Genomic DNA, 54377 nt, shown 5'->3' with positions numbered 1-54377 from the left:
GAGTGGCCGGGTTGGACAACAGCTTGAGGGCGCCGAACAGGCCGGGCGCGAACCGCCAGGCCGCCATGCCGACGCCGAACCCGATGGCGCGCAGATCGGACGGTGATGCGGCGGGCCAGAAGCGGGCAGCGCTGGGTCCCCAGAAGCCCGCGACCAGCGCGCCGACCAGGATGGCGAACGCCCCCTCGATCAGGGCGCGGGTGATCTCGCGCCGTCCCGCCGGTTCGGCCGCCAGGGACACGACGCCGATGTGGACCAGGGCGGAGACCAGACCGCCGGCTGCACCCGAAAGCGCGACCCACTGGGGATCGACCGCGCGGGCGTCTATGACGCCGGCATAGTCCACGGCGCTAACCGTCAAGTTCAGCGCAGCCCCGATCCCGGCGGCGGAGCAAGGCTCCAGCCACTTCACGACGCGTTCCATGGGCGATACTCCGCGCCGAAGGGGATGGGGTTCGGCCGTCCGACCTGACGGCGAATGATTACTTAAGGCCGAGCTGGATCATCCGCCGACCTGTCGCCGTTCGTCGGGGTCATGGATGATCCCGTCGCCACCGCCGCGCTAATGAGAGCCGAAACCGCCAGAGCCCGACGCATGGGCGCGGCTGTGTTCGATCCGCTGACGCAGGGCCTGCTGGCCGAGTCCGCAGAAGAGTGCGACGCGGCGGCGGATCGGCTCGTCGCCTGCGACGATCCGACCGGCGACCAGGCCGCGTCTCAGGCGTTCAGTGTCTGGGGTGGCAGACCTGATGAGGACGAATGAAATGCTTGGCGAAACCTTGGCCTTCCTGCACCGGCATAACCGCGTGGTTCTGACCAGCCTCGCTGGCCTTTCGCTGACCCTTCTGTTCTAGGGCCAGTCCGGTCGGGTCGGCAGCGGCCCCTCGCCAAGGCGCACGACGTCGCGCAGCGCCTGGCGATAATCGGCCCATGCCTCGGGCACGGCGATGCCCCGCTCGACACAGCGCAGAATGGTGACGTCGGAAGCAGTGAGAGCGATGCAGGCTAGCGTCACGACATCAACAGTCGGCAGATGCACGGCAGGCAGCGGTTGGACCTCCCACGCCTCGGCTTCGTTATCCCAGGTCACGGTGTGTGTTGCCGGATCATGGGGTGGCAGGCTCGGCGCAGCTGCAATCCCGAGCAGGGTCAGGATCGCCGGATCTGCATTTTCCAGACCGGTGTAGCCTTCGCCGTTGTCGGCAAAGGCGCTGAACGGCAGAGCGGCGGGCGAGGAGCCGTTGTGTCGATAGAGGGTCATGCGTCAGGGTCTCCATCCCAGTATTCGACGAAAATCTGACCTCCGCCGCCGAGCTGATCAACCGTATAGCCATGATAGGTGATGTCGCTAAAGGGCATAGCGGCACCCGGTCGCCCAAATTGGCTGAACTTTGCTCCTCCGTCGTCGTCGCTTGTCCCGCCCATGATCAAAGTGTCCGCATCAGATCGGTCACCAGCGGACGACCCGCCGTAGTTATTGGCCGTAACTGGGCCGCCAGACCCTTGAGTCGCCGACCGAGTGAAAAACTGACCGGTGCTAACCGCGCCAGATTGCCCACCGCTTCGGGTCACGTCTCCAATGCAGTTGGCCGCTTGGCCGCTATTGTTGGTCGCGTTGCTGTCGATCCCAACGGTTCCTTTAGCCGCCTTCAAGACGACCGCCGAGCCTGTAACGCGTGTCACCGTGGTGTCTGCGGAAGGCGTTCCGGAGCTTCTGGCAGGCATTGCGACAGTGAAGGTTTCTCCGGCCGTCACGGTAACCTTTGCACGAGCATAGGCACCGTTTCCGCCGCCTGAGTAAGTCGTGCCGCCTCCTCCAGGTCCGACGCCACGCCACACAGCGAATGCCGCGCCGGTCGGGACCGTTTCAGTCACCGACACGGCCGCGCTCGCGCTCCAAGTCCTGCGGAGGACGATCTTCGCGCCACCGGCGGCAGGGCGGCCGACGCTTTGGATTGGCGATGCACCCCCTCCGATCTGATCCATTACAGGGTGCTCCGCGACGTGCCGGACACCATCAGGTCGATACTCGATGCGGCAGATGCACGGGCGCGAACCTTCCAGCCGGTCGGTAGCTTGAAGGTCTCAGGGCCGATGATGTTAACCGCTTTGCCCGACGCGACGGCGACGTTCTTCGCCAGATGCAGGACCGTGGTCCCATCAGTCGCCACCACATCTACGTTCGCGGAGGCCGAGGCGTGGACGTTCGCCGCGCGGATGAACTGGATCGACCAGTCCGTGTTCGATGGCACGGCTGATCCGACGTCGGCCAGCGTGGTCGAAAGCGCGGCGGTGCCATAAACGATTGCAACAGAGGGCATGGGTCAGGCTCCAAAAAACCAGAGGTCGGCGGTGTTCGTAAGGAGGGCCGAAGCGTCAGCCAGCGTCAGCAGCGACCGGCCATATGTCGTGGTGGTCAGGGCTGCGATGGCTGCGAGATCGGCGTCATAGGCCTGGACATCCGTCCCGACGACGAGGCCCAGCAGTCCCCGCATCGCGGCATAGTTGGCGGCCGAGATCAGCGATCGCCCATTGGCCGTGGCGTCCGTGATGTCCGCGACTGCGATCGCCAGGGCGTCGGCGGACTTGCGATAGCGCCCGTCGCCGGCCGCGCGGTCGAGGAGATCGGTCGATGACGCCGCGCCGATCGGCAGGCCTTCGGTCAGGGTCTTGGTGTTCGCACCACCCCAGAGCGGCACGCGGCTCGCGGCATGGGTGGCCGGCCCCAGCACGTCGCCGGAGCCCGCGCCGGCCGGACCTTGCGGACCGGTTGCACCCTGTGGGCCGGTTGCCCCCATCGCACCCGTTGTGCCGGTTGCGCCTGTCGGACCCGTCGGACCTTGCGGACCGGTGTCGCCCGTGTCGCCCTTGATCCCCTGAGGCCCGGTCGGTCCCGTCGGGCCGCTTAGACCTGTCGCGCCGGTCGGACCTTGGGCGCCAGTCAGACCAGTCGGGCCAGCGTCACCGGTATCGCCTTTGACGCCCTGCGGCCCTTGGGAGCCGGTCAGTCCGGTCGGACCTTGGGTGCCGGTCGCCCCGGTCGCGCCCGTGTCGCCGGTATCACCTTTGGCTCCGGTCGGACCCGTCGGTCCTGTCGCGCCGATCGGGCCTGTGGCGCCTGTAGGACCGGAGCCCCCCTGCGGCCCGACCAGGCTGGCGCGTAGGGGCCATATCGTCCCCGTCGCCGCCTTCGGCCCGTAGATCGCGCCGTTGACGTAGTCCAGCGCCAGTTCGTCGACTTCACCAAAGACGGAATCCGGCGCCCCCGCGCTCAACACCCCCATCAAGGGAGAAGACCATGAGTGAGAACCTCGCTGCCGAACTGACGCGCATCCGTGATCGTTTCCTGATGGCAACGCCGGACAAGGATCATACAGATTACGCGATCATCACGCGCTGTATCGCTGCCCTCTCCCCCAGCGAGCAGCCGGAGCCTGTGGCTTGTCCTTCACTGGAACAGGTCGCTCGCGTCGTTGACCCCGACGCATGGGAGCATGTGGACGCCTGCCACGAGCGCATGAAGGTCTGCGGGCCGTCCGAGCTAGAGGCCCTTCGCACGGTCGTGGACAGGCGGCTTCGCGAAAGCGGGAGCATCACCACGGCTGAACAGATCGTCGCCCTCTACCCCCAACCCAGCAAGCAGACCGGCGTCGCGGCCATCGCGCAAATCATCAAGGCCGAACTGGTCTTCTGCCTGACGAGCGAGCCGGACGCATCGGTCGAAATCGAAAACGCTGAAGAGGTGGCCCGCGCCATCCTCGCTGCCCTCTCTACGACTGAGGTGGCGGGGTGAGCGTCCTTTGCCAGATCGGCCTGCACCGCAAACGGTGGCGCTCATTTGAGGGTGCTGACCACACAGGGGTCGATGCCTACCTGTGCTGCACGCGATGCACGCTGCGGACTGAACAGCACGTCGAGTGCCACGAAGTGACCCCGGAAATCCGTAGGATGCTGGACGGCGAATGGGATGCCGGTCGGCTGACACGAAAGGCCATTGTCCTATGACCACCCCCACACCTACAGGGTCGGCTCCCGATCAGCCCTCCGCACAGACGGGGGAGGGCGGGGGTCTCATCGCGCGACTAGAAGCGGCTGGGGTGGGGTCGCGGGAGTTGGACGCGGCGGTCTGGGCGGCGGTCAACGGCTACGAGTTGTTCGAGCACGACGGAGCGGGCTGGCGTTACCGGATGCACGCGACCGACATCATGCGCCACGAACGGACGGGCTACATATCGCCCTACACCACCTCCCTAGACGCCGCCCTGTCTCTGGCAGAGCGGGTGGGTTTCGGAGACTGTTTCGATATTCAGATCAGGCCCGGCACGGCGCGCGTCCAGCGTTTCGACGGGCTGATGGGCGTTGGGCGCACGACTGAAGACTGCGCTACCGCCCCGCTGGCCCTATGCGCCGCCATCCTCAAAGCCACAGGTGACCGATGACCGATCAAACACGCGGTGGGCACGAAGCCCCCTTGGGCGCAGTCTCCTCAAATGTCGCAAAACCGAACACGTTCGCTGAACGTGTAAAGGAAACGGCGAAAACCGAACACGTCTCCGATGAACTGGCGATGGCCGTAGAGCTTGCGGAGATTGCCGCCGAAGAGTTGGAATGCGCCAGCGAAGAAATAGGCGAACCGGCGCTCCGGCAAGCCGCTGCGATCCGTCTCATCCTCTCCCGCCTAGCCTCTCAGGAAGAGACGATCAGGGCGGATGGGGAGTGCTTGGCGTGGTATGGCGAGCGAGCCCGTCTTGCGCGCCTCATCCACGGCGAAGGTGACTTCGGCCGACACGCCCTTGCGGCAGACGGCGGCCAGAAAGCCCGCGCCCGCCTCGCCGCCAGACAAGAAGGAGCCACCCAATGACCGACGCCATCAAACCCGAGAGCGGGGAGGCTGTGGCTTGGGCTTCGGAGTGGCAGGGGGTCGGCGGCTTGGCCCGAGCTTTCCATCCGACCGAGGAAGAAGCTGACGACAGTGCTAGGTGGATGTTCGGCCGCGCCTTCCCCCTCTACGCCCAGCCCGTAAGGATGCCGACGCGGGAGCAGGTGGAGGCTGTCATTGCGCCGATGGTTCGGTCCGTGACGTCATCTTCGATGTTCACGAACGACGAGCGCGATAGTTACTCACGCCGCCAATCGGATCGCATCCTCGCCCTGTTCCATCCCGGCGACACCCCGGAAGGAGAGGCGAAGTGACCACCCCTGATCCCGTGGCGCTGGTGGAGCGGTTGCGCGAGACGACACCTGTTGACTCGTGGGACGAAAGTGCGGGCGAGATACCTCGAAACCGCGACGGTCCCGAAGCCGCCGCCGTCATCCAGGCTCAGGCTGCAAGGATCGCAGAGTTGGAGGGGGGCTGAAACCGTTCGCGCTGGCTATGGCGACACTGTCGTCACGGTGGCTTGACCACGAGACCCTTTGGAACACGGCATTACCGTATCCGATCGCCGTTCGTGACCTTCGCCAAGCCCGCTCCCTTCTATCAGAGGTGACGAAATGACTGCGCTGGAGAAGGCGATTGAGGCCGCTGGCGATGTCGCTGCGACGATGGACGATGGGCTCGCGGCCGAGGCCTGTCCAAAGCGCGCCCGACCGACGACGTCGAGCGCCTCCACGACGCCGACCGATCAGACATCATCTGGACCGACGACGACCTGACCGGGATTCTGGCGCAGGCAGGCGAGGAAGTGGGCTGGGCTATCAGGTTCGCCGCCGAGACCGGCCTTCGCCTCGGGGATCTGATCCGCGTCCCGTGGGGCGCCGTGGGCCTTCAGGGAATCGTCTGGAAGACCGGCAAGAAGAAGCGACAGGTCGTTGTCCCCCTCACGCCAGCCGCGAAGGCCCTCATCAAGGAAATGCCAAAGCGCGCCCTCACGGTGCTGGCGAACAGCCGGGGCGAGCCGTGGACCGAGGGCGGGCTCAAGCACATGATCCGAGAGGCCAGGATTGCCGCCGGGATCACCGGCCTGCGCCTTCACGACCTCAGAGGGACCGCCGCAACCCGCCTGTTCCTCGCGGGCTCGCCGAAGCGCGACATCGCCACGATCATGGCGTGGAAAGAGGAGACCGTGGACAGCCTTTTGACAAAGTATGTGAGCGGCGACGCGGTGGCCCTTGACCTCCTGTCGCGAATGAACCAGAAACCCGCTCCGCAAACCGATCACAAACCGGTTCCGGCGGCGAACACCTAAGTGTTTGAATATAAAGTGCGCGCCCTTAGCTCAGTTGGTTAGAGCATCTGACTTTTAATCAGAGGGTCCTCGGTTCGAGCCCGAGAGGGCGTACCATCTTATCTTTTGCGGGTGGCTGACGCTTGCGACGCGGTCGCTCGCTGCTTGAACCACAAGTGTTCTCCTTGCTTTCATGATCGATCCGTCGGCCGCGTGGACTTCGTGCGGGTCGCCGGTATGGTGCGGCACCATTCGGGGAGGACGGGCATGCGGAACATCGGGATCATGGCGGCTTCGGTCGCGCTCATCGGGCTGACGGCCTGCAACCAGACCGAAGGCAAGGCCGACGCCGGTCCGGCTCCAACCCAGGCCGCTGCGCCGCAGCCCAGTCAGATGATGCAGGAGACCTTCGTCGACTGCACCTGGGGCGAGACGCAAGGGTCTGGCCTGTCGGTCTGGAGCTATGCCTGTCCCCAGGCCGGCAATACCCACATGGTCCATGACGCGAGCCTGCCGGGCTTCGCGCTGGAAGGGACCTACGACGGCCAGACCACGCGCAGCCCGACGATTATCGTGTTCAAGAAGGCCGCCGACGCGCCGATCGACGCCGTACTGGCCGAGATCCGGACCAAGTCGCCGGGGCCGCATACGGCCCAGTGCGTGCTGGCCCGCCCGACCTATGACGGCGTGGCCGAGGGCCTCTATCATCTGGTTCCGCCCGAGCCGATCATGGCCCGGTGGGAGGCCTTCTCCTCCGGCGACGGCAACAGCGAGCCGATGGATCCGCCCTGCGGGGATCTGGGCGAGCAGATGTCGGGCGATCACGTCTTCTATGTGCAGGACGGCGATCCGACGACCGTGCTGTGGGTCAATTTCGGCAGCGAGATCCAGCCGTTCACAGCTGAGTCGATCCGGCCGTTGAACGCGGGCTAGGTTTTGGTGCCGTTGCGTCGCGTCCTCCTCTCTATCTCGGTTCTGGCCCTGCTGGGCGGCTGTTCGACCGCGCGGCAGGTGGGGGCCGGCTTCGGCGATGCGGTGACGTCGCCGCTGGTCGACCTGAACGTGCGTCGGGACCAGATCCCGACCGTGTTGCTGCAGGCCCAGGCCAATCCGTATGACCGGCGCAATCTGAACCAGTGCACGACCATCGGGGCCGAGGTGGCGCGGCTGGATGAGGCTTTGGGCCCTGACCGGGACGAGCCGCCGGCGCCCGACAGTCCGACCCTGAATGAACGGACCCAGGACGCGCTGGCGGAGGCGATGCTGGCTGCGATCCGAGACGCGACGACGGACTTCATTCCGTACCGCAGCTGGGTGCGGCAGCTGACCGGGGCCCAGGCGCGGTCGAAGGCGGTTCAGGACGCGGTCGAGGCCGGGCGGCTGAGGCGGGCCTTCCTGAAGGGGCTGGGCATGCGGGCCGACTGTTCGCCGCCGGCCTCGCCCGCCTGGTTCCGGCCGACGGGGCGGTCGCAACGGTAGCTAGCGGCCGGGGCGGCGCTTGTCGGTCCGATCTCCTCTGATCTGCACCGCGCCATCCTTCGAGAAGGCTTCGAACGACGGCTTGTCGATGTTGCGGAACTCGCCGGTGCGGTCCCAGTCCCAGTCGAAGGAGATGCGCTCGCCCTTGTGAGCGAACTTGGCGGACCAGTGGGCGAAGCAGGAATATTTGTCGCCGCCGATGATGATGACATGGCGATGCAGCGCGGTCTCGTTGCCGTCCGGGCGGGGCGGTTCCTCGAGATAGGTGTTGTAGGCGTGGAAGCCTGACTTCTCGATCCGCATGTCAGTTCGACGTGTGGCGGGCGTGGAAGTCGCGGCGGAACTGGTCGAAGCGGCCGTGCTGGATGGCGTCGCGCATGGCGGCGGTCAGGGCCTGGAAGAAGGCGATGTTGTGCCAGCTGAGCAGGATCTTGCCGAGGATTTCGTCGGCGCGGATCAGGTGATGCAGATAGGCTTTTGAATACCGGGAGGAGGGGCCGTCGATCGTCGGATCCAGCGGGTCCTGATCCTCGGCGAAGCGGGCGTTCTTCAGGTTCATCGGGCCGTCCCAGGTCCAGGCCTGGCCGTGGCGGCCGGCCCGTGTGGGCAGGACGCAGTCGAACATGTCGACGCCGCGCCAGACTGCCTCGACCAGGTCGATCGGCTTGCCGACGCCCATCAGATAGCGGGGGCGGTCGGCGGGCAGCATGTCGGGAGCGTAGTCGAGAACCTCGCACATGGCCGTGTGGCCTTCGCCGACCGCGAGGCCGCCGATGGCGTAGCCGTCGAAGCCGATCTCCCGGAGCTGGTCCGACGACTGGCGGCGCAGGTCCTCGAAGGTGGAACCCTGCTGGATACCGAACAGGGCCTGGGTCTCGCGCGGACCGAAGGCGGCTTTCGAGCGGGCGCCCCAGCGGATGCTGAGTTCCATGGCGGCTTTCGCGGCGGGTTTCTCGGCCGGCCAGGCGACGCACTGGTCGAGCTGCATCGAGATGTCGGCGCCGATGCGGTCGGCCTGGATCTCGATCGAACGCTCGGGCGACAGGACGTGTTTGGAGCCGTCGATGTGGCTGGCGAAGGTGACGGCGTCTTCCTTCACCTTCGAGATGCCGGCCAGGGACATGACCTGGAAGCCGCCAGAATCGGTCAGGATCGGCTTGTCCCAGCCCATGAATTTGTGGAGGCCTCCCAGACGCTCCATCCGTTCGGGGCCGGGGCGCAGCATCAGGTGGTAGGTGTTGCCCAGGATGATGTCGGCGCCGGTCGCCTTGACCTGTTCGACGGTCATCGCCTTGACCGTGGCGGCGGTGCCGACCGGCATGAAGGCGGGGGTGCCGATGTCGCCACGCGCGGTCTTGAGCACGCCGGTGCGGGCGCGGCCTTCGGTGGCGGAAATCTCGAACGGGAAGGGCAAGGGCGGGTCTCGGTAACGGGAGGCGCGTCTTAGAGCGGAGGCGTGGCCTTGGGAAGGCGGCGCGGCGGACTGCAAAACACCGTCCGAAGCGTCCGAAGCGGTCGAAGCGTCCGGGTCGGCGCGACTCTAAAACGGAGTCGATAAAGTCGACAGAGTCTACATCGGGGGCGGTGTGCGAACGGCGATGTCAAAGATCGGTGGCAGTGTCGCACGGTTTTGGGGGGCGCCTGCGATAAAGGCTTTGAACAGAGCCGGGCCCTGATTTGAAAGGCGGATTCCGGGGATCCGTTGATGGGTATGGGGCCATTCCTTCTCCCCTTGCGGGAAACGGTGGCAGCCGAAGGCTGACGGATGAGGGGTCAGGCGGACCCTCGGAGTAATTGAGACAGGGATGATGTCTGGCGTCGGTGTCACCCCTCACCCGAGCGCGCCAGAACGACGGCTGTGCCGCCGTGCGCGATCTCCCTCTCCCGCAGGGGGAGAGGGACGCTAGGGGCGAGCAGGCCTTACCGGCGCCAGTTTCCTGCGTTGTCGCGCCAGCGCCAGGGGCGTGCCGTCGGCGGCCCAGACGGTGGCTTCGTCGACGGTCCAGCCGGAGCCGAAGTCGAGCATGCGCAACTCGAAGAAGGCCCAGCCGTCGGGGCAGTGCCCGAGCGTCGGGTCGGTGAGGATGTCGTAGCGGAGATCGACCGTGGCCATGCCCAGCGGCTTGTCGATGGCGGTCCAGACCGGCGGATACAGCGCGTCCAGCAGGTAGCAGAGGCCGATGACGTCGCGCGGGCCGCCGTGGCGGATCTTCATCCAGCAGCGCTCGATGACGGGGAGGCCGGGGACCGGCTGAAGGATGTGGGGGCCGGTCTCGAAGCGATAGTCGACGTGCTGGGAGAAGCGCGGGGCCATCGGGCCTTCGAGGTCGCGGCCGGTCTGGAGCGCGCCGAGCGGAGGCAGGGCGGCCAGCGGGGTCAGGGCCGGGCCGGGGACGTCGTCGCCGAAGGTGGCGGCGGCGTGGTTGGTCAGGCGGTCCTGGCCCTCACTGTCCTTCTGGGTGACGTCGACCTGGGCGAAGGCAGCGCTGCGGCCGCCGCGCAGCAGCCGGGGCGTGAAGTGGATCGGCTGACCGAAGCGGGCCGGGGTCATGTACTGGACCGACAGGCTGCGCAGGGGGGGCGGTGATGCCGAGGCCCTGCTGCATCGCGGAGGCGCACAGGGCCGCGATCAGGCCGCCGAACGGGAAGCCGGTCTCCGGCGGGGCGTTAAGCCGACCGTTGGAGAAGTCGCCGTGCAGGTCGGCGCTGAGCGCGCCGTCGTCGCCGGGCGCGAGGGTCAGGGCTTCGGCGAGGGTCTGTTCAGGCATCGTCGGTCTTTCCATCTACCTCCGTGCACCCGGGCGAAGGCCGGGGTCCACGGTGAAAAGGAGGCGGGCGGCAAACAGGTCGCCGCCCGCACAGTTCAGGAATGCAGGAACGCCGCGAGGGCTGCTCGCCCCGCCCGTAGCCAAACAAGACTGACTTACTGCGTTCCTTTTGGCAACCCTCTTGCCAAACCGCTGACGCGACGTCACCTTCGTGTCATGGGACGCACAGCCGACTATTCTCGCCAGAGCTGCTCGATAGCCGCGACGCTCGAGGTCATCGGCGATCCGTGGACGCTGCTGGTCATCCGCGACGCCTTCCAGGGCGTGAAACGGTTCGAACAGTGGCAGGAGCGGCTGGGCGTGGCCCGCAACGTCCTGGCAGCGCGGCTGAAAACCCTGGTGCAGCACGGGGTGCTGGAGCCGCGGCTGTATTCGGAGCGGCCGCCGAGGAACGAGTATGTCCTGACCGCCAAGGGCAAGGATCTGTCCGACGTGCTGGTCACCCTGCACGGCTGGGGGGCAAAGCATGTCTATGGCGAGGAGACAGCGGGATTCGACATGATCCACGCGACCTGTGGCCACTCCCTGCAGCCCCGCCTGGCCTGCAGCTGCTGCGGCGAGCTGGTGAACCGGCGCGACATCAAGCTGACCCGCGTCGAGAACTGTCCGACGGTCGGGGAGATCATGCCCAGGGAAACGGCGGCGGAAGAGGCGGCGTGAGCCAGCCACCGGTCACCCTGATCGGCAATCCGGTCTCGCCCTATGTGCGCAAGATCATGGCGATCTGCGCGGTGAAGGGGATCGAGGTCGCCATCGATCCAATCACTCCGTTCCGGGGCGACGAGCGTTTTTCGAAGATCAGCCCCTTGCGGCGCATCCCGGTGTGAATCGAGGGCGATCTGACGCTGTGCGACAGCAGTATCATCGCCCAGTATATCGAGGACACCCGGCCCACGCCGTCGGTGCTGCCGACCGATCCGAAGGACCGGGCGAGGGCGCGCTGGATCGAGGAATACGCCGACACCCGGCTGTTCGACGTGCTGGGCTGGAAGCTGTTCTTCCAGCTGGCGATCAAGCCGCGCATCCTGAAGGAAGAGATCGACCGAGATGCGGTCGAGAAGGCGAAGACGGTCGAGATCCCGGAGACGTTCGATTATCTGGAGAGCGTGACGCCCGGGACCGGCTTTCTGTTCGGCGCGACGGCCGGACTGGCGGACTTCAGCCTGGCGCCCGCCTTCCTGAACGCGCGCGTGGTCGGGGTCGAGGTCGACGCCGGGCGCTGGCCGAAGCTGGCGGGCTGGCTGGGACGGGTCGAGCGGGAGACGCCGCTGGCCAGGCTGAACGATGTGGCCATGGCCTTCATGACGACGAAGGTGGCGGACCAGCCGGCCATGATGGCCGAGCATGGCTATGTACTGGCGGACCGGTCGCATGACGGCGGGCGGGCCATGCGCGGGCCGATGTCGCCGACCTAGGCTTCAGCCTTTGAAGTGATTCGCGTGGCGGGTGATCAGGGGGATGACGATGTCCTCCTCGTCCTCGAGGTGGCGGGACAGCGACGGACCGGCCTTGTCCAGGGCGTCGGCGAGGCGGGCGGCGGCGTCGCTTGCCGTGGGCGCATGGCCGCTGACGCCTTGATGAAAGGCGAGGCCGGTCTGGAACAGGGTCTCCAGATGGCCGTGGATGACGTCGTGGTCGCGGTCCAGCAGGTCGATGCCGGCGCCGATGCGGGGCTCCACCTGTCTCATGGTCGGGAAATAGTGGTGGGTCTCGATACTGTGGTGGCCGTCGAGGTGCTGGAGGAACGACTGCAGCGTGGGGATCAGACGACGGTGCAGGTCGGGCAGGGCGAGGCTGCCCGAGCGCCACTGTGTGGTCAGGGCGTCCATCTGGGCGACCTCGCGGCGGAAGCCGGAGTGCATCTGGAGCCAGAAGCGGGCCATGGCCGCGACCTCATTGCCGTGCCAGCGGTCGCGGGGCAGGCCTTCGAGCAGGTAGCGGTACTGTTCGGGCAGGACTTGCCGGGTGGCGAGGTCGTCAGACAACGCAGGCGGTCGTCGACGCGATGAAGCCTCCGCCCAGCAGACGGTCGGGATCGGCGGGGTCGTAGAGGGCGCAGGCCTGGCCGGGGGCGACGCCTTCTTCCCCGGTCTCGAAGACGATCGAGATCGCCCCGTCCCGAAGCGTCAGACGGGCGGGCGAGGGCGGGCGGGTCGAGCGGACACGGGCGAGGACCGTGGCATGGGCTTCGGCTGCCGCTTCGATCGAGGCTTGGTCGCCCAGCCAGTTGGTCTCGTCGAGCGTCAGGGCGGCGGTCAGCAGGGCCTCGCGCGGGCCGACGATGACGCGGCGATTCTCGGGGTCCAGCTTCGTCACGAACAGGGGCTCGCCCACGGCGACGTTCAGGCCGCGGCGCTGGCCGATGGTGTAGTCGGTGATGCCTGCGTGAATTCCGAGAACGCGACCATCCATGTGCACGATCTCCCCGGCCTCGCGCCCCTGCGGACGCAGGCGGTCGATCAGGGTCCGGTAGTCGCCGGACGGGACAAAGCAGATGTCTTGGCTGTCGGGCTTGGCGGCGATCTTGAGACCCAGCGACTGGGCGACGCCGCGCACGGCGGGCTTTTCCAGACCGGCCAGCGGGAAGCGCAGGTAGTCGAGCTGGTCGCGCGTGGTGGCGAACAGGAAATAGGACTGGTCGCGCGAGGGGTCGATGGCCTTGCGCATCTGGGTCTGGCCATCGGCGGCGACGGCTCGCCCGACATAGTGGCCGGTCGCCATGGCGGCGGCGCCGAGGTCGCGGGCGACGTCGAGCAGGTCGCGGAACTTGACCGTCTGATTGCAGCGGATGCAGGGGACCGGCGTGCGGCCCTGCAGATAGTCGTCGGCGAACTGGTCGATGACGGCGTCACGGAAGCGGCTCTCGTAGTCGAGGACATAGTGGGGAATGCCCAGCATCTCGGCGGCCAGACGGGCGTCGAGGATGTCCTGACCCGCGCAGCAGGCGCCCTTCTTCTTCAGCGCCGCGCCGTGGTCGTAGAGTTGGAGGGTGACGCCGACGACGTCATAGCCGGCCTTGTGCAGCAATGCCGCGACGACGGTGGAGTCCACGCCTCCGGACATGGCCGCCACAATGCGTGAGCCGACCGGCAGGCCGACGGCCAGCCGTGCGCTCTCGACCGCCGCGTCGATGTCGACAGGGACGATGGTCGGGATCGGGCAGACGTCTTCGACCAGGCTCATGGCGCGCATATAGAGGCGATGGGAGACGATTTCGAGGCGTCAGCGGAGATGGGCGGACAGATCCATGGCGTCATGGAGCACCCGGAACACGATGATTGCGTCCCCATGGGCTCGAAACAGAAGAATGTGTCGGGGATTGCCAACCTGTTCGCCGGGCGGAACAAGCGCCTTGGCAGACCGCAGATGATACCAGCAGACGCCATGGGTTTCAGTCGAGCGGCGGATGCCGACATCGTTGTCATCTGCAGCAATCGCCGCGAGCGCTGCGTCGATCAGCCCTTCGTACCGAAGCGCCGCTGAAATTCCGAAGTCGCGAACGGACGATTCGATGATGTCGTCAATATCGGCAAGCGCCGGGTCGGTGAGGCCTACGGGCCTCAAGAGGCGGATCGCGCCAGTCGTCGTTGAGCGAGGAAGGCCTTCACGTCATCGACCATAATGAAATCGCCCCGCTCGAAGGCGTCGATGCCGAGCCGGGCTTCTCGATTGAAGGCCTGGACACGGTCGTCCATCGCAAACAGAGCGGCGGCGATGACTTCATCGGGATCGTTGAACTCACCGCTGCGCACGCGCGCGTCCACGAAGGCCTGAGCCTGATCGGACAGTTCGATGGTCAGGGTCGCCATGTGCTGAGGATAACTCTGACCACCGCAAACGGCAACGGCCGCCCCCGTCGCCGGGCGCGGCCGTTGCTGTCGTCTCGGGAGGAAACTGTCAGGAGCGGTAGTTCTGGATCCGCGTCGTGCGCAGGCCCTGCATGCCCCATTTGTCGATCGCCTTCTGCCAGGCGAGGAACTCCTCGGCCGTCAGACGGTAGCGGAGAAGCGCGTCATCGAGGCTCAGGAGCCCGCCGCGCACGGCCGCCACGACTTCCGCCTTGCGACGAATGACCCAGCGGTCGGTATTCTCGGGCGGCAGGTCACGCATCGTCAGGGGGGTGCCCGTCGGACCGACGACATACTGCTCGCCTTGCTTGTTCACGCGTCGCTCTTGCAACATGGGCTTTTGCCTCATTCACCACCACCAATTGATCGTGAAGATAGCGAGGCGCCGCTAAGGCCGGGTTTAGCGTCGTGGTGAAGGAATGGATAAAATCCATCCTCTCCCGGAACGCCGTTTCGGCCGGTTGTTGAGTAAATCTTCATCTAGCTGAACGCCGCGTTACCTGAAGATCAGCGTTTGATGCTGATAAGTTCGGCCAACATCTCATCCGCAGTGGTGATGATCTTGGACGAGGCGGAGTAGGCGCGCTGGGTGGTGATCAGGCCGGTAAACTCCAGCGACAGATCGACCGTGGACGCTTCCAGCTGGGAAGCTCCGATCAGACCTGCGCCGCCGGTGCCGGGGGCCTTGAGGTTGTAGGTGCCGGAGCCCTGGCTGACCCGGTAGGCATTGGCGTTGGCGACGGCCAGGCTGTCGGCGCTGGTGAAGGTGGCCAGGGCGACCTGGGCGACACGACGGGTGACGCCGTTGTCGAAGATGGCGGTGATATAGCCTTCGTCGTCGATCTCGATGTTCGACAGGTTGCCGAAGGCCGTGCCGTTGGTGGTCACGGCCTGGACGATCGAATCCGAGTCGTACTGGGTCAGGCCGCCCGCCGAGGCGGAGAGATCGAAGGTGATGGTCTGGTTGTCGATGCCGAGGGAGTCGCGCCACTGGGGCGCCACGGCCGTGCCGACTGTCGCGGGGTCGGAGGCGCCGAGGGTGATGGAGGCGACGGACGGATCGGCGAACAGCATGGTGCCCGGAGTCGCGATTTCGGCCGCCTTCATGCCGTCGACGTCGAGGCGGCCGTCCTGGGTGAACAGGACCAGGCCGGACTTCAGGATGCCGTTGGAGGGCGTCGAGCCGTTCTCGATGTCGCTGGCCGGGATGACATGGACTTCCGCGCGCCATTCGTTCGGGTTGGCGGTCTTGATGAAGGAGTAGGCGATCGAGCGCTGGCCGCCCTTGGAATCCGAAGCGGGAATCGTGATCTGGAAGTCGGGCTTGAAGCCTGTGCCGGCCTCGGCATCGTACATGGACATCGAGTTGGTCGCCAGGCTGTAGGTGGCGATGTCGGGTGACACGGCCTGGCTGGACTGCAGGTTGGCGTTCAACTGGGCGCGGGTCGTGGCCTCGGCCGTGCCGCCGACCGAGCCGACGTTGATCGACTTCAGCTTGTTCAGGTCCGACGGGTCGCGGACGATCCCGCCCTCGGAGTCCACCGGCCAGCCCTGGAGGTAGAGGCCGGCGGTGTTCTTCAGATAACCGAACTCGTCGACCCGGAAGGCGCCCGCGCGGGTGAACAGGCGGGCGTCGCCGGCGTCCAGGCCTTCGGCCTTCTCCGTCGCTACGAAGAAGCCCTGGCCGGCGATGCCGAGATCGGTCGAGGATGTCGTGCGCTGAAGCTGACCGGCCTGGGAGATATAGTTGCGAGTCGTGCCCAGGATGCCGCCCGCAGAGTAGCCGGCGCCCTGGTTCTGGGCGTTGACGACGGTCGAGAAGTCGACGGTGGTCCGCTTGTAGCCGACGGTGTTCACGTTCGCGATGTTCTGCGAGATGGCGGCCAGGGCGGCGGAGTTGGCGGTCAGACCGGACACGCCGGCCAGCAGGGCTGAGTTGATGCTCACGACGTGGGCTCCTTAGGAAAGCAACTTGAGGGGGTTCAGGGCATCGGCGATGCGGGCGGCGAGGCTTTTCTCGTCGTCGTCGGCGCTGGCGGCGGAGGCTTCGGCGGCGGCGACGTGGTCCTGCAGTCCGAAGACGCTCGAGACAGGCACGATCGAGTTGCCGATGGTGAGGTAGGGGACGCCGTCGTACATCTCGACGCCGGTGACGCGGCCGCGGGTCAGGACCTGGGACTCGATGGTGTTCGTCCCGTTCCTGGCGGTGACCTTCAGCGAATAAACGCCGCCGTCGGGCAACTGGTCGCCGGCGGTGGTCTTGCCGTTCCAGACGAAATCATGGGTTCCGCTCGTGCGGTCCGGGGCGGGGCCGGTCCAGACGACCTTGCCGCTCGAGTCCAGCGCCTGGAGCGTGGCTTCGGAGGCCGCGGCGCCGAGTTCGTAGGACCAGTTGGCCGAGCCTTCGTCCAGCTTGGTGACGCCCCAGGCCGCCGTGGCGTCCTTGCCGATGTAGTTGGAGGCTGTGCCCAGGCCGCCGCCCTGCTGGGCGTCCAGCAGGCTGGTCAGCAGGTCGTTGGTTAGCAGTTGCTGCTCGACACCGGTCATCTGGGTCAGCTGGGCGGTGAACTCGTTGGAATCGAGCGGCGAAAGCGGGTCCTGGTTCTTCAGCTGGGCGGTCAGCAGCTGCAGGAAGGTTTCGAAGTTCGAGACCAGGCTGGCGCGGCTGGTTCCGGTGCGGCTGCCGGCCTCGTTGGCGGTGATTGCGTCGACCATGGGGTCAGACCTTCATATCGACGCGGTCGGGCGTCAGGGTGAGAGGGATCCAGCGGCCCGGCGTCAGCAGACGGTCGGCGTCCGCCTCCAGCCGCGAGGCGGCGCCGAAGGCGCGGGCATTGCGGGGATCGGGCCGGCGGTCGAAGGCCGAGCCGCCCTGCTGACCGGCGGAGGCGTCGCGCTCGGCGAAGGACAGGGCGTCGTCAGCGACGGTGAAGCCGGCGTCCTGGAGCTGGCGACGCAGCTCATCGGCCCGGCCGCGCAGCTCGGTGGCGGCCAGGGGATTGTCGAAGGCCATCCGGGCGATGAGTTTGCCGTCCGCATCGATGTCGAGGCTGACGTCGACCTGGCCAAGACCCTCCGGCGTCAGGGCCATTTCGAAGCGGGTCGAGCGGCCTTCCAGCTTGCGCACGATCTGGGCGGCGATCTGGGCCGTGGTTTCGATGGTGGCGCGGGAAAGGGTGGAGAGGGCCAGGGACACGCCGGTCTCGGCGGGGCGGGCTTCCGCCGGCTGGGCGGCCGCGGCGAGCGGGGTCGAGACCCCCTCATCGGCGCCGGCCCGGACGAGAGGGACGGGGGGCACGGCAGGCGGCCGGGCCGAGGCCGTTGAGGTCGAGGCCGTAGCTGCGGGGGCGGCGGCCTCCGGGCCGTCGGACGGGGGCGAGGCATCGGGATCGGGGGAGGCGCCGTTCCGGGCTTCGGCGCGGGTCGTCTGGGCGCGATCAATCACGTCGCGGGTGCGGGGCGCATCGACCGGCGCGGCGGTGGCGGCGGCCGGTCCGTCTTCCGCAGGGGCGGTTTCAGCGGAGGTCGAAAGGTCAGCGGAGGGTTTCGCCGGACGCGGCGGCGCCACCAGGACTACGGCGGGCGCGGCGGTCGGAACTGCGGCAGGCATCGGGGCGGCGGCCCTGGCCTGTTCCGCCTGAAGGGCTGCGAGATCAGGCTGGTCTGCCGGCGCGGGAGCGGAGGCCGTGGCGTCGGCCTCGACAGCAGGCATCGCTCCGATCGGTGTGCGGAGCTGCTCTCCCGGCGTGGGCGCCGGCGCCGTGGGCGTCGGAGGGACGAGATCGTCGGATGGCGGGGGCGTCTCCGCTGCAGGGGCAACAGCGGTCGGGGCGGCTTCCGTCGTGTCGGCCTCGACGATGACCGGGGCTGCAGCGACGATCAGGGGGTCGGCGGCGGCGACGATGAGATCGTTTTTGACGGGAGCGGCATCGGCCACGGTTTCCGGAGCGACCTCGACAACAGCATCTTCGGCCGGGGCAGCTTCCGCGTCGCGCTTCGACGCGGAAGCGGCGGGTGTTCTGGCGGGCGCTTCCGGCGGGGCGGACTCGTCCAGGATGGCGGCAAAATCGGCGTCAGGCGTCGCTGCGCCGCGCTTCGGCGCGGCGTGGCCCATGGCGGGTGCGGCAGGAATGGCGAGGCTGGGCGCGGACATGCGTCGGCAGGCAATTCACGACTGGAGGACAAGGGCGCCTGCTGCGCCGGAACATTCGGATGGGCCGTCGCAAGGGTCGGGCCAAGCGTTGCGTTCGATCTCATCCAGCTGTTTTTAATCGATAATTACTCCGTTCGTGCCAGGTGATGTGGTGGGCGTCAGCGACCTTTCTTGCCGCGCAGACGTCGCTTTTTGCCCGGCGCCCTTCCAAGACCTTTCCGGGTGAGAGTCACCCTGTTCCGTGTGTGGCCCGCCGTTTGCGATCTGAATGACCATGGTCCAGTCGCGTTCAGTGATGTTCAAGAAAAACAAGGTGTTGCTCTCGCCGCATAGGCGCACGGCTGGGCAAGACGCGCAGCCTGCCGGGCAGGCCTTGCCGGGCGAAGGGTTAATCGGATGAGCCTGAGCACCATCCTGAACATCGCCAACTCGGGGCTGCAGACGGCCCAGACGCAGTTGCGCGTGGTCTCGGACAACGTCTCCAACGTCAACACGCCCGGATACGTCCGCAAGATCGCTGACCAGGTGTCGCTGACGACCCAGGGCGTCGGGTCCGGCGTCGAGGTGGCGCGCGTACGCATCGCCACCGACCGGTTCCTGCAGGCCGCGTCGCTCAGCGCTGGGGCCGAGGCCAGCCGCCAGGGCGTGCGTTACGAACTGTACGACCGTATCCAGTCGCTGTTCGGCGACCCGGGCGGGGATACGGGCTTCTTTTCCCAGATCGACGACATCTTCGCGGCCTTCGCCGTGGCCGGCGAGGATGCCGTGTCGGGACCCCGCCGTCAGGACGCCCTGTTCAGGACCCAGGCGATCCTTGACGAGGCTGGCCGCATCTCCGGCCAGATACAGGCCGTGCGCGAGGACGCGGACGGCCGGATCCAGAGCGCCATCGAGAAGGCCAACAGCCTGCTGCAGCAGATCGAGACGCTGAACGTCGATATCGCCAAGGCCACGGTGCTGAACGGCGACGCCTCGGGGGCGCAGACGCAGCAGGCCCGGCTGGTCGATGAGCTGTCCAGCCTGATGGACGTGCAGGTGTCGCAGCGATCGGTCGGCGGGGTGTCGATCCGGACAGGCGCCGGCATCCTGCTGGCCGGAGCGGGCGCGGCGACGCTTCAATACAATCGCGCGGGCACGGTCAACGCCGAGACCGGCTTCAACGAGATCTGGGTCACCGAGCCGGGCGGGACCAAGCGCGCCTTCGCCGACGGGCTAAAGAGCGGCGAGATCAAGGGGTTGTTGGAACTGCGTGACGTCGACGCGCCGCAGGCGGCGGAGCGGCTGGCCGAACTGGTCACCCACGTCGTCGACGAACTGAACCGGGCGCACAACGCCAACTCCGCGGTGCCGCCGCCCACCACCCTGACCGGGAAGAACGTGGGACAGGACCTGACGACCGCCCTGACCGGCTTCACCGGCGGGACGACGATCGCGGTGGTGAACCCGACGACGGGTGCGATCACCACCCGCGTCGATCTCGTCTTTTCGGGAACCGGGGTCAGCATCAACGGCGGGGCGGTCACGCCGATGGCGAACTTCCTGACCGACGTGAACACCGCCCTGGGCGGCGCGGCGACGGCCAGCTTCGTCGGGGGCAGCTTGAGCATCGCCGCAACGGGATCGAACGGTGTCGCCATCGCCGACAGCACGGCGACGCCCGGCGCCAAGGCCGGGCGCGGCTTCTCCCACTATTTCGGGATGAACGACCTGATCTCCAGCGAGCGGCCCGCGCTGTACGACCTGGGCATGACCGCCACGTCGGCGCACGGGTTCACCGCCGGCGAGACTTTGAGCTTCCGCTTCACCGGCCAGAGCGGGGCCAGGATCCGCGACATCCAGGTGGCGATCCCGGCCGGCGGGACCGTGGGCGACATACTGACCGCCCTGAACAGCACCGTGACCGGCGTCGGCCGCTACGGCAGCTTTGCGCTGGATGCGAACGGCGAGATGAAGTTCACGCCGCTGGGCGATCCGGCGCCGCGGATGAGCGTGCTCGAAGACACCACGATCCAGGTTCCCTCGGGCGTTTCGGCCACCGAGCTGTTCGGCCTGGGCGGCGGAGTGCGGGCGTCGCGCGCGGACGGATTCACGGTGCGCACCGACATCCAGCAGAGCCCGTCGAAACTGGCGCTGGCCCAGCTGAACCTGGCCGCGCCGGTCGGGACGGCGGCGCTGAGCTCCGGTGATGGACGCGGCGCGCTGACGCTGGCCGATGCGGGCCAGAGGACGGCGCGGTTCTCGGCGGCCGGGGACAGTCCCGGCGGCAACCTGTCCGTGTCGCGCTATGCTTCAGAATTGTCCGGCGAGATCGGCGGGCGGGCCCAGGCGGCCAAGACACGACAAGCCAGCGCCCAGGCATTGGCCACCGAGGCCGATGCGCGCCAGGCCAACTATGAAGGCGTGAACCTGGATGAAGAGCTGGTGCTGATGACCACCTATCAGCAGGCCTTCAACGCCTCCGCCCGGTTGATCCAGGCGGCCAGTGAAATGTACGACACTCTGCTGGGGATGATCTGATGAGCCGCGTTTCGACAACCGGAAACTATCAGTCAGCGTTGCTGAACCTGATGCAGGCGCAGCAGGCCCAGACCGACGCTGGCGAGCGGGTCTCGACCCGCAAGAATGCGACTGACCTGACCGGCTACGGCCGCAGTTCGGAGACGCTGACGGCGTTAAAGGGCGCGGAGTCCCGCGTGCAGGGCTTCCTCAACACGGGTGAGGCTGTGACGGCGCGGCTGGACGCCCAGGACCTGGCGCTCAACCAGATCGCCGATGCTCTGGGCTCCGCGCGCGAGGCGATCGCCAGCGTCCTGGCTTCGGACTCGTCGGCGACATTGATGCTGGACCTGGAGGGCCAGTTCCAGTCGGTGTCCAACGGCCTGAACTATCGCCATCAGGGCGGCTATCTGTTCGCCGGGGCCAACACCACCAACCAGCCCGTGACGGTGGCGACTCTGAGCGAACTGGCAGCCGCGCCGAGCGTGGCCGCGACTCTCGCCAACGACCAGATCAAGGCGGTGTCGCGGATCGCCGAGAACACCTCGGTCGAGACAGGCTACCTCGCCGATGGCTTCAAATTCATCGAGGCCGACGGCGTCACCCAGAGCCACATCTTCGAGATCTTCCGTGACATCAAGGCCTACAATGACAACCCGGCCACCGGGCCGCTGACCGGCAAGCCGACCGATGCGCAGAAGACTTTCCTGACCGCACAAATGAAGCGGCTGGACGCGGCCTCGACCGCGACTATCGACACCGGGGCGCGCAACGGTTCCCTGCAGAAACGCCTGGAACAGATCACCACCAGCCATGAGGCGCAGCAGCTGTCGCTGGAGAAACTGGTGTCGAGCCGCACCGACGTCGACCCGCTGAAGGCCGTGACGGAGTTGCAGCTGTCGCAGGTCGCCGTGCAGGCGTCGGCTCAGGTCGTGGCGCAACTCAGCGAAGTCTCTCTGTTAAATTACTTGAGATAGGTCCACTCCCGGACAGAAGAACGGTCACGCTGGACGTCGTTCCTGAAAAGGAACATACCACGAACGATGACGCAGCTGGATCTCAGAAAGAAGTTGTCGGTGCTGGCTGACGCGGCCAAATACGACGCCTCATGTTCGTCGTCGGGCACGTCGAAACGCGACAGCCGGGGCGGCAAGGGCATCGGTTCGACCGAGGGCATGGGGATCTGCCACGCCTACACGCCGGACGGGCGGTGCGTTTCCCTGCTCAAGATCCTGCTGACGAACTTCTGCATCTATGATTGCGTCTACTGCATCAACCGCGTGTCCTCGAACGTCCAGCGGGCCCGGTTCAGCGTGGACGAGGTCGTCGAGCTGACGCTCAACTTCTATCGCCGGAACTATATCGAGGGTCTGTTCCTGTCGTCGGGGATCATCCGATCGGGCGACTATACCATGGAACAGCTGGTGCTGGTCGCGAAGACGCTGCGCGAGGCGCACGACTTTCGCGGCTACATCCACCTGAAGCTGATCCCGGAGGCGGACCCGAAATTGGTCGAGGAGGCCGGGCTCTATGCCGATCGGCTGTCGGCCAATATCGAACTGCCGCGCGACGAGGCGATGGGGCGGTTCGCGCCGCAGAAGGATGTCGGGGTCATCAAGCAGGCGATGGCGAATGTCCGGTTGAAGATCGAGGCCGCGAAGCCGGCGAAGAAGGATCGCGCCAAGCCTCCGAAGTTCGCACCAGCGGGACAGTCGACCCAGCTGATCGTGGGCGCGGACGGGGCGCCGGACACCGAGATTCTGGACCGCTCGGCGTCCCTGTATGGCGGCTACGGTCTGCGCCGGGTCTATTATTCCGCCTTCAGTCCCATCCCCGATTCAAGTTCGGCCCTGCCGCTGTCGAAGCCGCCGTTGATGCGGGAGCACCGGTTGTATCAGGCGGACTGGCTGATGCGGTTCTACGGGTTTTCCGCGCCGGAGATCGGGGAGGCGGCTACGGAGGGGATGCTGGATCTGGCGATCGACCCGAAGCTGGCCTGGGCGCTGAACCAGCGGGCGCAGTTTCCGGTCGATGTGAATACGGCGCCGCGCGAGATGCTGCTGCGGGTGCCGGGGCTGGGGGTGAAGTCGGTTGACCGGATGATCTCGGTGCGCCGCTATCGCACGCTGAGGCTGGAGGACATCGCGCGACTGTGCCGGGGTATCGACAAGGTGCGGCCGTTCATCACGGCGCTGGACTGGACCCCGGGCGGGCTAACGGATGCCGTCGATCTGCGGCAACGGCTGGTCGGGGAGCCGAAGGCCGAGCAGTTGAGCCTGTTCTGATGCCGATCGCTGAACTGGCGCACGAGACGGATTTCGACGGGTGGCGGAAGGCTGCACGGGCGTTCCGGCTGGCCGGGGCGGAGCCGGCGGCTGTGCGGTTCGTGGTGGCGGGGGCGGAAGGGACAGGCTCGCTGTTTGATACTGTCATCGCCGCGCATCCCGGCGAAGGCCGGGATCCCGTTACCCCTCCGGGAATTTCCCCTGACGCACGCATCCTGAGCCGAGCGGAAACGAGCGACGTCTGTGATCTGGACCCAGGCCTTCGCCGGGGTGCATTGAAAGGGGAGGGGGATGCACGGATTGAAGGGCCGTTCACCGTGCCCAAAGCCTTCGTGGACGTGGCGCAGGAGGTGATCCTGCACCGTTCCGCCGACCGGTTCGATCTGATGTACCGCCTGCTTTGGCGGCTCAGGGACGAGCCGGATCTGATGAAGGTGGTGTCGGATCGCGATGTCGCAGACGCGATGGAGCGGGCGAAGAACGTTTCCAGGGCATCGCACAAGATGAAGGCCTTTGTCCGGTTTCGATCGGTTGAGGACGACGCAGGAGAAGTGTTCGTCGCCTGGTTCGAGCCGGCGCATCGCGTGCTGGAGAAGACTTCGGGCTTCTTCGTGCGGCGGTTCACGACGATGCGATGGTCGATCCTGACGCCGGACGGATCCTGTTTCTGGGTCCCCGCCTCCGCGGGGATGAGCGGGGGTGAATTGTCCTTCGGGCCGCCTGCGAATGCGGCCGACGCGCCGCAGGACGACGAGATCGAGGAGTTCTGGAAGACCTACTACGCCTCGACCTTCAATCCGGCCCGGCTGAAGGTCCGGACAATGCAGGGCGAGATGCCCAAACGGTACTGGAAGAACCTGCCGGAGGCATCGCTGATCGCGGAACTGGTCGCCGCGTCACACGCTCGAACCGAAGTCATGGTCGCCAGTCCGCACACCGAGCCCAACGCACGCCTCGCCAAAGCCATCGCCCGCTCCGTGCGAGATGGATCATATGAGGAGGGTTTCGTCGCGTCCGGTCTGGAAGAGCTGCGGCACGGCGTGCAGGCCTGCCGCCGATGCCCCCTCTATAATGATGCGACGCAAGGCGTGTGCGGCGAGGGACCGAAGAAGGCGCGGTTGATGATCGTGGGCGAGCAACCGGGCGATCAGGAGGATCTGGTCGGGCGGCCCTTCGCAGGGCCGGCGGGTGACGTGCTGAATGCGGCGCTGGAGGAGGCGGGCATCGACCGGGCGGAGGTCTATGTCACCAACGCGGTGAAACACTTCAAGCACGAGCCGCGCGGAAAGCGGCGGCTGCACAGGACGCCGACAACCAGCGAGGTCTCGGCCTGTCGTTGGTGGCTGAATCAGGAGCGGCGGCTGGTGCGGCCGAAGGTGACCCTGGCGCTGGGCGGTACGGCGGCGCTTGGCGTGCTGGGTCGGCCCGTCGCGGTGACCCGGGAGCGGGGCCAGCGGCTATCCCTGTCCGATGGATCGACGGCGATGATCACGGTCCATCCCTCTTACCTGCTGCGCATTCCCGATGCGGAGGCCAAAGGGCGCGAGCGGGCTCTGTTCGTGCGCGATCTCAAGGCGGTGCGCGATCTTCTGTAGCCTTCGCATAACGGTTGTTGCCCAAGGAAGACGGCCCGTCTTTCATACGGTTCCGACACGGCGTTCGGGCATGGGCGATTCGCTCAGGCTCGTCTAAGGGTGGGCGTATGAGGACGGCCGATTTCCATATCGAGGACGCCAGGGGCGACGCGACCGTGCTGAAGCTCACGGGCGACTGGACGACCATGGGGCTCAACCAGGCCGCGATCCGTCTCGGCGAAAGTTTGCGCGGCTACAGCATCGAGCAGGTCGATCTGAGCGAACTGGGCCGGTTCGACACGGCCGGCGCCCTGGCCCTGGTGCAGGCGTCGAATTTCGCCATGCCCGCCAATGCCTTCGACACGCGTCCAGAGGCGGGCCGTATCTATGCGATGGTCGAGACGCTGGAGCGGCAGAGCGCCGAGCCGCCGAAACGCCAGGCCCCCCTGGTGCGCATCTTCTCCAAGATCGGCCATGGCGTGCACGACGCTGCGGCCGAAATTCTGCTGTCGATGGCCTTCCTGGGTCGGCTGATGGGGGCGACGGGCTTCGCCTTCCGGCATCCAGGCGCCATCCGCTGGCCCGCCTGGGTAAGCCAGGCGGAGCGCTCGGGCCTGGACGCCCTGCCGATCATCGCCGTGACCAACTTCTTCATCGGGGCGGTCATCGCCTTCCTCGGAGCCGATCTGCTGACCCAGTTCGGGGCGGGCGTGTTTACCGTGCAGCTGGTCGCCGTAGCCGTGCTGCGGGAACTCGGCGTCCTCATCACCGCGATCCTGCTGGCGGGCCGCTCTTCCTCGTCTTTCGCGGCCGAGATCGGCTCGATGCGGATGAGCCAGGAGGTGGACGCGATGCAGGTGATGGGGGTCAACCCGTTCCAGGCCCTGGTCATCCCTCGCCTGGCCGCCATGGTCGTGATGGTGCCCTTGCTGACCTTCGTCGGAATGGTCTCGGGCTTCCTGGGGGGCATGCTGGTGGTCTGGAGCCAGCTCGACTACGGCCCCGCCTTCTTCATCCAGCGCGTCAGCGAAGACCCGGACATGGGGACGCACCTGATGGTCGGGCTGGTCAAGGCCCCCGTCTTCGCCGTTGTCATCGCGGCCATCGGTTGCCGTCAGGGCATGGCCGTCGCTGGGGACGTGGAAAGCCTGGGACGGCGAGTGACTGCGGCGGTCGTGCAGGCGATCTTCGCCATCATCGCTCTCGACGCCGTGTTCGCCCTGATCTTCCTGGAGCTGAACCTGTGAAGGCGGCCCGGACGACAACAGGCGCGGCCAACGACGCGTCGGGCGTCAAAACGCCGGAGACCCTGATCGAAGTGCGCGGTTTGCTGAGCCAGTTCGGCGATCAGGTGATTCACCACGACCTCGATCTGGATGTCGTGCGCGGCGAGGTCCTGGGCGTCGTCGGCGGGTCGGGCACAGGCAAGACCGTGCTGCTGAACTCCATCATCGGACTGAAAGAGCCGGAGGGCGGCTCCATCAAGATTTTCGGCCATGATGTCGGCGGCGCGACCGATGCGGAACGCGCCGACGTCGAGCGACGCACCGGGGTCCTGTTCCAGCAAGGCGCGTTGTTCTCTTCGCTGACCGTGCTTGAGAACGTCGCCTCGCCGATGGTCGAGCATACCAAACTGCCCAAGGACACCATTCGCGAACTGGCCGAGATGAAGATCGCCATGGTCGGTCTCAAACCCGAGAGCCACCACCAGAAGCCCGCCGAACTGTCGGGCGGAATGCGCAAGCGCGTGGGTCTGGCCCGCGCCCTGTCGCTGGATCCCGAACTGATCTTCCTCGACGAGCCGACAGCGGGACTGGATCCGATCGGGGCGGCGGCGTTTGACGAACTGATCCGCAAGTTGTCGGACGATCTGGGTCTGACTGTTTTCATGATCACGCACGATTTGGATAGTCTGTACGCCATCTGCGACAAGGTCGCGGTGCTGGCTGATAAACAGGTGATCGAGAAGGCCACGGTGCAGGAGCTGGAGAAATCCGACCACCCGTGGATCAAGGAATATTTCCTGGGGCCGCGCGGACGCGCGGCGACCAAGGCGGCGTAGGGACAGACGATGGAACGAGACGCACACTACGCCGCCGTGGGCATAGCCACCGTCGCCCTGCTTGCGGCGCTGGCGGTGTTCGCCATCTGGCTGGCCCGGCTGCAGTTCAACGACGACTACGACATTTACGACATCGTCTTCTACGGGCCGGTGCGCGGGCTGTCGGAGGGCGGCGAGGTGCACTTCAACGGCATCCGGGTCGGGGAGGTCACCGACCTGAACCTGGATCCCGACAAGGGCGACCAGGTCATTGCGCGGGTCAGGCTTAACGGCACGACGCCGGTGCGGGTGACCTCGCGGGCCCAGCTGGAGCCGCAGGGCATCACCGGCCTGAACTATATCCAGATCACCGCCGGTACGGACGGCAGCGCCCTGTTGAAGACCCAGTATCCGGACAACGTCGTGCCGGTGATCCAGTCGCAGCCGTCGCCGATCGCCGAACTGCTGTCGGGCTCCGGCACGGTTCTGGCCCAGACCGTGGACGCGCTGAACCGGATCAACCGGGTGCTGTCGGACGACAATATCCGCAGCTTCTCGACCAGTCTGAAGAACGTCGAGGCGCTGTCGACCGAGCTGGAAGCGCGCAAGGGCATGTTTGAGGACCTTGAGAAGGCGCTGGAGAACGCTAACGGCGCCATTGCCGAATACCGCGCCCTGGGCGTCGACGCGCGGCGCCTGGTCAACGAGGACGGCGCGGAGGCGGTCCGGAACATCAACCAGGCGACGGCTGATGCGCGCGAGGCCATCGCCTCGATCAACCGCACGGCCAACGCCATCGAGGGTCCGGCCGGCGAGTTCGCCACGACCGGCGTACCGCAGCTGCTGGAGGCGATCCAGGGGCTGCAGGAGGCGACGGAATCCCTGCAGGGACTGGTGGACGACGTGCGCTCCAGCCCGCGTGACTTCATCTCCCGCCCGCCGTCCCAGGAACTGGAGGTCCAGCCGTGATCCGCACCCTCGCCCTCGCGGCCATCGCCGCCGTCTTCCTGTCCGGATGCGCGCTTCTGTCGTCGCCGGACCCGGTGCAGCTGTATCGCTTCGGTGACGCGGCGGGCCCGGTCGCGGCGCCGGTCGCCTCGCCGGTGCAGATCAAGCTGCGCGCGCTCGAGATGCCGCAGGCGTCGCAGGGCGACCGGCTGCTGGGCGTCACCGGATCCGAAGCGGCCTACATCGCCGGCGCACGCTGGGTCTCGCCGGCCCTGATGCTGTATAGCGATGCGCTGGAGACCAGCTTCGGTTCCCAGGCGCGGACGGTCCGTCTGATCGGCCGGCGTGAGCTGACGCCCACGACGCGCCTGCTGGACGTCGACGTGCGCGCGTTCGAGACCCGCTATGACTACGCCGGGGCGGCGCCGACGGTGGTGATCACGGTGCGGGCGCGGCTGCTGCGCTTCCCGGAGCGGACCGTGGTGTCGGAACAGACCTTCACGGTCAGCCAGCCGGCCGGCGAGAACCGGGTCTCGGCCATCGTCGAGGCCTATGACCTGGCGACGCGGGATGTGAACACGCAGATCGTGGCGTGGACCGACGCGAACGCGACCACGAACTAGGCTGCCAGTGCGGCGCCCGGGGCGGGCGCTGCGCGGGCGGCGAGCTCGGCGCGGCGCCCCTGCGCGGCCGAGAGTTCATGGGCCGCGGCGGTGATGCTCCCGGTCAGGGCGGACGATGCGTTCGACAGTCGCACGCGGTCGGGGCGGACCTTCTTCGGCCGTTTGCCCGCGAGGCCCAGGGCATCCTGCCAGTCGGCGCGCCAGGCTTCGACGCCGTCGCAGACCTGTTTGAGCACCGCCGGGGCGCGGCAGTCGGCATTCTGGGCCGCGCGCAGCAGAGGCAGGCGACCGATCGCCGTGGCGCGAACGGCCTCCAGCGCGACGAGCCTGGTTTCCAGCGGATGAGGCAGTGAGGCGATGGGCGCGGGCGGCGGTGCGGGTTCGGTCTGTAGCTCGGCTTCCGGGGCCGCAGCCGCCTCCGGTGCAATCTCCACCTCAGGTTCGGCGGACGCTTCCGCGACGACCCCGGCCTTGGATGGTGCGTCTTCCAAGGGTTCGACGGCGGCGATGAGGCCTTCGGCGACGGGTGCGTCTTCGGCGTCCGGCGGAAGGATCGGGTCCGTCGCTCGCGCTTCCCCGGTCGGCGCGATTTCGACGCGTTCGTCGACAGTCTCGACCTGCCCCGGTTCGCTCCTGTCCTCGACGGGCGATGCGGGAGCTCCGTCGTCGGCCTGGGCCTCGACCTGTTCGTGGACCTCTCCCGTCGGTTGGGACGTCTCGATCTCGGCCGAGGGCGCCGCGGATTCAACGGTGGCGGGAGCCGGAGTCTCGTTGTCCAGCCAGATCCGCGCGGCGGCGATATGGGCGTCCAGTTCGGCGATGGCGTCTCGGGTTTCGGACCACAGGGTCTCCAGCGCCGTGCTCTTGCGAGCCAGGGCGTCGGCGCGGTCGCCGAGGTCGGAGGCGGACCGGGCCACGGCGGTGGCGGCGGAGTCCCAGGCGGCGCGGAAGACCTTCAACCGCTTGCCTCGACTGTCGAACAGTCCTGCGAGGCCGCTGCGCGGCTCCAGACGGGCGGGATCGAGGCCGGCGACGTGGTCGCGGACCTGATCCAGCAGAAGCCGGCATTCGCCGAGGTCGCCGCTGCGTGTTTCGGCCAGGGCGCGGTCGTTCAGCGAAGCGAGGGCGGCGTGGGCGTTCTCGCCGAAGGCGGCGCAGGTCTCGGGCTCGTCGACGATGGTGTAGCGCAGCGTGGCCACGCGTTCGGGATCCGGCTTTGGCGCGCCGCCCGGCGGACTGATCGACCCCGCAATATCCATATCACCCTCCGTCGCGGCCTCTTCGTGCCGATCGCGGAGTAACTATGCCGCAGCTTTCAGGGATTGGGAAACCGTGTAGGTCGCCTCGGTCCTGGCGGCGACCTCTTCGAGGGTCACGCCGTTGGCCAGTTCGATCAGTTCGAGGCCCGCGCCGTCCGGCTTCACGTCGAAGACAGCGAGGTCAGTGATGATGCGGCTGACCACCCCTGTGCCGGTCAGCGGCAGGGAGCAGGCCTTCAGAACCTTGGACTGGCCGTGCTTGTTGGCGTGTTCCATGACGACCACGACGCGCTTCACGCCCGCGACCAGGTCCATGGCGCCGCCCATGCCCTTCACCAGCTTGCCCGGGATCATCCAGTTGGCGATGTCGCCGTTCTCGGCCACCTCCATGGCGCCCAGGATGGACAGGTTGATGTGACCGCCGCGGATCATGGCGAAGCTGTCGGCCGAGGAGAAATAGGCGCTCTCGGGGATCTCGGTGATCGTCTGCTTGCCCGCGTTGATCAGGTCGGCGTCGACGTCCTCGTCATAGGGGAAGGGCCCCATGCCGAGCATGCCGTTCTCGGACTGGAGGGTGACCTCCATACCGGCCGGAATGTAGTTGGCGACCAGGGTCGGGATGCCGATGCCCAGGTTCACATAGAAACCGTCCTGCAGCTCCTGGGCGGCGCGGGCGGCGAGCTGTTCGCGGGTGCGGGGCATGGTCAGGTTCTCACGGACAATATGGGCCAGGCTCTGATCGTCCCGAGCAGGAACGACAGGCCCAGCGCCAAAACGATTAAAGACGAGACGATCTTGAAAGCAGCACCAGTCTCGGGTGCCCAGAGTTCAGGTACGAAGAGGGCCGCCGCTCTAAGCAGCAAGACGAGGATGATGGCCACGAGCCCCGTCCGCAGCAGAGGCGGTCTCGGCATCAGTCTGGCTGCTGCGAATGCGAACCAGGCCCAGCCGAAAAGAATTGCCGCGATGCCGATCGTCAGGAGGTAGGGTCGGATCTGCCCCCGCTCGACGGCCCGCGCGATGTCGTCGCCTGCGCCGATCCAGCGGTACCAACCTGGACCGCCGAACATGCATGCGAGATGCAGCAAGGCGGCAGCAATACTGCCTCCGCCGGCCAACCAGAGCCAGCTTGCCGGTTCGAGCCAGCCGCCGCTGCCCCGGTCGTTCACCGGTCCCTCGTAGGGGGCAGGGGGCTGACGCCCCGGTCGGCGAAGACGCGTTTGGCGACGCGCAGGGCATTGGTGGCCGCGGGGAAGCCGGCGTAGATCGCGACCTGCATCAGGGCTTCGACGATCTCCTGTGGCGTCACGCCGACCGAGAGTGCGCCGTTGATGTGGCCCTTCAGCTGATCGACGGGATGGCCGAGCGCGGCCAGGGCGCCAAGCGTAACCATCTGGCGGCTCTTCGGATCGAGGCCGGGGCGGCTCATCATCTCGCCGTAGCCGAACTCCACCATCATACCGGCGAAGTCGGGAGCGATCGGGGCCATGCCCTTGCGCAGGGCGCCTTCGAGGCCCGGATCGAGGGTCGCCATATAGGCCGCGCCGCGGTCGGCGCGTTGGGTGGTCATGTCAGGCGTCCGCATGCTGGCGGATGGTGCGCTGTTCGATACGCTTCTCGAACGTGCCGACGAACAGGCGATCGACATAGACGCCGGGCGTATGGATGTTGTCGGGATCCAGCGAGCCGACGGGGACGATTTCCTCGACCTCGACGACGGTGACCTTGCCGGCCGTGGCCATCATCGGGTTGAAGTTGCGGGCGGTCTTGCGGAAGACGAGATTGCCGCGCTCGTCGGCCTTCCACGCCTTGACGATGGCAAGGTCGGCGACGAGGGCGGTCTCCATGACATAGTCGCGGCCGTCGAAGTTGCGGACTTCCTTGCCCTCGGCGACCAGGGTGCCGACGCCGGTGGCGGTGAAGAAGGCCGGGATGCCGGCGCCGCCTGCGCGGATGCGCTCGGCCAGGGTGCCCTGGGGGTTGAACTCCAGCTGCAACTCTCCGGCCAGATACTGGCGCTCGAACTCCTTGTTCTCGCCGACGTAGGACGAGATCATCCTGGCGATCTGGCGCGTCTCCAGAAGCTGGCCGAGGCCGAAGCCGTCGACGCCCGCATTGTTGGAGATGACGGTAAGCCCCTTCACCCCGGAGGCCTTGAGACCCGCGATCAGGTTCTCGGGGATGCCGCACAGACCAAAGCCGCCGGACATGACGGTCATGCCGTCAAAGGTCAGGCCCTCGAGCGCCGCTTTGGCGTCGGCGTAGATCTTGCGCATCGCTTCCTCGTTTATTTCACCGACAGATGAATATCGGTGCTTGAACGCTCCATACGGCGGTCGGGGCGCGGGGGCAAGGTAGCGAGGCCCGGCAGCGAGCGCCAATGGTAAGCGGACCGACGCGTAACCTGACGATTTCCGACGACAGGTTGTTTTCAGGCAATCGATGATCTCTGATGAGAGCGGAGCGAGGGGCTCCGTGGGGACTTCGAGATGCGGATCATTCTGGCGCTGGGCGCAATGGCGATCATCAGTCTGTCGGGCTGCGTCGAGGATCCCTACGGCTACGGTGGCGGCTATGGGCCCGGGCCGGCCTATGGCGGCGGGAGCTACGGCGGCGGCAATGGCGCGCCGGATCCCAGCGCGCGGGCCAACTACGGCGAAGAGTATCTGAGCGCCGGGTTCGACGACGATCCCTATACGGTGTCGGTGACCTCGGGCGGCGAGCTCGATGCGTCCAGTCTGGGCGGGGAATGCACCGGCATGATCTCGCGGGCGCCGGACTTCCAGCTGACCTACGACGCCGGCAGCCTGCCGCTGACGTTCGGGGTGTCGAGCTACAGCGATGCGACCCTGGTCATCAACGCTCCAGACGGCGACTGGTATTGCGACGACGACTCCGGCGGCGGGACCGATCCAGAGATCTCGTTCTATCGTCCGCAATCGGGCGTCTATGACGTCTGGATCGGGGCCTTCGGCGGCAATTCGGGTGACGCGGAGCTGTTCATCACCGAGCTTCGCTGAGGCGGACGGTTGTCTTTCCCCAGCCGATGATATCTGATCCGTGTCAGGGGAATGGGATCGTGCGCGGCTTCCTGTAGCCAGCGGGCGCTCCCATTCGTTTTGATGAAGACGCCGACGGGGGTTCGGCTGCAACATTGCAACGAGTGCGCACGACGGGGATCGTTCGACGGAGGTGAGACGATGAAGACCGCTTTTGGGCTCGCGCTGATGATCGGCGCCCTCGCACTGACCACTGGAGCGTCGGCGGCGGCTCCGCTGAGCGGCCAGAAGGGGCAGAAGGTCACCGCACCCGCCGTGGATATCAGCCAGCGGGCGACCTATGGCGACGCGTCTCTGAGGTCCGGCTTCACGCCCGACCCCTACCGGGTCGACATGTTCTCGGGCGGCGACGTGGACGCCTCGGCCATCGCCAGCGGCTGCGTCGGCATGGTGGCGCGGGCCCCGGACTTTCAGCTGACCTACAGTGCGGGCAGCCTGCCGCTGATCTTCGGGGTCACCAGCTTGAACGATACGACCCTGGTCATCAACGGGCCGGACGGCCGGTGGTATTGCGACGATGACAGCGGCGACGGCACCAACCCGTTGATGTCGATCCCTGATCCCCAGTCCGGGACCTATGACGTCTTCGTCGGCGCCTATGGCGGCAACGGCGCGGCGGCGCAGCTCTACATCACCGAGCTGAACAGCCAGGTCTATGGCGACAGCGGCGGCAACAACGACGGCCGGTATTCGGACGCCACCCGGCCCAACTCCGCCCTGACCGCCAATTTTGGCGAGTATTACCTGTCGGCCGGGTTCACGCCGGACCCCTACTGGCTGCCGATCTATTCGGGTGGCAGTATTGATGCCTCGACGGTGGCCAGCGGCTGCGTCGGCATGATCTCGGAGGCGCCCGATTTCCAGCTGACCTACGAGTCGGGCAGCCTGCCCCTGACGTTCGGCGTCGAGGCCGACGGGGACACGACCCTGGTCATCAACGGACCGGACGGACAATGGTATTGCGACGACGATTCCGGTGGCCAGGCAGACCCGGAGATCACGTTCCGGAACCCGCGAGCGGGCGTCTATGACGTCTGGGTCGGCGCCTATACCGGCCGGGGCGTGTCGGGTCGGCTGTTCCTGACCGAACTGGGCCGTTAACCTTTATCCTCGTGCGTGACGCGTGCGCCATGGCGGCGGTGAGCGTGGCCGGGTTATAAGCGGGACTTGAGTTTCCCGGTCGGGGTGGGACGTTTGCGCGCGGGTATCAATGCAGTGACGGCGGCCCTGGTCGTCGGGGTTCTGATCGGGCTGGCGCTGACGCCGGACGGCCGCGTCTGGCTGCGTCGTCCGACCCTGATGTTGGGCGGGGACGCCAATGCCTCGGCAGGCCCCGAGCCGATCGCGCCCGCCGCCCTGCCGGTCGTGACGGCCGCCGCGGCGCCTGTGTTGACGCCGCTGGCCGAACGGGCCGCGCGCGGGCAACTGAGGATCGGGGTGTTCGGGGACTCCATGGCCGACGGCCTGTGGACCGGCCTCTACCGCGAGATGCGCGACCAGCCGGGCGTCACGGTGACCAAGTTCAGCGAGGTCTCCACGGGTCTGAGCCGCTACGACTACGTCGACATCCAGGCCAAGACGGCGCGTCAGATCGCCGAACAGCCGATTGACGCGGCGGTGATCCTGTTCGGCACCAACGACGCCCAGGGCATCAGCATCGACGGCGAGGTCCACGACTTCGGCACCGACGGCTGGAAGGCCGCCTACGCCAGACGGGTCGACGACCTGGTGGCGATGCTGCGGGGTCAGAACGTGGCGGTCTACTGGGTCGGGCTGCCGGCGATGAAACGAGCCAGCTTCGACGCCAAGATGATGCTGATCAACGAGGTGGTGTCGGCGCGCATGGCGACGCTGCAGGTGCCTTATATCGAGACTGAAAGCATCACGCAGAACGCCGAGGGCGAATACGACGCCTATCTGCCGGAGACGGGCACCGGGCGGCGGCGATTGATGCGGGCCAACGACGGGATCCACATGTCGATGGCCGGGTATCTCCGGATCACCGAGCCGGTGGCCGCGCGACTGAAGCGGGACGCGGGGCTGCCAGGTCCGGCCGCAGAACCGGCGGCGTGAACCGGGCTCTGGCCCTGCTCATTGGACTGGCGCTCGCGGGCCCGGCCGTTGCGCAGGAGCGACCCTACAGGCCGCTGCCGTCGCCGGTCAGTGCGACCTGTCCGGGCGGGATCTGCCAGCCGGAGGGGCTGACCGCGTTCTTCGCCGCCTTCGGACAGGGCAGGCCGGTGAGCATCGTCCAGTTCGGCGACAGCCATACGGCCGGCGGGGACATCACCCGCTCCCTGCTATGGCGGCTGCAGGGACGGTTCGAGGGCGGGCCAATCCATCTGCATGCGCACGGCCTGGTCGGGGCGACGCTCAACGCCATGGCGCAGCGCGAGCCGCTGTTGGACGACGGCGAGGCGGGGCCGGACCTGGTCATCCTCGCCTATGGCACCAACGAGGGGTTCGACGAATTGCTCGACCCGCGCGCCTACGAGGCCCTGCTGCGGGCGCAGATCGAACGGGTACGGGAGGCCTCGCCCGGGACGGCGATCCTGATCCTTGGGGCGCCCGAAGCGATGCGGGGCGACGGGGGCGGCCGATGCGCGGGAGATGCGGACCATCGCTGGAAGGCGCCCGACACTCTGTCGGTGGTGCGGGACGTGCAGCATCGGATTGCAGCGTCGATGGGCGTCGCGTTCTGGGACTGGAGGGGCCGTATGGGGGGAGACTGTTCAGCCCACGCCCTGACGCTGGGTGAGGCTCCGCTGATGCGTGGCGACCATGTGCATTTCACCGGCCCTGGCGGCGACTGGATCGGGGCGCTGCTCGCCGCCGACCTGATCGCGGCCTACGACCAGCGGGGCCGGTAGGGTGCTGTTCCCGACGCTGGCGTTCGGCGTGTTCTTCCTGTTCGTCTATTTCACCGCCTGGTCGCTGGATCGCGACAACGGGCGGCGGAAGCTGTTCCTGCTGCTGGCCAGCTGGTTCTTCTACGCCCAGTGGGACTGGCGGTTCGTCGCCCTGCTGATCGCCTCGGCGGTGCTGAACTGGGGCGTGGCTGCGCTGATCGCGCGCTCCGACGAGCAGAGCCGAAGGAAGTGGCTGGTCGGCCTGGGCGTCGCGGCCAATCTGCTGATCCTGGGCTTCTTCAAATACTACGGCTTCTTCGTCGAACAGGCGGGCGACCTGCTGACCCGGTTCGGGTGGGAGCGGGACCTGCCCTTGCTGCAGATCGTGCTGCCGGTCGGGATTTCGTTCTTCACCTTCCAGGGCATCAGCTACGTCGTCGACGTGCATCGCCGGAAGACGCCGGTCGCGCGATCGCTGCTCGACGTCATGCTTCTGATGAGCTTTTTCCCGCATCTGGTCGCCGGGCCGATCGTGCGGGCGTCGGATCTGTTGCCCCAGTTCGACCGCGCGCCGCGGCTGACAAGGGAGATGGCGACGCATGGGCTGCTGCTGATCTGCTGGGGGCTGTTCAAGAAGACGGTGATCGCGTCGGAACTGTCGGTGCGACTGGTCGACCCGGTCTTCTTCGATCCGGCGGCCTACGGGACGCTGGACCTGATGGTGGCGGTCTATGGCTATGCGGTCCAGATCTACTGCGACTTCTCGGCCTATTCGGACATGGCGATCGGGATCGCGGCCCTGTTGGGGTATTCCTTCCCGCGCAACTTCGACCAGCCGTATCGCGCCAGTTCGATGCAGGACTTCTGGCGGCGCTGGCATATCAGCCTGTCCAGCTGGCTGCGCGACTACCTCTATGTGCCGCTGGGAGGGGGCAAGAAGGGGCTGATCCGTTCCTGCCTCAACGTCTTCATCACCATGCTGCTGGGCGGATTGTGGCACGGGGCGGCCTGGACCTTCGTGGCCTGGGGCGCGCTGCACGGCGGGGTGCAGGTGGTTGAGCGACTGGGCCGCGCGGCATTCTCATCGCGCTATCGCCCTGAGGGCGACTTGAGCGCGGACGGCGACCGCAAGGGACCGCCGGCCTGGCTCGGCGTGCTGGTCACCTTCCATATCGTGTGCCTGGGCTGGATTCTGTTCCGGTCCGAGACCTTCCCGATGGCGGTGGAGGTGTTGACGGGGCTCGGGCGGTTCGAGGCGGCGACCCTGGTGACGCCCTTCCTGTTGACGCTGATCGTGGGCGGTCTGGCCATGCACTGGCTGCCGCCGCGTGCGGCCGAGTGGATCGCGACCTGGCTGAAGCCGGCGCCGTCCCTGACCATGGCTCTGCTGCTCGGGGCGGCCATCCTGCTGGTCGAGGCCGTGCGCCCGGACGGCGTGGCCCCCTTCATCTATTTCCAGTTCTGAGGGCGGCGAGATGAACGACCATCCCGACGATCCCGAAATCCCGCTGGCGCCCTTCCCGACGGCCCTGCCTGCCAGCCCCTTCCCGCCGCTTGAGGGAGAGGCTGCCGACCCTTATCTGGACGATCCCGTCGAGGAGGTCCGGCAGGACCCACCCAGCGACTGGATCGAGACGGCCGACGCCCACGACCTGCCGACGGCTCAGGAGCCGGTCAATCCGCTGCTGGCGCTGGGACGGTTCGCCTTCCCGCCGGTAGAGCCGCCGGACGAGGAGGGGGTGGCTGCGCGCGACCGTCGCTGGACCAGTCGCATCATCGTGTTGGCGACTGTCTTCCTGCTGATCTTCAACGCGGTGTCGATCCAGAACTGGTCGCGTCAACAGGCTCCCGGCTGGGTGACCACCACCGTCCGCCGCATGGCCGACGTCTGGGCCGAACAGATCGCCCAATTGGGCGCCGACCAGCCGAGACAGACGGTGCGGGACGGCTACGAGGCGGCGCGAGATGCGGAGTGGGCGGGCCGTCGCCGGCTCTAGAGGAAGCCCAGGCCACGGGTGACCATGTTGCCGAGGTTTGGGAAGATGGAGTCCAGGTTCGCTTCCGACACGCCGAGCCAGCGACCCATGGTGGCGGCATACTGATCCACCGAGGTGGTCGGTACGAGGTAGCTCCGGGTCATGTCGGGGTTGCGGAAGGTTCCGAGGTCTACGCCGAGCGTCGGATACTGGCCGTAGATGTCGCCACCCCGCACCGCGCCGCCCATGACGAGATGGTGGCCGCCCCAGGCGTGGTCGGTCCCGTCGCCGTTGGTGGTGAAGGTCCGCGAGAAGTCCGAAGCCGTGAAGGTCGTGACGGCGTTGCGCATGTTGACGCCGCCCAGATTGCCCAGGGCGCCGTCGAAATAGCTGAGGGCGTGGGCGACCTTGGCCAGGTTGTTGGCCTGGGCCGTGTTCTGGAAATCGTGGGTGTCCCAGCCGCCGAGGCTGACGAAGAAGACCTGACGGCGCAGGCCCAGGGTCGGAGCGGCCGCGATCATTCGGGCTACGGTCTGAAGCTGGACGGCCAGGCTGTTGGTCTCGGTCGCACCGGTGATCGGGTTGCGGTAGGCTGGCGCGGTCGCCACCCCGGTGACCGCCGAGGTCGCGAAGGCGCTGTTCAGCGATGTTGCCGCCCCGATCGACCGGCCGGTGGTGGTCGCATAATCGGCGGCGAACAGACTGGCCGAGGACGTGTCCGTGATCAGTTCGCGGACACGGGCGGGCGCGATCGTCGAACCGAACAGGTTGGCGCCGGCCTGGCCGTTGATGACAACGGCAGGCTGGGCGCCCGTGCTCATCTGGTACTGAACGACGGACTGACCCGACAGGAAAACCGCGTTTCCTGCCGTGGAGACGGCGGTGAACAGGGAGCTCGTCCCGTTCATGCCGTTCAGCAGGTCGCCGAAACGACCGCCCCAGCCAACCCTTGCGCCTTCGGTCTGGCCTGCCTGCCAGGTCGACTGCTGGTCGTTGTGCGAGAACAGGTTGGCGGGAAAGGCGACAGTGCGCGCCTCGTATTGGGCCCTGGTGATCGGACGCACCAGGGTCCCGATATTGGCGACAACCGCGAGACGCCCCGCATCGAACAGGTCCTTCGCCGGTCCCATGAAGGGATGCAGTCCGAAGGTGCGAACCGAGGCGCTGGTGCCGGCCGGGATGGGCTGGATCGTGCGCGGCGTGATCGGCAAAACCCCGCCCCAGGCCTCTGGCGATGCGGCCGTCGCGACGCGTCCTGTGACCGCACTGGTCCCGCCGATGGGTGTCGCAGGCGTCCCCACCGGCATCAGCGCGATGGGGTCGTTGCCGGTGTTCCGCGCGGCGAAGTAGCGGCCCCAACTGTCGTTGTCCGTCGCCAGAACCATGTTGTGAGCATCGTTGCCGCCGAACAGGAAGACGCAGACCAGGGCCTTATAGTCCGGCGCGCTCTGGCTGACGGCGTTCCCTGCGGCGGCGAGTTGGGCCGCGAAGGGCGCGGCGGCGCCCAGCATCGACAGGCCCCCGCCGACACGGAGAAGTTGGCGGCGGCTGTATTTTCCGTGGGTCATCGCGCCGTCCTCACCGTTGGACCAGATATTCGGGAGACACCATCGTCATGTAGACCGCCAGTCGGGAGCGATTCAGCAGGGCGGTGTCGATCGTCGCCTGGTTGGAGCCTGTGGCGGCGGGGATGGCGATGCTGTTGACGCTTTCGACGATGCGCGCACGCAGGGTCGAGGACATCTGGCCGTACAGCAGCATCCGGCTCATCCGGTCCGCCAAGGCATTGGCGTCGGAGGCGATGGCGATCTCTCGCGTATAGACCGAGCGGACGTCGCTGCCGGTCCCGATGCCGGTCCCGATCGCGGTCTGCATGGTGTTGGCGTAGCCGGCGACGGTGACTTCGTCGACGATCTGGAACTCCGGAGCCAGCAGGTTCTGGGCGCCGAGCCGGGTGTTCGGCGGGACATAGCCGGGGCGGAAGAAGTTGAACACCGACGGAGAGGCGAGGACCGACTGACCGAGGGAGGTGTTGGCGCTGGTGGAGTTCAGCAGATAGTTGCCGCTGACCGAGGTCGCCCCGAAGGCGCGCATCCAGTTGGTCATGCGGATGACCGGCTCGCGCACCTTGCCGAAGGTGGCGCTGGAGGTCGAGTTAATGTCCCGCGCCTCTGCGTCCAGCAGAATGGTCCGCACCACGACCGCCAGATCGCCCCGTATGCCCGAGCCGTTGTTGATGAAGGCGGTCGAGCAGCGGCTGACGTAGGCCGGCGACGGATTGGAGGTCACCAGCCGCTGGATCAGCTGTTTGCAGATGAAGGGCGGGACGTTGACGTTGTTGAAGATGGTGTCGAGCGCGGTCTTCAGTTCCGCCACGCCATCGGTCGAGCCGGCGGGAAGGGTCACGCCGAGGAAGGTCTTGGCCGAGGTCGAGTGATACTGTGGGTACAGGATCATCGAGCGTACGTAGGAGTCGCCCGTGCGGCCGCCGCCGGCGAAGGTCGAGTTCGTCGGTGTGGCGGCATACCAGCTGAAGCCGGTGAAGACGCGGGCCAGGTTCGAGATGTCCGCGGGGGTATAGGTCGTGATGGCGGCGCCGTTGGCGTCGCGGCGGACCGTGCCGTCGACGTTCAGCTCCTGAACCCCGATCGACATCAGCTGCATGACCTCACGGGCGTAGTTCTCGTCCGGGGTCCGACCGGTCGCGGCGTCCTCCTTCTGGTTCGCCAGATGGGTCAGATAGACGCCCATCATCGGGTGTAGCGACACCTGCTCCAGCAGGGTGCGGTAGTTGCCGAAGGCGTTGGCGCCCAGCATATCGTAGTAGGAGGCCGCGCCCCGGACATCGACGTTGGCGTCGGTCAGCGAAATGACGAAGATTTCGGACAGGGCGAGTTTTACCCGCTCGCGCAACTGGGCCTGGCCGGTCGCGGAATAGAGCCAGAAGCTCTCGTAGAACTGGTTGGCGCCGAGCGTCGCCGTCGGATTGGTCAAACGCAACTGCGCCAGCCGGTTGTCCGCATAGGCCAGGTGAGACGAGGATTGCAGGGCCAGCTGGGCGTTGATCCAGCCGGCATAGCCAAGCAATTTCACCGAATCGATCTCGGCATCGGTCGGGCCAAAAGTCGCCTGGGTCAGAAGCTTGGCCGCGTCCGCGTCGCTGAGGACGGGCGCAGGCGTCGGGGGCGGGGTGGTTCCGCCGTCGCCTCCCCCACTGCCTCCGCCGCAGGAGGCCAAGCCGATCGCTATGGCAAAGGCCGCCGCCCAAGCGCGAAGTTGGCTGAAATGACTGTTTTTCCGCACGTTTGTCCCCCGACTAACGCTGGTTCCTACCGGCGACGTTAGACCTGTTGCGCCGTTGAAGTGAAGAGATTCCGCAGGGCATAGGGTATTTTCGTCTTCACCGTCTTTCCACGTCGCCCTAGAGGGTGGCGGTGCCTTTGGGCGGGGGAATCGTCTTATGCTGATGCGTGTGGTGTTGAGCGTCGTGGTGGCGCTGTGCGTGGCCAGTACGGGGTGGGCCCAAACTGCGACGCCGCCGCCGGAACCCGCGATCACGCCGGCCGCTCTGCCGGGAGCTGAAGACGAGGCCGAGACGCCCGGGTGGGACGTACAGAACCCGCCGGGCCCTGCGCACGACGCGGCCATCGACGTCACCGAAGGCACCTGGATGGCGCTGGACGTCAGCCCGGACGGCCGCGAGATCGTCTTTGACCTGCTGGGCGACATCTACGTCATGCCGATCGGCGGCGGCGAGGCGCGGGCCATCGCATCCGGCGTCGCCTGGGATATGCAGCCGAAATATTCGCCGGACGGGACGAAGATCGCCTTCACCTCCGACCGTGACGGCGGCGACAATATCTGGGTCATGAACCGCGACGGGTCGAACCCGACGCAGGTGTCGGACGAGAGCTTCCGTCTGCTGAATTCGCCCGACTGGTCGCCGGACGGCGAGTTCATCGTGGCGCGCAAACACTTCACCTCGTCCCGGTCGCTGGGGGCCGGCGAGATGTGGATGTATCACCGCTCGGGCGGCGGCGGTGTCCAGCTCACCACGCGGCGCACGCAGCAGAAGGACTCCGGGGAACCCGCCTTCTCGCCGGACGGTCGCTATCTTTACTTCAGTGACGACAACACCACGGGCGAGGTGTTCGAATATTCCAAGGACGTGAACACCGAGATCTATGTCATCCAGAGGCTGGATCGCGAGACGGGCGAGGTCGAGGAGTTTCTGGGCGGGCCGGGCGGATCGATCCGCCCGACGCCGTCGCCCGACGGCAAGAGTTTGGCCTTCGTCAGGCGCGTTCGCTACCAGTCGACCCTGTTCGTGATGGACATCGAGAGCGGACGCGAGACGGCGATCTATTCCGGTCTCGACCGCGACCTGCAGGAGACCTGGGCCGTCCACGGCGTCTATCCGGCGATGAGCTGGACGCCCGACAACTCGGCCATCGTCTTCTGGGCCGGCGGCAAGATCCGCCGCATCGACGTCGCCTCGCGCGAGGTGGCGGACATCCCGTTCCACGTCGCAGACATCCGTCGCGTCGAGGAGGCCGTGCGCTTCCCGGTCGATGTGGCCCCCGACACCTTCGATGTGAAAATGGTGCGCTGGGCGCGGACGTCGCCGGACGGATCGCGCGTGGTCTATGAGGCCCTGGGCAATCTGTGGATCAAGGACCTTCCGAACGGGACGCCGCGGCGCCTGACGCGCCAGTCGGACCATTTCGAGCTCTATCCCGCCTGGTCGCGTGACGGCCGGTCGATCGTCTACACGACCTGGGACGACGAGGATCTAGGCGCCATCCGCGTGATCCCGGCCGGCGGCGGCGAGAGCCGCGTCGTGACCTCGAATCCGGGCCACTACATCGAGCCGACCTTCTCACCGGACGGCCGGACCCTCGTCTATCGCAAGGTGGCGGACGGCTTCCTGACCTCGGGCCTGTGGAGCCGCGAACCGGGCATCTATCGCATTCCGGCAGCCGGCGGCGAGGCCACCTTCGTCACTGATGACGGCGTCGCGCCCCAGTTCGGCGCCTCGAACGACCGCATCTATTTCACCGGCCGGGTGGAGCGGAACTCGGCGTTGAAGTCGGTCGATCTGGGCGGCCACGACGAGCGGGTTCACCTGACCTCGGGATGGGCGGCGGAGTATGTGCTGTCGCCGGACGAGCACTGGATCGCCTGGACCGAGCGCTTCAACGCTTTCGTCGCGCCCTTCGCCCGGACCGGGCGGCCGGTGACGTTGTCGTCGGACGGCAAGGCCTTGCCGCAGACGCGGTTCACGCGCGATGCAGGGGACTGGCTCCACTGGTCGGGCGATAGCCGCCGTCTGAGCTGGTCGCTGGGGCCGCAGCTGTTCAGTCGCGACCTGAATCAGGGCTTCGCCTTCGTCGAAGGCGCGCCGGCCGAACTGCCGAGGCCGCCGGAAAGCGGCATCAACCTGGGCTTCCAGCAGATCGCCGATCGGCCCGAAGGACGCCTGGCCCTGACCGGCGCGCGGATCGTCACCATGAACGGCGACACGGTGATCGAGGACGGAGTCATCGTCACCAACGGCAATCGCATCGAGGCCATCGGCGCACGCGGCGAAGTGACGATTCCGGCCGGGGCGACTGTGGTGGACTTGACCGGAAAGACCATCATTCCCGGCCTGGTGGACGCCCACTGGCACGGCTCCATGGGATCGGACGAGATCATCCCGCAGCAGAGCTGGGTGAACTATGCGGCGCTGGGCTTCGGCGTGACGACCATCCACGACCCGTCGAACGACTCGTCGGAAATCTTCGCCCATTCCGAGCTGGCCCGCGCCGGCCGGGTGGTCGGGCCGAGGATCTTCTCCACCGGCACGATCCTGTACGGGGCGGCGACGCCGATCACGGCGGTGGTCAACAGTCTGGACGACGCCCTGTCGACGCTGCGGCGGATGCAGGCGATCGGGGCCTGGAGCGTGAAGAGCTACAACCAGCCGCGTCGGGAACAGCGCCAGCAGATCATCGAGGCGGCGCGCCAGCTTGGCATGAACGTCGTGCCGGAAGGCGGGTCCCTGTATCACCACAACATGAGCATGGTGGTCGACGGCCACACGACGATCGAACACTCGATCCCGCTGGCCAACCTCTACGACGATGTCCACGATCTGTGGAGCCAGTCGGACGTCGCCTATACGCCGACGCTCATCGTCGCCTATGGCGGCGCGTTCGGCGAGAACTACTGGTACCAGGAGAGCGAGGTCTGGAACCATCCGATCCTGACGCAATATGTGCCGCGCCGCCTGCTGGACGCCCGCGCCCGGCGGCCGGTCACCGCGCCCGAGGGCGAGTGGAACCACATCTCCATCGCGCGCGAAGCCAAACGCCTTCTGGACCTCGGCGTGATCGTTTCGACCGGCGCCCACGGACAGCGTGAGGGCCTGGGCATGCACTGGGAGATGTGGATGATGGCCCAGGGCGGGATGACGCCGCTGGAGGCGCTGAGAGCCGGCACGCTGAACGGGGCGAGGGCGCTGGGGCTGGATCGGGCTGTGGGCTCGCTGCAGGTCGGCAAGCTGGCCGATCTGGTGGTGCTGGACTCCAATCCGCTGGAGAATATCCGCAACACCACCTCGATCCGCTACACCCTGGCCAACGGCCGCCTCTACGACGACCACATGAACGAGGTCGGGCTGCGGGAACGGGCGAGGGCGCCGTTCTGGTTCGAGCGCGAGGGCGACCAGGGCTTCGCGGTCGGCTCCACCCACGCGGAAGGGCACGGCCACAACGGAGACTGAGCCGCCGCTCTGAGACAGGATCGCCGGTTCCGGTCCACGAGGATCGGAACCGGCGAGTGGCCTACAGATAGGGGCCCCACATGAAGGCGACGGTCCCCACGACTCCCAGCGCCGTGTAGGCGGCGGCCGCGACCACGACGAGGGCGGCGAGGATCTTCAGGGCGCCGCCGCTGCTGCGCTGGGCCGCGAAATAGAGCTCGAGCAGGGTCAGGGGGATCAGATAGCTGCCGAAGGTCATGAGGCTGTCGATCGGGCCGCTCATGTCTTTCGTCAGGCCTGCGGGGCCCTGGTTGACGATGACCCAGCCCATCAGGCCCACGCGCAGGAACCAGACGCCGCTGACCACCATGAAGGTCCGCATGGCCCAGATCCGGTGCGGCTCGAAGCGTCGCTTGATCGCATTACGCCAGGCGAACCCGGCGAACACCAGGATGAGCAGGGCGTCGATCAGGATGGCGACGTTCGAGATGACCGACAGATAGGTCCCTCGCACCAGGGCCAGCCAGATGCCGCTCAACGCCATGAAACCGGCGATGACGAGGAAGGTTCTGCCGGTCCAGCGGTGCAGGCCGGGCAGTTTGCGGCGGATCGCGGGGATCAGCTGCATCAGCCCGCCGAGCGTCACCACGGCGGCCAGCAGGACGTGGGCGGCGAAGATGAGATTGCCGGTATCGTCGCCCTCGATATAGCCGTCGATCAGCGGCTTGTCGTTCCAGCCGGAGAAGTCGCCGGTAACGGTCCGCACCCCGTAGAAGGCGACGATGAAGCCGATGAAGGCCGTCTGGCCGACGGCGGCGACGATGAACCAGAGCATGCCCGACCAGCGCAGCGCTTTCGAGGCGAGGCCGCGCGCGGGCGGCGTTTGAACAGTCGTCGACATGGAATCTCCCGAGGCCTCCGATCGAGGTCAGCGACAGGCATGCGGGCGGCGCCGCGCCGGGGTCTCGCCGATTTGGAATTCGGCCAGAAGTTCTTGTTTCGCCGGCGCGCCCCGGTCATGAAAAGGCGTCCCCGGGGAGGACCGGATGTTCAACACGACGCCGTTCAGCGGCTCGACAGCGATGGGTGCGAGCGAACAAGGCCCCGGCCGGTCGCCGGGCCGGCTGCGGGTCTATGCGGCGGTCGCGGCGGGGTCGTTCGTCAGCTACATCCTTCACAGGCTCACCACTGGTGATGTCTCCACGGCCTTCGCGGTGTTCGGACTGGGGGCCTGCGGCTGGGCGTGGCTGCTGACCCGGGCCCTGTTCGATTCCTCCCCGCACGACGCGTGGTGGGCGCGCATCGTCGTCCTGTTCGTCGCGGTGAGCGCCGCTGTCGCGGTGCTGGCCCCATCGGGAGGCGCGGCGTCCCGGGTGGCCGGGAACCTCTATGCGGTGAGCGGATCGGCCGCCCTGCTGCTCACCTTCGTCGAGCCGTTTCATCGCTACAGGCGCGACCTGCCCGTCGCAGAGAAGCGGTTCCGGCTCGCCTTCCTCGTGATCTACGCCCTCCTGGTCGGAGCTTCCGTCCTGGGGTTCTGGGCTTCGGAAGACGCGCTCCGCGACAACCTGATCAAAGGCGCCTGCGCCCTCGTCGGTCTCGGCGCGGCGACGGTGGCGGTCTGGTTCCGGGTGCGGCACCCGCTCGCGGAACCTTCGCCGGTCCGACGCGCGCCCACCGAGCAGGACCGGCGACTGGCCGACCGGCTGATGCGCCTGTTGCAGACGGAAGGAATCGACAGCGAGCCGAACCTGCGGATCAGCGATGTCGCCGTGCGGCTCGGGGAGCCTGAGTACAGGGTCTCGCACTGTATCGGCGCGGCCCTGGGGTTCGCCAACTTCAACCGCCTGATCAACCATCATCGGGTCGAGCGGGCGAAGGCGCGGCTGACCGATCCGGCGGAGACCGGGTCGATCCTGGAAATCGCCTTCGACTGTGGCTTCGGGTCGATCGGTCCCTTCAACCGGGCGTTCAAGGACCAGGTCGGATCGACGCCCCGGGCCTTCCGCAGGGCCGCCGTCCGGAGCCGGTTCGAAGGCGCCTGAGCGACGGTGCGCTTTGATCCGAAGACCGGGCTATGTCGCGTCCCGTTGCCGACGCTGGACATCGCCGGAGAGCCAGGCCTGCGCTGATGGACCCGTGGCCGGCGATCAACTGCAATCCGGAGAAGCGCAAGGACACCGCCGTGGGGTGGCGGACCGGCCGGTGTGGTTTGCGCGATTGGCGCAGATCGCCAACCCGGTAAATCCCAGCAGAAAACTCCACAGTCCAGTGATCCGGTTTCCGGGGGACGGATCAATGGACACCCATTCCTACCTCAAGACCGGTTGGCCAGAAGGGGGGCATTGGTAGGCGGCAAGGGTCGCCAACGTCAGGATGTTTGAAACCGAGGCTCCAAGCCTGCAAATCTGAACCGGTTTGCTGAGACCATACAACAGGGGGCCGATCACCGTTCCCCTTCCCAGGGCCTGGACAAGCTTTGTGGAGATGGTAGCGGAATGAATGGTGGGCATGATCAGCACGTTGGCGGGCTCGCTCAATCGCTGGAACGGATAGCTGGCCCAAAGACGGTCATCGAGGGCGACATCCGGCGGCATCTCACCCTCATACTCGAAATCGACCGTCCGCTCGTCCATCAGCGCCACGGCGCGTCGCATGCGCGCCGGCTGCTCGCCGCGCGGATGGCCAAAGCTCGATGACGAGAGAAACGCGACGCGCGGGGTATGCCCCATGCGACGCACAGCGGCTGCGGCCTGACACGCAATCTCCACCAGGTCTTCCGGCGTGGGCAGTTCGCAAATCGAGGTGTCGGCGACGAATATCGTACGCCCTCGCTCCAGCAGCACGGAGAGTCCCAACATGCGGCCCCCCGCTTCGGGGTCGATGGCTCTTGAGACATCCTCGATGCACTGATCAAAGTTGCGGGTCACGCCCGTGACGAGCGCGTCGGCGTCGCCAAGCGCCATCATGGCGGCCGCGAAGCTGTTGCGATCGACATTGACCAGACGCTGGACATCGCGGCGCAGGTAGCCCTCGCGCTGTAGTCGTCCATACAGAAAATCGACGTAGTCGGTGTTTCGCTGAGACAGTCGGGCGTTGATGATCTGAACGCTTACGCCGACGTCGTCGAAGCCGAGATCGAGAGCATTGGCTCGAATGACATCATCGCGACCCAGGAGGATCGGCGTCCCCAGACCTTCGGCGCCGAACGCGTATGCCGCCCGGATGACGGCCGGCTCTTCGCCCTCGACGAACACGACCTTCCGTTTGGGTGCTGATTGCACGCTGGCGGTAATGGTCTGAATAAAGCCCGCCGACGGATCCAGGCGACGCCGGAGCGAGGCCCGATATTCGTCCATATCCGCGATCGGCCGCCGGGCAACCCCGGTCGCCATCGCAGCCTCGGCGATAAACGGCGGCACAAACCAGATCAGACGGGGGTCGAAGGGCGACGGAATGATGTAGTCGCGGCCGAATTTCAGCTTCTTGCCCTGGTAGGCGAGAGCGACTTCGTCCGGCACATCCTCACGCGCCAACATGGCCAGGGCCCGTGCCGCCGCGATCTTCATCTCGTGATTGATGGCGCTCGCCTGAACGTCCAGAGCGCCCCGAAAGATGTAGGGAAATCCGAGGATATTGTTGACCTGGTTGGGATAATCGGACCGGCCCGTAGCGACGATCGCGTCCTGTCGAACCTCCAGGACCTCCTCGGGCGTGATCTCCGGGTCGGGGTTCGCCATCGCAAAGATGACCGGGTTGGCGGCCATGGAGGCGACCATGGCCTGGGTCAGGACCCCCTTTGCAGACACGCCGATGAACACGTCGGCCCCGACCAAGGCATCGGCCAGGGTCCGGTGCGGCGTGTCCGTGGCATGGACCGATTTCCACTGGTCCATGCCGTGAGGTCGCCCGCGATAGACGACCCCGTCTATGTCTACCAGGGTGGTGTTCTCGGCCCGGACGCCCAGCGCCTTCATCAGGGTGATTGAGCCGAGCCCGGCGGCCCCGGCGCCGCACAGGACCAGCTTGACGTCCTCCAGTCGGCGGCCTGTGACCTCGCAGGCGTTGATCAAACCGGCCGAACAGATGATGGCCGTGCCGTGCTGATCGTCATGGAAGACAGGGACGTCGAGCAGATCCTGCAACTGCGCCTCGATCCGAAAACAGTCGGGGCTCGAGATATCCTCCAGATTGATGCCGCCGAAGGTCGCGCCGATGTGGCGGACGACCTCGATGAAGGCGTCGGCGTCCTCGGTGGCGGCCTCGATGTCGAAGGCGTCGAGGTCGGCGAAGCGTTTGAACAGGACCGCCTTTCCCTCCATCACCGGTTTGGAGGCGAGAGCGCCGAGATTGCCCAGGCCGAGGATGGCCGTTCCATTGGAGATCACGCCGACGAGGTTGCCCTTGGAGGTGTAGTCGTAGGCGGCGGCCGGATCGTTCGCGATGGCCAGAACCGGCGCGGCCACGCCGGGCGAATAGGCTAGGCTGAGATCACGCTGCGTCGCCATCGGCTTGGTCGCATTGACCTCGATCTTGCCGGGTCGGGGGCAACGGTGGAAATCGAGCGCTTCCTGGTCGGCGCGCGCGCGGCGGTCTTGAGGCGTCATGGCGGGGATTCTTTCAGGGGGCGGGCTTGGCCACGCCCCAAAGAACGCCGACCACGGCGCCCTTCACGATTGGCAACATGAACAGCATCAGGGCGGTCAGGCCGGGCAGCAGAACGGCAAGCACGAGCCCGGGCGGCCAGGTGAAGATGACGTGGAAGGCCAGCAACGGACCGACCACGAGATGTCCGACGATCAGGATCGTGAAATACGGGGGTGCGTCGTCGGCAGGATACTGGCCGTTGTCATGACCACAGATCTCGCAGATCGGCCGGATCTTCAGGTACGCTCTGAAAAGCCGGCCCTTCCCGCAGTTTGGGCATTGACCCCGAGCCCCGCGCTTGAGGCCGGCGAAGGGGCTGCGTCTGACTGGCGCGTCATCGGTCATGCTAGCCGTTCCGGCGAGCAAGCCCCGCAACCCGCACTCTCGGCGGACTCGGGAGCGTCCAGAGACGCCAGGGAAGTGCTGGTTGATGATCGGGTGTCGGGCAGGGCTTTCGGGTGGCGCAGGATCAGACGCACCCCGATGCCTCGCCCGGCGCTCGGAGACCCGTCGGCTATCAGTTCGACACCCGCGATGGCGAAGGCTTGCAGCACCTTCTCCAGGCTATCGACGATGACCCTTACGGACCCCTCGGATCGCTCCATCCGCTGGACCGTCGGGAGCGAAAGGCCCGCAAGACTGGCGAGTTGTTTCTGATCGATGCCGAGGAGGGCCCGGGCCGCACGAACCTGACTCCCCGAAATCATTGGTCCGGACTCCAGCGACGGTCCGGATGGCGAAAGGACAGGCTGTCTGTCCGGGCGTCAGACATCCCCGGTCTCGTCGTTCTGCGCCTGGGAGGCGGCATTCTGGAATTGAAGCGCGATCATGATGGCCTTGAACGGCCTCAGCGCGCCGAGGCTGAGGATCGCCATCATGGGCAGCCAGAAAGCGAGTTCCAGCCAGGCAGGAGGGTGAAACGTCATCTCGGTGAACAACAACCCGAAGCAGCCGATCGCGCCGACGCTCAGGAGGATGAAAACGACGGGCCCATCGCCCGGATCAGCCTTGGCGAGGTCGAGTCCACAGACCGTGCAGTTTGGCCGTATCGTCAGGAATCCGGAGAAGATCGCTCCCGTTCCACACCGCGGGCATCTGCACCTTGCCCCCGCGAGAAAGGGATTGGGACTCTTCACGACAGACGCTCCACACCGGAAAGCGGTTTGATCCCGCGAGGAGACATATGTGCCTCTTATAGTGATGTTTCAAGCATCAATAATGATATTTTTTATCACTCGCTCCAATGGCGCAGCTCGATCTCCGGCCCGGGAGCGAGACTGACCCGGAGCGCGCTTGCACCTCGTGAGGCCGAGAGTCTAAACATTAGTATCAATATCTAGGATATCGACTTTTGTATCTCGCATGAGGATGTCATCGTGGAAATCACGCGCCGGCTGATGGACATGAAGCAGGCAGTGAAACTGCTGGCCGACGAACTGCTGTTCGAGGGCTATGCCGTGTCTCGCGACTATGGGTCAGTCTGCCGACCCGGGCTGGCGCTCGTCACAAACTGGCGGATCATCTTCCTCGACCCGGACACCGGCCTGTCCGCAATCCCCATTTCACGCGAAGTCGAGGTCGAGCGCGCCACGCCGACGACTTTGATCATCACGGCCTGGCACGACCGCATGGTTCTGAATTTTGATGGTCCCTCGGCGCTGGAATCCGTCAAGAGCCTTTTGAAGCAGGCCCCGGGGTGGGCCAGCGCCGGTCTCGACATGTCGAGGACGGGCATCGGCCAGAGGAGTCACGAATGGAGAGATCTGGTCATCGACGGCGGCGTGACGGTGCGATCCGCGTTCGCCCGGCCGGCATGATCCGGTTGATGATGTTCCACACATCATTATAGACCGACCCATGATCACAGGTTCTCAGATGAAGGCCGCCCGCGCGCTTCTCGGTATCGACCAGAAGGAACTGGCGCGCCTAGCGCAACTGTCGCTCCCGACAATTCAGCGAATGGAGGCGAGCGCGGGTGTCGTTCGGGCTGTTGTCGACAGTCTGGAGAAGGTGATCAATGCGCTGAACGAGGCCGGGGTGGAGTTGATTGCGCCTGGAGGACGGAGCGAAGGTTCCGGGCGAGGCGTGCGACTTCTGGAACGTGATTAGCCGATGGTGATCCGAGACCTGGCCGGGACCCGCCGACCGTAGGCGACGGGGGTGCGAGGTCGGCACGGCAAACCACCAGAGTATTGCCGATGTCCATATCCAGGACCGGGACGACTTCAGGCACGAATCCGGCGACGCGCATGATCCGTCTGATGACATAGACGGGCCAGGCGTTCTGACTGTCGGCTACATTCCAGACCACGACGCCCCCGGGCGCAACGGCTCGCCGCAAGGCCTCGCCAACCTCGGCGGCGAACATGGAGTCGGGAATCTCGGTCCCACGGAAGATGTCCACGGCGACGGCATCCCAGCGACGGGTGTTCGAACGCAGGAAATCGACCGCGTCGGCGCATATGCATTCGACCTCGGCGGGCATTTGAAACCAGTTCCGGGCGATCTCGAAAACTGTCGCGCGGTTGTCGATCGCCGTGACCGCCCGTCCTGCCCGGCTGAAGCGAGTGGCCAGAGCGCCCCCGGCGGTTCCAAGAAGCAGCAGGTTCGATGCACCGGTCATCTGCCGCTCCATCGCTGCGATGTAGCCAAGACGGTTCTCGCCGTTGACGTCGACCTCCGTATAAAGGGCGGGACCATCGAAATAGCGGCGGGCGCCGTCCCTCAGTGATTCCGTAATGCGGATCGAATGCCCGCCGTCGTTGACCTCGTGGACCACGATCATGTGCGTCAATCCCAACCGATTTGCGCATCGACCTTGCGGGGGCAGCGCTGTGTCATGATATCTTGTATATCACTGATAATGTATCAAGTGTTCAAGTGCGGTTTTCAGATTTCTTGTTGTTCGGTGGAGGAATGAGTCTGATGCCCAGTGGAGAGGCTCCCCGATGATGCAGTACGACCGCCGGGTCCGGGGCCTCGCCGCGTGCTTTTCGTGTGTCGCGGGCTATGTCGACTCGATCGGGTTCCTGATGACGGGCGGCTTCTTCGTCTCGTTCATGAGCGGAAACTCCACCAGATTGGGGATCGGTCTTGCAGACGGATCGTCCACGGCGGGCTTCGCAGCCGCGCTGCTGGCAACCTTCGTGATCGGGGTGATGCTGGGCGCACTCACCGGTCGCATCGCCAAGGCCCGTCGTCGCCCAGCCGTCCTGGGCCTGGTCACGGTCTTTCTGGCCACGGCCTTGCTCGCTCACACGCTCGGCGCCGGTGTTCTGGCGGTGATCCCGATGGTGCTGGCCATGGGGGCGGAAAACACGGTCTTTGCCGAGGATGGCGAGGTCAGGATCGGCCTGACCTATATGACCGGAACACTGGTGAAGCTCGGCAAGCGGCTCACGGCCGCGCTTCTGGGCGGCGATCCCCTGGGCTGGGCGCCGTTCCTGTTGCTTTGGCTGGGCCTTCTGACCGGCGCGGTCACGGGCGCGCTGGCCTACAGAAGCTTTGGGGTCCACGCCCTTCTCGGAGCGGTGCTCATCATGGCGACGCTGACGCTCGTCACAGCCAGGCTGGACCTCGATCGCGGCCGGTGACGGTTCGGTAGCGCCGACCGCGATCTCGCAAGGTGCTGAGCCGAAGCAACAACATCATCGTCTGACAGGGCGAGGCCGACAATCTCGGCGTCCGGGCCGACACCAATATCGCGTCTGCCGACCCGAACGCCGGCCCCTCGCTCAGTGACCTGGCAGGGCTGTTCCTAACTCAACCGTGACGGGGGCCAAGGTCAGGAGATCGTCTCATCCCGGTCATTGGAAGTATCCGCCTCTTAGAGACTCCCACCCATCGCGTTCGCACGGGAAGTCAGTTCGTCGCGGAACTGCGGGGCGGCGAGGCAGATGATGGCGCGGGCGCGCTCGGACGTGCTCAGTCCCTTGAGATTGGCGACGCCATATTCGGTGACGACCATGTGCACGTCATTGCGGGGTGTCGTCACCGGACCCGAGAGCCGTGGGACGATACGTGACACGGCGCCGCCCCTTGCGGTCGCGTGACAGGCGATGATCGACAGGCCGCCCTTCGAGAGATAGGCGCCGCGCACGAAGTCGAGCTGGCCGCCCGAGCCCGTGAACTGGTGGCCGTTCAGGTGCTCGGAACAGCAGGCCCCGTCCAGGTCGATCTCGAGCGTCGCATTGACCGAGACCATCCGTTCGTTCCGCCCGATGACATGGACATCGTTGACGTACGAAACAGGATGGGCCTCCAGGGCCGGGTTTTGGTCGAGGTATTCGTAGGTCGATCGATCGCCCATGCAGAAGGCGAAGACGGATTTTCCCGGATGCAGGGTCTTCCTCGCATTGGTGACGACGCCCGCCTTCATCAGCTCGACCAGTCCCGGCGTCAGCATCTCTGTGTGGATGCCCAGGTCCGTGTGATCCTTGAGGGCGGCGCAGACCGCATCCGGCAGGGCCCCGATGCCCATCTGCAGCGTCGCGCCGTTCTCGACGAGGCCGGCGATCAGCCCGCCGATGACCGTGTCGGCCGGTTGCGGCGCGGCTTTGGCGACTTCCAGCAGCGCGACGGCGTTCTCGACCAGAGCGGCGACCTGCGAGACATGGACCGTGCAGTCGCCGAACACGCGCGGCATGTGCGGATTGACCTCAAGGATGACGCGTTTCGCCGTTCTGGAAACGGGCTGCGCGTAGTCGGTATTGGTGCCGAACGAGAAGTTGCCGTCAGCGTCCATCGGCGAGACGGTGGCGATCAGGGTGTCGACCCCGATCTCCTGGCACAGGATACGGGGTGTTTGCTGGAACCCGGTCGGGATGAACTGCACCACGGCCGGGCGACCGTCTTCGCGCGCCCGCGCATCCAGACGGCGCTCGATGGCGCTGTGGAACAGGCTGCACGGGTGGATGCGATCCATGAGCTCGTAGCGAAGGACGGTGTCGCCCGCGATCGAGGTCGACAGCAGATAGTAGAGGCGAAGATCGTCGACCTGTCCGGCCTCGGCACGGTCCGCGAGCGCTTTCAGCAGGGCGGGCGGCTGGCCGACGCCCAGGGCCATGGCAACCTTGGCGCCCGAGGGGATCAGGTCGGCGGCATCGGCCGCGCTCATCAGGCGCTGGCGGTAAAGGGTGTCGATGGCGGTCAATGAGACGCTCCCGATTTCGGCCGACGTTGGACCCTTGCCGGGTTCGATGGAAGCGGCCTACTCACCCCGGGTCTTCACCAGATCGTCCACCACCGACGGATCGGCCAGCGTCGACGTATCCCCCAATGACCCCAGATCGTTCTCGGCGATCTTGCGCAGGATCCGCCGCATGATCTTGCCCGAGCGGGTCTTGGGCAGGCCGGGGGCCCACTGGATGGCGTCGGGGGCGGCGATCGGGCCGATCTCCT

The 54377-nt window shown here is 66.5% G+C and carries 61 protein-coding genes and 1 tRNA gene (1 of these 62 running past the window's edge); 32 read left to right on the top strand and 30 right to left on the bottom strand.

The genetic code is table 11. The features are described from left to right. Nucleotides 1-424: the 5' portion of a hypothetical protein gene (locus tag ACP7A5_RS07400; protein ID WP_426041316.1), read on the bottom strand. Its footprint begins 50 nt before the window's first position; the window shows 424 of its 474 coding nt (coding positions 1-424); the start codon lies at nt 422-424; the stop codon falls past the left edge of the window. Between the two features lie 171 nt (nt 425-595). Between ACP7A5_RS07400 and ACP7A5_RS07395 the strand changes: the two genes are divergently transcribed. Further along, on the top strand, nt 596-763 hold the full coding sequence (locus ACP7A5_RS07395) for a hypothetical protein (RefSeq protein ID WP_426041315.1): 168 nt from the start codon (nt 596-598) through the stop codon (nt 761-763). Nucleotides 764-850: 87 nt separating this feature from the next. Here ACP7A5_RS07395 and ACP7A5_RS07390 read toward each other — a convergent pair whose 3' ends face one another. From ACP7A5_RS07390 to ACP7A5_RS07380, 3 genes are all read right to left on the bottom strand, one after another. Beyond that, entirely contained in the window at nt 851-1261 is a 411-nt protein-coding gene (locus ACP7A5_RS07390; RefSeq protein WP_426041314.1) for a hypothetical protein, read from the bottom strand. Nucleotides 1262-1985: 724 nt separating this feature from the next. Next, complete coding sequence (locus ACP7A5_RS07385; RefSeq protein WP_426041313.1) at nt 1986-2321, bottom strand: hypothetical protein; 336 nt, start codon at nt 2319-2321, stop codon at nt 1986-1988. Nucleotides 2322-2324: 3 nt separating this feature from the next. Then, the gene (locus tag ACP7A5_RS07380) at nt 2325-3275 is read right to left on the bottom strand and encodes a hypothetical protein (protein WP_426041312.1); all 951 of its coding nucleotides are present in this window, start codon (nt 3273-3275) and stop codon (nt 2325-2327) included. Between the two features lie 23 nt (nt 3276-3298). Here ACP7A5_RS07380 and ACP7A5_RS07375 point away from each other — a divergent pair, with 23 nt between their 5' ends. The 9 genes from ACP7A5_RS07375 (at nt 3299) to ACP7A5_RS07335 (ending at nt 7646) form a co-directional block, all read left to right on the top strand. After that, nucleotides 3299-3793 (top strand): hypothetical protein, encoded by a 495-nt coding sequence (locus ACP7A5_RS07375; RefSeq protein WP_426041311.1) that lies wholly within the window; start codon nt 3299-3301, stop codon nt 3791-3793. Nucleotides 3794-4001: 208 nt separating this feature from the next. Next, nucleotides 4002-4439, top strand: coding sequence for a hypothetical protein (locus ACP7A5_RS07370; RefSeq protein WP_426041310.1), 438 nt, complete (start codon nt 4002-4004; stop codon nt 4437-4439). Then, nucleotides 4436-4861: a hypothetical protein gene (locus ACP7A5_RS07365; protein WP_426041309.1), complete on the top strand. Its 426-nt coding sequence runs from the start codon at nt 4436-4438 to the stop codon at nt 4859-4861. The genes ACP7A5_RS07370 and ACP7A5_RS07365 overlap by 4 nt, the downstream gene beginning before the upstream one ends. Beyond that, on the top strand, nt 4858-5193 hold the full coding sequence (locus ACP7A5_RS07360; protein WP_426041308.1) for a hypothetical protein: 336 nt from the start codon (nt 4858-4860) through the stop codon (nt 5191-5193). The genes ACP7A5_RS07365 and ACP7A5_RS07360 overlap by 4 nt, the downstream gene beginning before the upstream one ends. After that, nucleotides 5190-5357 (top strand): hypothetical protein, encoded by a 168-nt coding sequence (locus ACP7A5_RS07355; protein ID WP_426041307.1) that lies wholly within the window; start codon nt 5190-5192, stop codon nt 5355-5357. Before ACP7A5_RS07360 ends, ACP7A5_RS07355 begins: the two co-directional genes overlap by 4 nt. Before the next feature lie 327 nt (nt 5358-5684). Further along, a complete protein-coding gene (locus ACP7A5_RS07350) occupies nt 5685-6188 on the top strand; it encodes a tyrosine-type recombinase/integrase (RefSeq protein WP_426041306.1) in 504 nt (167 codons plus the stop codon). 19 nt (nt 6189-6207) lie between these two features. Continuing rightward, a tRNA-Lys gene (locus ACP7A5_RS07345) sits at nt 6208-6284 on the top strand. 150 nt (nt 6285-6434) lie between these two features. Further along, nucleotides 6435-7100 (top strand): hypothetical protein, encoded by a 666-nt coding sequence (locus ACP7A5_RS07340; protein WP_426041305.1) that lies wholly within the window; start codon nt 6435-6437, stop codon nt 7098-7100. A gap of 12 nt (nt 7101-7112) precedes the next feature. Next, the gene (locus tag ACP7A5_RS07335) at nt 7113-7646 is read left to right on the top strand and encodes a hypothetical protein (RefSeq protein WP_303696815.1); all 534 of its coding nucleotides are present in this window, start codon (nt 7113-7115) and stop codon (nt 7644-7646) included. On the opposite strand, the gene ACP7A5_RS07330 is transcribed toward ACP7A5_RS07335, so the two are convergent. The 3 genes from ACP7A5_RS07330 to ACP7A5_RS07320 all read right to left on the bottom strand — a co-directional run bounded on the left by ACP7A5_RS07330 (nt 7647) and on the right by ACP7A5_RS07320 (nt 10197). Then, nucleotides 7647-7949 carry a hypothetical protein gene (locus ACP7A5_RS07330; protein ID WP_426041304.1) on the bottom strand — a complete coding sequence of 101 codons (303 nt, stop codon included), beginning with the start codon at nt 7947-7949 and terminating at the stop codon, nt 7647-7649. A 1-nt stretch (nt 7950) separates the two neighbouring features. Then, complete coding sequence (gene tgt / locus ACP7A5_RS07325) at nt 7951-9060, bottom strand: tRNA guanosine(34) transglycosylase Tgt (RefSeq protein WP_426041303.1); 1110 nt, start codon at nt 9058-9060, stop codon at nt 7951-7953. A gap of 489 nt (nt 9061-9549) precedes the next feature. Continuing rightward, entirely contained in the window at nt 9550-10197 is a 648-nt protein-coding gene (locus tag ACP7A5_RS07320) for an acyl-CoA thioesterase (protein WP_426041302.1), read from the bottom strand. Nucleotides 10198-10630: 433 nt separating this feature from the next. Between ACP7A5_RS07320 and ACP7A5_RS07315 the strand changes: the two genes are divergently transcribed. The 3 genes from ACP7A5_RS07315 (at nt 10631) to ACP7A5_RS07305 (ending at nt 11889) form a co-directional block, all read left to right on the top strand. Continuing rightward, the gene (locus tag ACP7A5_RS07315) at nt 10631-11134 is read left to right on the top strand and encodes a winged helix-turn-helix transcriptional regulator (protein WP_426041301.1); all 504 of its coding nucleotides are present in this window, start codon (nt 10631-10633) and stop codon (nt 11132-11134) included. Further along, nucleotides 11131-11301 (top strand): glutathione S-transferase N-terminal domain-containing protein, encoded by a 171-nt coding sequence (locus tag ACP7A5_RS07310; RefSeq protein WP_426041300.1) that lies wholly within the window; start codon nt 11131-11133, stop codon nt 11299-11301. The genes ACP7A5_RS07315 and ACP7A5_RS07310 overlap by 4 nt, the downstream gene beginning before the upstream one ends. Nucleotides 11302-11376: 75 nt before the next feature. Further along, nucleotides 11377-11889, top strand: a complete 513-nt coding sequence (locus ACP7A5_RS07305) for a glutathione S-transferase family protein (protein ID WP_426041299.1) — start codon at nt 11377-11379, stop codon at nt 11887-11889. A gap of 3 nt (nt 11890-11892) precedes the next feature. On the opposite strand, the gene ACP7A5_RS07300 is transcribed toward ACP7A5_RS07305, so the two are convergent. From ACP7A5_RS07300 to ACP7A5_RS07265, 8 genes are all read right to left on the bottom strand, one after another. After that, nucleotides 11893-12459, bottom strand: coding sequence for a hemerythrin domain-containing protein (locus tag ACP7A5_RS07300; RefSeq protein WP_426041298.1), 567 nt, complete (start codon nt 12457-12459; stop codon nt 11893-11895). Beyond that, nucleotides 12452-13657, bottom strand: coding sequence for a tRNA 2-thiouridine(34) synthase MnmA (gene mnmA / locus ACP7A5_RS07295; RefSeq protein WP_426041297.1), 1206 nt, complete (start codon nt 13655-13657; stop codon nt 12452-12454). Before mnmA ends, ACP7A5_RS07300 begins: the two co-directional genes overlap by 8 nt. A gap of 39 nt (nt 13658-13696) precedes the next feature. Next, nucleotides 13697-14038, bottom strand: a complete 342-nt coding sequence (locus ACP7A5_RS07290; protein ID WP_426041296.1) for a type II toxin-antitoxin system RelE/ParE family toxin — start codon at nt 14036-14038, stop codon at nt 13697-13699. Continuing rightward, the gene (locus ACP7A5_RS07285) at nt 14035-14283 is read right to left on the bottom strand and encodes a ribbon-helix-helix domain-containing protein (protein WP_426041295.1); all 249 of its coding nucleotides are present in this window, start codon (nt 14281-14283) and stop codon (nt 14035-14037) included. The genes ACP7A5_RS07290 and ACP7A5_RS07285 overlap by 4 nt, the downstream gene beginning before the upstream one ends. Nucleotides 14284-14371: 88 nt before the next feature. Further along, on the bottom strand, nt 14372-14656 hold the full coding sequence (locus ACP7A5_RS07280) for a DUF1153 domain-containing protein (RefSeq protein WP_271085516.1): 285 nt from the start codon (nt 14654-14656) through the stop codon (nt 14372-14374). A gap of 173 nt (nt 14657-14829) precedes the next feature. Then, nucleotides 14830-16269: a flagellar hook-basal body complex protein gene (locus ACP7A5_RS07275; protein ID WP_426041294.1), complete on the bottom strand. Its 1440-nt coding sequence runs from the start codon at nt 16267-16269 to the stop codon at nt 14830-14832. 12 nt (nt 16270-16281) lie between these two features. Next, complete coding sequence (locus tag ACP7A5_RS07270; protein ID WP_426041293.1) at nt 16282-17037, bottom strand: flagellar hook assembly protein FlgD; 756 nt, start codon at nt 17035-17037, stop codon at nt 16282-16284. Between the two features lie 4 nt (nt 17038-17041). Beyond that, nucleotides 17042-18475: a flagellar hook-length control protein FliK gene (locus tag ACP7A5_RS07265; protein ID WP_426041292.1), complete on the bottom strand. Its 1434-nt coding sequence runs from the start codon at nt 18473-18475 to the stop codon at nt 17042-17044. Nucleotides 18476-18871: 396 nt separating this feature from the next. Here ACP7A5_RS07265 and flgK point away from each other — a divergent pair, with 396 nt between their 5' ends. From flgK to ACP7A5_RS07225, 8 genes are all read left to right on the top strand, one after another. Next, entirely contained in the window at nt 18872-20992 is a 2121-nt protein-coding gene (gene flgK, locus ACP7A5_RS07260) for a flagellar hook-associated protein FlgK (RefSeq protein ID WP_426041291.1), read from the top strand. Further along, nucleotides 20992-21948 (top strand): flagellin, encoded by a 957-nt coding sequence (locus tag ACP7A5_RS07255; RefSeq protein ID WP_426041290.1) that lies wholly within the window; start codon nt 20992-20994, stop codon nt 21946-21948. Before flgK ends, ACP7A5_RS07255 begins: the two co-directional genes overlap by 1 nt. 66 nt (nt 21949-22014) lie before the next feature. Continuing rightward, nucleotides 22015-23256 carry a putative DNA modification/repair radical SAM protein gene (locus tag ACP7A5_RS07250; RefSeq protein WP_426041289.1) on the top strand — a complete coding sequence of 414 codons (1242 nt, stop codon included), beginning with the start codon at nt 22015-22017 and terminating at the stop codon, nt 23254-23256. Continuing rightward, entirely contained in the window at nt 23256-24851 is a 1596-nt protein-coding gene (locus tag ACP7A5_RS07245) for a UdgX family uracil-DNA binding protein (RefSeq protein WP_426041288.1), read from the top strand. Before ACP7A5_RS07250 ends, ACP7A5_RS07245 begins: the two co-directional genes overlap by 1 nt. A gap of 107 nt (nt 24852-24958) precedes the next feature. Beyond that, nucleotides 24959-26077 carry an MlaE family ABC transporter permease gene (locus tag ACP7A5_RS07240; protein WP_426041287.1) on the top strand — a complete coding sequence of 373 codons (1119 nt, stop codon included), beginning with the start codon at nt 24959-24961 and terminating at the stop codon, nt 26075-26077. Continuing rightward, nucleotides 26074-26892 carry an ABC transporter ATP-binding protein gene (locus ACP7A5_RS07235; protein WP_426041286.1) on the top strand — a complete coding sequence of 273 codons (819 nt, stop codon included), beginning with the start codon at nt 26074-26076 and terminating at the stop codon, nt 26890-26892. Before ACP7A5_RS07240 ends, ACP7A5_RS07235 begins: the two co-directional genes overlap by 4 nt. Nucleotides 26893-26901: 9 nt before the next feature. Next, nucleotides 26902-27840 (top strand): MlaD family protein, encoded by a 939-nt coding sequence (locus ACP7A5_RS07230; RefSeq protein WP_426041285.1) that lies wholly within the window; start codon nt 26902-26904, stop codon nt 27838-27840. Then, entirely contained in the window at nt 27837-28442 is a 606-nt protein-coding gene (locus ACP7A5_RS07225) for an ABC-type transport auxiliary lipoprotein family protein (RefSeq protein WP_426041284.1), read from the top strand. The genes ACP7A5_RS07230 and ACP7A5_RS07225 overlap by 4 nt, the downstream gene beginning before the upstream one ends. Here ACP7A5_RS07225 and ACP7A5_RS07220 read toward each other — a convergent pair. The 5 genes from ACP7A5_RS07220 to ACP7A5_RS07200 are packed head-to-tail and all read right to left on the bottom strand — an operon-like array spanning nt 28439 to nt 31977. After that, nucleotides 28439-29701, bottom strand: coding sequence for a toxic anion resistance protein (locus ACP7A5_RS07220; protein WP_426041283.1), 1263 nt, complete (start codon nt 29699-29701; stop codon nt 28439-28441). The genes ACP7A5_RS07225 and ACP7A5_RS07220 overlap by 4 nt on opposite strands. A gap of 42 nt (nt 29702-29743) precedes the next feature. Beyond that, nucleotides 29744-30403, bottom strand: coding sequence for a 3-oxoacid CoA-transferase subunit B (locus ACP7A5_RS07215; protein ID WP_426041282.1), 660 nt, complete (start codon nt 30401-30403; stop codon nt 29744-29746). 2 nt (nt 30404-30405) lie between these two features. Next, nucleotides 30406-30870 carry a hypothetical protein gene (locus tag ACP7A5_RS07210; RefSeq protein ID WP_426041281.1) on the bottom strand — a complete coding sequence of 155 codons (465 nt, stop codon included), beginning with the start codon at nt 30868-30870 and terminating at the stop codon, nt 30406-30408. Next, nucleotides 30867-31271 (bottom strand): carboxymuconolactone decarboxylase family protein, encoded by a 405-nt coding sequence (locus ACP7A5_RS07205; RefSeq protein WP_426041280.1) that lies wholly within the window; start codon nt 31269-31271, stop codon nt 30867-30869. The genes ACP7A5_RS07210 and ACP7A5_RS07205 overlap by 4 nt, the downstream gene beginning before the upstream one ends. Before the next feature lies 1 nt (nt 31272). Further along, nucleotides 31273-31977 carry a CoA transferase subunit A gene (locus ACP7A5_RS07200; protein ID WP_426039098.1) on the bottom strand — a complete coding sequence of 235 codons (705 nt, stop codon included), beginning with the start codon at nt 31975-31977 and terminating at the stop codon, nt 31273-31275. Nucleotides 31978-32190: 213 nt separating this feature from the next. Between ACP7A5_RS07200 and ACP7A5_RS07195 the strand changes: the two genes are divergently transcribed. From ACP7A5_RS07195 to ACP7A5_RS07170, 6 genes are all read left to right on the top strand, one after another. Next, nucleotides 32191-32721, top strand: coding sequence for a peptidase S1 (locus ACP7A5_RS07195; RefSeq protein ID WP_426041279.1), 531 nt, complete (start codon nt 32191-32193; stop codon nt 32719-32721). A gap of 180 nt (nt 32722-32901) precedes the next feature. Further along, nucleotides 32902-33861, top strand: a complete 960-nt coding sequence (locus ACP7A5_RS07190) for a peptidase (RefSeq protein WP_426041278.1) — start codon at nt 32902-32904, stop codon at nt 33859-33861. Nucleotides 33862-33954: 93 nt separating this feature from the next. Then, on the top strand, nt 33955-34833 hold the full coding sequence (locus ACP7A5_RS07185; RefSeq protein ID WP_426041277.1) for a DUF459 domain-containing protein: 879 nt from the start codon (nt 33955-33957) through the stop codon (nt 34831-34833). Continuing rightward, a complete protein-coding gene (locus ACP7A5_RS07180) occupies nt 34830-35630 on the top strand; it encodes a GDSL-type esterase/lipase family protein (protein WP_426041276.1) in 801 nt (266 codons plus the stop codon). The genes ACP7A5_RS07185 and ACP7A5_RS07180 overlap by 4 nt, the downstream gene beginning before the upstream one ends. A gap of 1 nt (nt 35631) precedes the next feature. Beyond that, entirely contained in the window at nt 35632-37074 is a 1443-nt protein-coding gene (locus ACP7A5_RS07175) for an MBOAT family O-acyltransferase (protein ID WP_426041275.1), read from the top strand. Nucleotides 37075-37084: 10 nt separating this feature from the next. Then, nucleotides 37085-37606 carry a hypothetical protein gene (locus ACP7A5_RS07170; protein ID WP_426041274.1) on the top strand — a complete coding sequence of 174 codons (522 nt, stop codon included), beginning with the start codon at nt 37085-37087 and terminating at the stop codon, nt 37604-37606. Here the strand turns inward: ACP7A5_RS07170 and ACP7A5_RS07165 are convergent. Both ACP7A5_RS07165 and ACP7A5_RS07160 read right to left on the bottom strand, forming a co-directional pair. Further along, nucleotides 37603-39153 (bottom strand): DUF1501 domain-containing protein, encoded by a 1551-nt coding sequence (locus ACP7A5_RS07165; RefSeq protein ID WP_426041273.1) that lies wholly within the window; start codon nt 39151-39153, stop codon nt 37603-37605. The genes ACP7A5_RS07170 and ACP7A5_RS07165 overlap by 4 nt on opposite strands. Nucleotides 39154-39163: 10 nt before the next feature. Next, nucleotides 39164-40888, bottom strand: coding sequence for a DUF1800 domain-containing protein (locus ACP7A5_RS07160; RefSeq protein WP_426041272.1), 1725 nt, complete (start codon nt 40886-40888; stop codon nt 39164-39166). A 157-nt stretch (nt 40889-41045) separates the two neighbouring features. On the opposite strand from ACP7A5_RS07160, the gene ACP7A5_RS07155 reads away from it, so the two are divergent. Continuing rightward, nucleotides 41046-44351, top strand: a complete 3306-nt coding sequence (locus ACP7A5_RS07155) for an amidohydrolase family protein (RefSeq protein ID WP_426041271.1) — start codon at nt 41046-41048, stop codon at nt 44349-44351. 61 nt (nt 44352-44412) lie between these two features. On the opposite strand, the gene ACP7A5_RS07150 is transcribed toward ACP7A5_RS07155, so the two are convergent. Then, nucleotides 44413-45231: a DUF2306 domain-containing protein gene (locus ACP7A5_RS07150; protein WP_426041270.1), complete on the bottom strand. Its 819-nt coding sequence runs from the start codon at nt 45229-45231 to the stop codon at nt 44413-44415. Between the two features lie 145 nt (nt 45232-45376). Between ACP7A5_RS07150 and ACP7A5_RS07145 the strand changes: the two genes are divergently transcribed. Beyond that, nucleotides 45377-46375 (top strand): helix-turn-helix domain-containing protein, encoded by a 999-nt coding sequence (locus ACP7A5_RS07145; protein ID WP_426041269.1) that lies wholly within the window; start codon nt 45377-45379, stop codon nt 46373-46375. Between the two features lie 267 nt (nt 46376-46642). Here ACP7A5_RS07145 and ACP7A5_RS07140 read toward each other — a convergent pair whose 3' ends face one another. The 4 genes from ACP7A5_RS07140 to ACP7A5_RS07125 are packed head-to-tail and all read right to left on the bottom strand — an operon-like array spanning nt 46643 to nt 50113. Next, entirely contained in the window at nt 46643-48937 is a 2295-nt protein-coding gene (locus ACP7A5_RS07140) for an NADP-dependent malic enzyme (RefSeq protein ID WP_426041268.1), read from the bottom strand. A gap of 13 nt (nt 48938-48950) precedes the next feature. Beyond that, on the bottom strand, nt 48951-49322 hold the full coding sequence (locus ACP7A5_RS07135) for a DUF983 domain-containing protein (protein WP_303696851.1): 372 nt from the start codon (nt 49320-49322) through the stop codon (nt 48951-48953). Beyond that, a complete protein-coding gene (locus ACP7A5_RS07130; protein ID WP_426041267.1) occupies nt 49319-49684 on the bottom strand; it encodes a helix-turn-helix domain-containing protein in 366 nt (121 codons plus the stop codon). The genes ACP7A5_RS07135 and ACP7A5_RS07130 overlap by 4 nt, the downstream gene beginning before the upstream one ends. A 57-nt stretch (nt 49685-49741) precedes the next feature. Next, on the bottom strand, nt 49742-50113 hold the full coding sequence (locus tag ACP7A5_RS07125; protein ID WP_426041266.1) for a DUF983 domain-containing protein: 372 nt from the start codon (nt 50111-50113) through the stop codon (nt 49742-49744). Between the two features lie 240 nt (nt 50114-50353). Here ACP7A5_RS07125 and ACP7A5_RS07120 point away from each other — a divergent pair, with 240 nt between their 5' ends. Next, nucleotides 50354-50794 (top strand): hypothetical protein, encoded by a 441-nt coding sequence (locus ACP7A5_RS07120; RefSeq protein WP_426041265.1) that lies wholly within the window; start codon nt 50354-50356, stop codon nt 50792-50794. A 40-nt stretch (nt 50795-50834) separates the two neighbouring features. Next, entirely contained in the window at nt 50835-51086 is a 252-nt protein-coding gene (locus tag ACP7A5_RS07115; protein ID WP_426041264.1) for a helix-turn-helix domain-containing protein, read from the top strand. Here ACP7A5_RS07115 and ACP7A5_RS07110 read toward each other — a convergent pair. Next, complete coding sequence (locus ACP7A5_RS07110; protein ID WP_426041263.1) at nt 50992-51762, bottom strand: spermidine synthase; 771 nt, start codon at nt 51760-51762, stop codon at nt 50992-50994. The genes ACP7A5_RS07115 and ACP7A5_RS07110 overlap by 95 nt on opposite strands. A 163-nt stretch (nt 51763-51925) precedes the next feature. On the opposite strand from ACP7A5_RS07110, the gene ACP7A5_RS07105 reads away from it, so the two are divergent. Then, nucleotides 51926-52570 carry a YoaK family protein gene (locus ACP7A5_RS07105; protein WP_426041262.1) on the top strand — a complete coding sequence of 215 codons (645 nt, stop codon included), beginning with the start codon at nt 51926-51928 and terminating at the stop codon, nt 52568-52570. A gap of 233 nt (nt 52571-52803) precedes the next feature. On the opposite strand, the gene ACP7A5_RS07100 is transcribed toward ACP7A5_RS07105, so the two are convergent. Both ACP7A5_RS07100 and ACP7A5_RS07095 read right to left on the bottom strand, forming a co-directional pair. Further along, complete coding sequence (locus tag ACP7A5_RS07100; RefSeq protein WP_426041261.1) at nt 52804-54129, bottom strand: acetyl-CoA hydrolase/transferase family protein; 1326 nt, start codon at nt 54127-54129, stop codon at nt 52804-52806. Between the two features lie 57 nt (nt 54130-54186). Next, on the bottom strand, nt 54187-54377 hold a 191-nt coding region (locus ACP7A5_RS07095), incomplete at its 5' end, for a hypothetical protein (RefSeq protein ID WP_426041260.1).

The sequence above is a fragment of the Brevundimonas sp. TWP2-3-4b1 genome, assembly GCF_049897665.1.
Lineage (GTDB): Bacteria > Pseudomonadota > Alphaproteobacteria > Caulobacterales > Caulobacteraceae > Brevundimonas > Brevundimonas subvibrioides_B.
This window is presented reverse-complemented; position numbering and strand designations above follow the sequence as displayed.

What these genes read in the sequence shown, in the direction of transcription:
- ACP7A5_RS07135 (WP_303696851.1), bottom strand. Translation starts at nt 49,322, where the DNA reads ATGACCGATGACGCGCCAGTCAGACGCAGCCCCTTCGCCGGCCTCAAG.
- ACP7A5_RS07190 (WP_426041278.1), top strand. Translation starts at nt 32,902, where the DNA reads ATGAAGACCGCTTTTGGGCTCGCGCTGATGATCGGCGCCCTCGCACTG.
- ACP7A5_RS07140 (WP_426041268.1), bottom strand. Translation starts at nt 48,937, where the DNA reads ATGACGCCTCAAGACCGCCGCGCGCGCGCCGACCAGGAAGCGCTCGAT.
- ACP7A5_RS07200 (WP_426039098.1), bottom strand. Translation starts at nt 31,977, where the DNA reads ATGCGCAAGATCTACGCCGACGCCAAAGCGGCGCTCGAGGGCCTGACC.
- ACP7A5_RS07285 (WP_426041295.1), bottom strand. Translation starts at nt 14,283, where the DNA reads ATGGCGACCCTGACCATCGAACTGTCCGATCAGGCTCAGGCCTTCGTG.
- ACP7A5_RS07315 (WP_426041301.1), top strand. Translation starts at nt 10,631, where the DNA reads ATGGGACGCACAGCCGACTATTCTCGCCAGAGCTGCTCGATAGCCGCG.
- ACP7A5_RS07330 (WP_426041304.1), bottom strand. Translation starts at nt 7,949, where the DNA reads ATGCGGATCGAGAAGTCAGGCTTCCACGCCTACAACACCTATCTCGAG.
- ACP7A5_RS07170 (WP_426041274.1), top strand. Translation starts at nt 37,085, where the DNA reads ATGAACGACCATCCCGACGATCCCGAAATCCCGCTGGCGCCCTTCCCG.
- ACP7A5_RS07215 (WP_426041282.1), bottom strand. Translation starts at nt 30,403, where the DNA reads ATGCCCCGCACCCGCGAACAGCTCGCCGCCCGCGCCGCCCAGGAGCTG.
- ACP7A5_RS07240 (WP_426041287.1), top strand. Translation starts at nt 24,959, where the DNA reads ATGAGGACGGCCGATTTCCATATCGAGGACGCCAGGGGCGACGCGACC.
- ACP7A5_RS07110 (WP_426041263.1), bottom strand. Translation starts at nt 51,762, where the DNA reads ATGATCGTGGTCCACGAGGTCAACGACGGCGGGCATTCGATCCGCATT.
- ACP7A5_RS07375 (WP_426041311.1), top strand. Translation starts at nt 3,299, where the DNA reads ATGAGTGAGAACCTCGCTGCCGAACTGACGCGCATCCGTGATCGTTTC.
- ACP7A5_RS07150 (WP_426041270.1), bottom strand. Translation starts at nt 45,231, where the DNA reads ATGTCGACGACTGTTCAAACGCCGCCCGCGCGCGGCCTCGCCTCGAAA.
- ACP7A5_RS07130 (WP_426041267.1), bottom strand. Translation starts at nt 49,684, where the DNA reads ATGATTTCGGGGAGTCAGGTTCGTGCGGCCCGGGCCCTCCTCGGCATC.
- ACP7A5_RS07390 (WP_426041314.1), bottom strand. Translation starts at nt 1,261, where the DNA reads ATGACCCTCTATCGACACAACGGCTCCTCGCCCGCCGCTCTGCCGTTC.
- ACP7A5_RS07365 (WP_426041309.1), top strand. Translation starts at nt 4,436, where the DNA reads ATGACCGATCAAACACGCGGTGGGCACGAAGCCCCCTTGGGCGCAGTC.
- ACP7A5_RS07340 (WP_426041305.1), top strand. Translation starts at nt 6,435, where the DNA reads ATGCGGAACATCGGGATCATGGCGGCTTCGGTCGCGCTCATCGGGCTG.
- ACP7A5_RS07385 (WP_426041313.1), bottom strand. Translation starts at nt 2,321, where the DNA reads ATGCCCTCTGTTGCAATCGTTTATGGCACCGCCGCGCTTTCGACCACG.
- ACP7A5_RS07255 (WP_426041290.1), top strand. Translation starts at nt 20,992, where the DNA reads ATGAGCCGCGTTTCGACAACCGGAAACTATCAGTCAGCGTTGCTGAAC.
- ACP7A5_RS07145 (WP_426041269.1), top strand. Translation starts at nt 45,377, where the DNA reads ATGTTCAACACGACGCCGTTCAGCGGCTCGACAGCGATGGGTGCGAGC.
- mnmA (WP_426041297.1), bottom strand. Translation starts at nt 13,657, where the DNA reads ATGAGCCTGGTCGAAGACGTCTGCCCGATCCCGACCATCGTCCCTGTC.
- ACP7A5_RS07270 (WP_426041293.1), bottom strand. Translation starts at nt 17,037, where the DNA reads ATGGTCGACGCAATCACCGCCAACGAGGCCGGCAGCCGCACCGGAACC.
- ACP7A5_RS07205 (WP_426041280.1), bottom strand. Translation starts at nt 31,271, where the DNA reads ATGACCACCCAACGCGCCGACCGCGGCGCGGCCTATATGGCGACCCTC.
- ACP7A5_RS07245 (WP_426041288.1), top strand. Translation starts at nt 23,256, where the DNA reads ATGCCGATCGCTGAACTGGCGCACGAGACGGATTTCGACGGGTGGCGG.
- ACP7A5_RS07250 (WP_426041289.1), top strand. Translation starts at nt 22,015, where the DNA reads ATGACGCAGCTGGATCTCAGAAAGAAGTTGTCGGTGCTGGCTGACGCG.
- ACP7A5_RS07105 (WP_426041262.1), top strand. Translation starts at nt 51,926, where the DNA reads ATGATGCAGTACGACCGCCGGGTCCGGGGCCTCGCCGCGTGCTTTTCG.
- ACP7A5_RS07370 (WP_426041310.1), top strand. Translation starts at nt 4,002, where the DNA reads ATGACCACCCCCACACCTACAGGGTCGGCTCCCGATCAGCCCTCCGCA.
- ACP7A5_RS07220 (WP_426041283.1), bottom strand. Translation starts at nt 29,701, where the DNA reads ATGGATATTGCGGGGTCGATCAGTCCGCCGGGCGGCGCGCCAAAGCCG.
- ACP7A5_RS07230 (WP_426041285.1), top strand. Translation starts at nt 26,902, where the DNA reads ATGGAACGAGACGCACACTACGCCGCCGTGGGCATAGCCACCGTCGCC.
- ACP7A5_RS07115 (WP_426041264.1), top strand. Translation starts at nt 50,835, where the DNA reads ATGATCACAGGTTCTCAGATGAAGGCCGCCCGCGCGCTTCTCGGTATC.
- ACP7A5_RS07265 (WP_426041292.1), bottom strand. Translation starts at nt 18,475, where the DNA reads ATGTCCGCGCCCAGCCTCGCCATTCCTGCCGCACCCGCCATGGGCCAC.
- ACP7A5_RS07395 (WP_426041315.1), top strand. Translation starts at nt 596, where the DNA reads ATGGGCGCGGCTGTGTTCGATCCGCTGACGCAGGGCCTGCTGGCCGAG.
- ACP7A5_RS07155 (WP_426041271.1), top strand. Translation starts at nt 41,046, where the DNA reads ATGCTGATGCGTGTGGTGTTGAGCGTCGTGGTGGCGCTGTGCGTGGCC.
- ACP7A5_RS07320 (WP_426041302.1), bottom strand. Translation starts at nt 10,197, where the DNA reads ATGACCCCGGCCCGCTTCGGTCAGCCGATCCACTTCACGCCCCGGCTG.
- ACP7A5_RS07195 (WP_426041279.1), top strand. Translation starts at nt 32,191, where the DNA reads ATGCGGATCATTCTGGCGCTGGGCGCAATGGCGATCATCAGTCTGTCG.
- ACP7A5_RS07360 (WP_426041308.1), top strand. Translation starts at nt 4,858, where the DNA reads ATGACCGACGCCATCAAACCCGAGAGCGGGGAGGCTGTGGCTTGGGCT.
- flgK (WP_426041291.1), top strand. Translation starts at nt 18,872, where the DNA reads ATGAGCCTGAGCACCATCCTGAACATCGCCAACTCGGGGCTGCAGACG.
- ACP7A5_RS07165 (WP_426041273.1), bottom strand. Translation starts at nt 39,153, where the DNA reads ATGACCCACGGAAAATACAGCCGCCGCCAACTTCTCCGTGTCGGCGGG.
- ACP7A5_RS07280 (WP_271085516.1), bottom strand. Translation starts at nt 14,656, where the DNA reads ATGTTGCAAGAGCGACGCGTGAACAAGCAAGGCGAGCAGTATGTCGTC.